This is a genomic window from Arthrobacter sp. GMC3, from assembly GCF_002929305.1.
Lineage (GTDB): Bacteria > Actinomycetota > Actinomycetes > Actinomycetales > Micrococcaceae > Specibacter.
The window spans coordinates 283,333-337,134 of sequence record NZ_PJIO01000003.1 but is presented as its reverse complement, the minus strand read 5'-3'; the positions used below and the strand labels follow the sequence as shown (position 1 = coordinate 337,134).

Here is a 53,802-nt window from a genome sequence, read left to right as displayed (position 1 = left end):
GTTGCCGGCATCGGCAATGTCCCGGGCAATAATGACGTGCTCGGGCAGCTTGAGCTGCTTTGCCAGTTCGTCGATGATACGCATGTTGGCCTGGTGGGGGACAAAGGCGCCCAGGTCTGCTGCCGTGACTCCGGCGGCTTCGAGAGCCTTCTTGGCCATCTTGGCCATTTCCCACACGGCCCAGCGGAACACTGTCTGCCCGTCCTGGCGCAAGGTGGGCCAAAGCGTGGAGTGGGCCTCGTCAGCGGCGGCCAGTGCGACGCCGTCGCCCTTCATAGCTTGCTCGCTGAAGTCACGCACATCCATCAGGGAATGGGTCATGCCGATGGTGTCCCACTTGCTGCCGTCCGATCCCCAAACTGTGGGGCCGATCCCGGGCTCATCGGAGGGGCCAACAACGACGGCGCCGGCACCATCGCCCAACAGGAAGGAGATGGTGCGCTCATGGTTGTCGATGACGTCGGAGAGCTTTTCCACGCCGATGACCAGCACGTACTCGGCGGTGCCGGCACGGACCAGGGCGTCGGCTTGGGCGATGCCGTAGCAGTATCCGGCGCAGGCGGCGGAAATGTCATAGGCGGGGGCGGGGCTGGCGCCCAACTTGTCCGCGATCAACGCTGCGGCCGACGGCGTGGCGTACATGTGCGTGACGGTGGAGACCAGAACGGCACCGATTTGGGAGGCTTCGATGCCAGCCTTCGCCAGGGCCTCGGCCCCGGCGCCAACGGCCATGTCGACCACCGTGGTCTCGCGCGGTGCGCGGTGGCGGGTGACGATGCCGGTGCGCTGCTGGATCCATTCGTCGGAGGAATCGATCCACTGGCACACATCGTCATTGGTGACAATGATGTCCGGGCGGTAGGCGCCGATTCCCAGAATCTGGGATCCGTTGCGGGGGGTGGTTTGTTTCAGTGTAGGTGTGCTCACTTACTTGTCCTTCTTCCCGGAGGCGTGCTCGGCCAGTAGTTCCTTGGCGGCGTCCAAGTCCGCCGGAGTTTTTAGCGCAAGGGTGGTAACGCCGCTCATTCCACGCTTGGCAAGGCCTGTCAGTGTTCCTGCCGGCGTCAGCTCAATGACCGCGGTGACGCCCATGGCGGACATCGTCTCCATGCACAAGTCCCAGCGGACAGGACGTGAGACCTGGGCGATCAAGGACTCCAGCGCGGCTTCCCCGGAAGGTACCGCGGCGCCGTCGTAGTTAGAGAGCAGCGGGACCTTGGGTGTATGTACTGTCAGTGACGGTGCAAGGGCCTGCAGGGCCGAGACGGCCGGGGCCATATGGTGGGTGTGGAACGCGCCAGCGACCTGCAGGGGGATGACCCGTGCCTTGGCTGGAGGGGCGGCAACCAGGGCTGCGATCTGTTCTAAGGTTCCGGCGGCTACTGTCTGGCCTTTGGAGTTCATATTGGCGGGGGTCAGCCCGGCCGCGGCAATCGCGGCCAATACCTCCTCGGGGTCACCGCCGACGACGGCGGCCATGCCTGTGGGCGTCACGGCCGCAGCCGCAGCCATCGTGTTGGCTCGTTCACGCACGAACGCCATGGCGTCGGTGTTCGACAGCGTGCCGGTGAGTGCCGCAGCGGTAATTTCACCGACGGAGTGCCCGGCTACCACCACGTCCAAGGTGTTGAGCGGAACGTCCAGCAGGGCCTCGGCGGCGATCAGGCCGGCGGCAACAATCAGGGGCTGCGCGACGGCGGTGTCCTTGATGGTTTCGGCGTCCGAGGTGGTGCCGTGGGCCAGCAGGTCAATGCCGGCCGATTCGCTGAGCGCGGCCAATTTTGCCTCGACGCCGGGGCGTTCCAGCCATGGCAAAAGGAAACCGGGGGTTTGTGAGCCCTGTCCAGGGCAGACTATTGCAAGCACATTAACCAGCTTTCCAAACTTAAGTGTGTTTGCAGGGCATTTGGGTACACCAAGCTAACAGCGTCGATTTGTAGGAAGTCTACAATATGTGCGGCAGGCCAGCTTCACCTGACCACCCCCGGGGCGAGCCGTCTGACCCGTGCCGCCGGGCCGTCACGTTCTGGCAGCGGGGCGTTCCGGGGCATGCTTGGCGCCGTTGCTGAGCCTGCCTACAACCACGGCTGTCTGAAGCACAAAGGCTTCGCGGGGTATGAGTGGGTCCCAGCCCGTGACGTCACAAACCCTGCGAAGGCGGTACCTGACAGTGTTGGAGTGAACAAACAAGTCACGGGCGGCGGCCTCAAGGGAGTGGCCGAGTTGCAGGTAACTACTAAGCGTTTCCAGGAGTCCATTGCCGGCCGCATCCAGTGGCTGGTAGATGTTCGCCAGCAACGACCGCCGGGCGGAGTCGTCACCGCCGATCACCCGCTCCGGCCAAAGATCCTCGGAAGAGACGGGTCGGGGCGCCGCCGGCCACCCCTTGACGGAGGCCATGGCCGCAAACGCCGCCTTGGCCGACGCCGTGGCGTCCGTCAAAGTCGCGGCCATGGGTCCGTAGACCACGGGGCCGGGTGCAAACAAGTCGCTCAGGCGCAAATACGCCGTTTCGGGATCGCTGACATTTCCCAGCACCAAAATGAGCCGGTCGCCCTGGATCCCCACCATGACGTCGGCGGCGAAACGTCCTGCTGCCCGACGCAAGGTGGCAAGGAAAGTGGCGTTGGCCTCAGCGGGAGCGGGGCCCACCATGATGGTGAAACGGTTGCGCGACGTCCAGCCAAGTGCGGAAATTCTGGATTGGAGCGCGTCCGGATTTTCCCCGCGCAGGATCCCATCCACGGCTAGTGCCTCAAGCCGGGTGTCCCAGGCGCCACGGTTTTCTGCGGCACGGGCGTAGACATCCGCCGCGGCAAAGGCGACTTCCCGTGAGTACCGCAGGACGGCTTCGCGCAGATCCACCTGTTCGCCCGCGCTGGCGAGTTCGGGGACTCTGTCCTCTACCACCTGAACCACTGTCCTGATGAGTTGCAGGGCGCGTTGGAGGCTGATGGAACGGGTCAGTTCGGTGGGTGCCGTGCCAAAGACATCCGACAACACCCAGCTCGGTGATGAAGGGTGCTCATACCAGGAGACGAAGGCGGCAATACCGTTCTGTGCCACCAGGCCCAAGGAAGACCGTTCGTCGGCGCTCAGGCGACGGTACCAGGGCAGCGTCGATTCTAGTTCGCGCAACATCAAAGTCGACAGTGGGCCAATGTTGGCACGCAGCCGCTCCAGTGTCTCTGAGGTGCCAGTGATGGAGGGAGTCCGCTTCGCCGTTTTTGCGGCCGAGGAAGACTTCGCTGGAGTCTGGGCTGCACTTGAATTCGTGGGTGCCATTCTTTGAGGATATGTCCTTTGTGCACATGGCCGTAATTTGTGTGAACACGACAAGAGTCCGGTGCCTGCGCGATGGCACAAAAAAGGAGGGTTGGCGTGACCGATATGGTCACGCCAACCCTCCTTAGATCGGCGAGCGGGCGTTAGCCCTCGCCGCCAGCGGTGCCGGTGGTACCAGCATTCACGTTGAGCAGGTCGTACTTTTCAATGGCCGCCTGGGGGGCGGATGCATCGACTTCGCCGCGCTTGGCAAGCATCTGCAAGGTCCGCACCACCACTGAGTGGGAGTCGATCTTGAAGAAGCGGCGCGCCGCCGAGCGGGTGTCGGAGAAACCGAACCCATCGGCACCCAAAGTGGCGAACTCGTTGGGCAGGAACTGGCGAACCTGGTCCGGCACCGACTTCATGAAGTCGCTGACAGCCACCACGGGGCCCTGTGCATCGGCCATTTTGGCGGTGATGTACGGGACGCGGGGCTCGGCATTGGGGTTCAGGAAGGACTCTTCCTCGGCCGCCAGGCCATCGCGGCGCAATTCGGTCCAGGACGTCACCGACCAAACATCGGCAGCAACACCCCATTCCTCGGCAAGGATCTGCTGTGCTTCAAGCGCCCACGGAACAGCGACGCCGGATGCCATCAGCTGGGTCCGGGGACCCTGGTGATCGCTCTTCTTGAGCAAGTAGATGCCCTTGTTGATGCCTTCAACGTCCATGTTCTCCGGAGCCTTGGGCTGGATGATGGGCTCGTTGTAAACGGTGAGGTAGTACATGACGTTCGGATCTTTCGAATCCGGGCCGTACATGCGCTCCAGGCCGGCACGCATGATGGCGCCGATCTCGTAACCGTAAGCCGGGTCATAGGTGATGACGGCCGGGTTGGTGGAGGCCAGGATCGGTGAGTGACCGTCAGCGTGCTGCAGTCCTTCACCGGTCAAGGTGGTGCGCCCGGCGGTGGCGCCGATGATGAACCCGCGAGTCATCTGGTCCCCGGCAGCCCAGAAGCTGTCGCCGGTTCGCTGGAATCCAAACATGGAGTAGAACACGTAGATCGGGATCAACGGTTCGCCGTGGGTTGCGTAGGCGGTGCCTGCGGCAGTGAACGCGGCCACGGAACCGGCCTCGTTGATGCCTGCGTGCACAATCTGCCCGGAGATCGACTCCTTGTACGCCAGCACAAGGTCGCGGTCCACGGAGAGGTAGTTCTGCCCATTCGGGTTGTAGATTTTTGCCGTCGGGAAGAACGCGTCAATGCCGAAGGTGCGGGCCTCATCGGGGATGATCGGCACAATGCGCTGACCGAAGTCCTTGTCGCGCATGAGGTCCTTGAGCAGACGAACAAAGGCCATGGTGGTGGCCGCTTGCTGCTTGCCCGAACCGCGGTTGGCTACCTCGTACGTCTTATCACCGGGCAAGGTGAGCTCGGTGTGCTTGGAGCGGCGCTCGGGAACAAAACCGCCCAAGTTGCGACGGCGTTCCATCAGGTACTGGATTTCCGGGGAGTCCATGCCTGGGTGGTAGTACGGGGGACGGTAAGGATCCGCTTCGAGCACCTCATCGGAGATGGGCAGGCGCAGGTGGGTGCGGAAGTCCTTCAGATCCTGAAGGGTGAGCTTCTTCATCTGGTGCGTTGAATTACGCGCCTCGAAGTGGGTGCCCAGGCCGTAGCCCTTGACGGTGTGCGCCAAGATGACGGTGGGCTTGCCTTTGAACTCGCTGGCAGCCTTGTAGGCGGCGTAAACCTTGTGGTAATCGTGCCCGCCGCGCTTGAGGTTCCAGACCTCGTCGTCGCTCAGGTGGGCTGCCAATTCCTTGGTCTGCGGGGTCTGGCCGAAGAAGTGCTCGCGCACAAATCCGCCGGACTCGGCCTTGTACGTCTGGTAATCGCCGTCGACCGTGTCATTCATGATCTTGACCAGTGAATGGTCGGTGTCACGAGCGAGCAGGTCATCCCACTCACGGCCCCAAAGGACCTTGATGACGTTCCAGCCGGCGCCGCGGAAGAACGCTTCCAGTTCCTGGACGATCTTTCCGTTGCCACGAACCGGGCCGTCGAGGCGCTGCAGGTTGCAGTTGACCACGAACGTCAGGTTGTCCAGCTTGTCGTTAGCTGCCAGCTGGAGCAGGCCGCGTGACTCGGGCTCGTCCATTTCGCCGTCGCCAAGGAATGCCCAGACCTGCTGGTCGGAGGTGTCCTTGATGCCGCGGTTATGCAGGTAGCGGTTGGACTGTGCCTGGTAGATGGCGTTCATGGGACCAATGCCCATGGAAACCGTCGGGAATTCCCAGAACTCCGGCATGAGCCGCGGGTGCGGGTAGGAGGAAAGCGCGTGGCCTTCCTTGGACTTCTCCTGGCGGAAACCGTCCATGTCCTCTTCGCTCAAACGACCTTCAAGGAAGGCGCGGGCGTACATGCCGGGGGAGGCGTGGCCCTGGAAAAAGACCTGATCGCCACCGCCGGCGTGATCCTTGCCGCGGAAGAAGTGGTTGAAGCCAACCTCGTACAAGGTTGCTGCACCGGCATAGGTGGAAATGTGTCCGCCGACGCCAATGTCCGGGCGCTGGGCGCGGTGCACCATAACGGCGGCGTTCCAACGTAGCCAGGTACGGTACTTGCGCTCAATCTCTTCATTGCCCGGGAAATCAGGTTCCTGATCGGCCGGAATGGTGTTCACGTAATCGGTGGTCGTGACCATGGGCACGCCTACGCTTTGCGCGCCAGCCCGCTGCAGCAGACTACGCATAATGAACTGTGCACGCTCGGTGCCACGTTCCTGAATCAGCGAATCCAGGGACTCAAGCCATTCGGCAGTCTCTTCCGGATCGCGATCAGGCAGCTGGTTTGTTAACCCGCTGAGGATATGGGAGTTCTGGTCTCCTGCAGCCACGTCCAACCTCTCTTAAAAGCAGTGTGGGGCGCCCAGAGCTGTAGCCGTGGGCGTGTACAAACACTGTAGACCGCACCAACGCGTTGTGCGTAGTTGGGGCTGTTGCGTGAAGCCCGCCTTTCCAGGAAACGGGCGTCGAGCGTGGAGGGAAGCCGTTGCGGTGCGCGTGCAGCTTGTAAGGAGCGATTCTTCGCCAATACGGCCCGGATTCATCCGATTGGGTACAAAAAGGCTGCTCCGCTCGAATTGGGGGGTGCCCACAGAAGGAGAAGTGGGGGTAACGTAAATCACGTCTACATGGTGGCGTTGGTGGTCGTGGAGCGAGAGCTCCCAGACTGTTCGATTGCGGCGCGGTGTAGAGCCATCTTGGGCACACCCCCTAGACTGGCATTGATAAACGTAAACCAACGCGAAGGCGTTGAACGCAGGAGGAATATCACGTGAGCGAGGCCGACGCCGGCACTGTAGCCAAGGTGGCAGGCATTTTGGGATTCAAGGATGGCGATCTCATCCAGGAACTCGGATATGACGACGACGTCGATTTTGACCTTCGAGACAGCCTTGAGGACCTTATTGGTTCGCAAATGTTCGACGAAGATGACCACGACGTAGTTGACGCCATCATTTTCTGGTGGCGCAAGGATGATGGGGATCTGGTGGATGCGCTTGTCGATTCACTGACCACACTTGACGAAGGCGGAGTCGTTTGGATTTTGACGCCTAAATCGGGCCGTGAGGGCTACGTTCCCCCCGCGGAGATTTTGGAGGCCGCACCTACAGCCGGCCTGCACGTCACCACCACCGCAGGGGTCTCCAAGGATTGGGCTGCTAGCCGCCTGGTGCCGCGTAAGCGTCAGTAAATGAGTGAAGCACCAGCAATGGACGACGGCGGTGCCCGCCAGGGCCCTGGCGTAGGGGACATCGCTCCTGACTTTGTGCTGTCCAACCAATTTGGTGAGCCGATTTCGCTCACCGCTTTGCGCGGGAACGCCGTTGCCATTGTGTTTTACCCGTTCGCATTCTCCGGCATTTGCACGGGGGAGTTGTGCGAGTTGCGGGATAACCTGGCGGAATTCGTCGACGCCGGTGTGCGGCTGCTGGCCGTCTCCGTTGACAGTAAATACACGCTGCGCGCCTATGCCGAGGCACAGGACCTTGCCTTTGATCTGTTGTCCGATTTTTGGCCCCACGGCGAGGTGTCGCGCCTTTACGGTGTCTTTGACGCCGAGCGTGGCATGGCAGGGCGTGGCACCTTTCTCATTGACTCCGCCGGAGTGATCCGCGATGCGTTCAGCACGCCGGCCGGGCAGGCGCGGCCCCTTGAGCGGTACCGGCGGGCGCTGGAGCAGCTGTAGCCATGGCCGACGTCGGAGTGGACAAGATACGCCCGGGTATTGGCCTGACAGGGCTGGTCGGGGATGCGCCCGTGGCCGTAGAGTCTTCAGCCGGTGTGGCCGGGCCGCCTGAACTCGCTGTCCTGGCCGACGTCATTCCTGTCCTGGCGGCTGGCAAATTCGCCTTGCTGACGGGGGCGGGCCTGAGTACGGATTCGGGCATTCCCGACTACCGGGGGCCGGGCTCGGCGCCACGCCAGCCCCTCACATACCAGGAGTTCGTAGGGGATGCTGCCCTGCGTCAAAGGTACTGGGCCCGCAACCACATTGGATGGGCCACCATGAAGCATGCCGCCCCAAATGCCGGGCACTTTGCCGCGGCCTCCCTTGAACGCCAGGGCGCGCTGACTGGCATCATCACCCAAAATGTGGACAGGCTCCACGAGAGCGCAGGGGCCATGGAGGTGGTAGATCTCCATGGCCGATTTGACCAGGTTGCCTGCCTGCGGTGCGGGGAAATTTATTCGAGGGCCTTCGTTGCAACCATTCTGACGGAACTGAACCCGGGCTTCTTGCAGGCCGTGGACGCCGCGGGACGCATTGCGGCTGGACCGGACGCTGATGCCGATTTGGAGAACGAGGTGTTGATTGGCACCTTTCGGGTGGCCTCATGCCCGCTGTGCGGGGGAATGTTGAAGCCTGACTTTGTCTTCTTTGGTGAAAATGTCCCCAAGGACAGGGTGGTTCGTGCCTTTGCAATGGTGGACTCGGCCACGGCACTGCTCGTCGCGGGATCCTCACTGACGGTGATGAGCGGATTGCGATTTGTCCGCAAGGCGGCCCGGGATGGCAAGCCCGTCATCATCATCAACAGGGGCCTGACCCGCGGTGACGAGCTGGCAACACTCAAGCTAGAAGCCGGTGTCAGTGAGAGCTTGACGTACTTCACAGAGGCTTTGGGTGCTCGATTGGCGTAATCACCAAAACATCATGTACAGTAGTTTCTCGTTGGTCAGGCCAACAAGCGCATAGCTTGAAAGTCTGAGTAATGAATTGGGTCTTTAGCTCAGCTGGTAGAGCGCCACGTTTACACCGTGGATGTCATCGGTTCGATCCCGGTAGGACCCACCACAGAGAACCCCGCGGAATCAAGGAAATCAGCCTTGAATCCGCGGGGTTTTTGCATGCCTCGGGCAATTTTCGCCGCCCTTGAAGTAGCGGGAAGTGTGGGTGTTTGCGGGGGTGTGTTCCGTACTGAAACCGTACCGGGATTCCATCGACGTCTGACCACTCCCATATCCTTGAGCAATGATCATCACCGCGACCATTGAGACCATCCAGGAAGACCCCCTCGTGACAGGGCCGCTCGAAGACACCACCGTCGAATGCCAGGACTACCACGAGGGCTTCGCGGCCATGCAGCGTACCCTGCCTGAGGGGCAACGAATACTGAACGTCAGGGTCCAGAGGTAGACGCAAAAAGCGCCCCAACCCTCCGGTGTTCCCGGAGGGTTGGGGCGCTTTTCATTTGCTACTCGTCGGCAGCGGAGTGTTTTGGTTTGTCGTCGTCGTGCCTGCCTGATGTCTCGCCTGGCTGAACCTGCGGTGCGAGAATGGCAAGCGGTTCGTAGGTTGGCGTCTTGGCGGATCCAAGCAGAATCACGACGAGCCAATCCGGCAAGCGTGGCTGCAGCCAACGCCAGAGCGCGTACCAGGCGCCGACGATGACCGCGCTGAGGGTCAGCGCGGCAAGGTCGCCCCAGCTGATCAGCTGCTCGCGGAGCGGCTCAAGTGCCGGGACTGCGATCAGCAGCTTGGCAATGAGGAGTCCCCACCAGGCGGGGATGAGGGTGCGGAGTATGGATGTCAGCATTTACAGGCTCCTTCCAAGGATGATGGCGGCGGCGATGATAGGCGCCCAGAGTGCAATGCTGATCGGGGCGGCAAGGAGGGCCGCTGCGACGGGTCCTGGCCGAGCCTTCACTTGGCGCCTCCTAGGATCTTGACTAGCTCGTCGCGGACGTTGGCAGCGATACCGGCTGCGTTGATGTCCGATGCGAGCTGGGCCGGTGTCGCTGACTGCAACAGCACCTTTGACTCCTGCGTGTTCCAGAACGTCTTGCGGACGTTGCCAACGAGCTCGTCAAGCTTCTCGTTCATGCCTGTAGCAAGATTGCTCGTATCGGCGGTTGTGCCGACGACTTTGCGGAGGTTATCGCGGACCTCGATCTGGTCGGCGTCGGAGAGTGTCATGAGGAAACCTTCTTCCATGATTGGTGTGATCCCGGACCCTTGCCCGGTGATGGTTGTGCGGGGTCTCAGGAATCCGAGGATGCCGGCGCGGGTTAGGTCTTGGTAAATGGTTGGCCCTGACGACTCGGGTGAGTATCCGGGAAGGTCGGGCCGGGCGGAGGAACTGTTTTGGGACAGGCTGCGGAGGATTGGGCCGCGGTCTTCCATGAGCACTGCGGTGTGGCTGATGGGGTAGTCCGGTGATCCGTGGGCCCAGATGATGATGTCACCGGACAGTCCGCGTTCCGTGCCAGGGATTGGGGTCACGTGCCGCAGCAAGTCAGCGGTATTCACCGTATTGCCAGTGGCGACTTCCCACGACCCGGCAGCCAGCCCGGGAAAGCGGCTCGGTTGCGTCCACAACGTGCCACCATTGCAGGCTGTGAGCCACGCCTGCGCCAAGTCCCAGCACTGGTTGCCCACCCACTTGTCGACGTCGATGTACCGGCCAACAACGGTCTTGGCCCAGTCGGTCAGGTTCACCATAGTGCCTCCTTAAATGAGTCAGCCACCCGTTGGGGTGGCTGTGAGTTCTGGGGTTGCGATGTGCCGGCGCTTGGGTTTCCCGGGAGGGTTGGGCATCCCGTCTCGGTACCACTCCTCCCATTCGAGGGTGTGCTCCCGCTCGTAGCCGAGTAGCCCGTAAACCTCGTCCAGCTTCCGGTCCTGGCGAGCCTCCCTCTGCTCTGCGGCCTTTCGGTCTTCTTGCAGCTGGGTGATGATCAGCTGCTGTTGGTCGAAGAGGAGCTTGTCCCGCGCCATGGCGGCGGCCTTCTTGCGTCCGTCAAAGTCTGCTTGCTGCGCGGTTATGGCCAGGGCGTGGTCTTGCTCCTGTTTGATGCGCTCGTTCTTCGCCCGGATCTTTGCGACCATCCATGTCCCGGCGCCCGTGAGTATGACCAGCACAATGGGAAGGATGAGCTGCACCGCGACAGGAAGCGCCCATGCGAGGTCTTTAGTTTCCTCAGGCATTAGTACCCCCAGCACTGGTACTGGATGTATAGCTGGGTTCCGGACGGTACGCCGTTGACCACGAACTTGATGGCGGACCGGCTTGTGCCGTCGGCCACCATGTTGTAACTAACTGGGCCGCCAGTGGTGTGCATCCGCATCAGCACCGTGGAGACCAGCTTGGTCGGGAATGCCTCAGGAAAGACGATGTACGCGACGCTGTAGGCGTCGAGGGTGACGGATACCTCGAGGGATTTGAAGATGGGCGGCGCAGTTCCTTGCCCGATCTGGATTATTAGACGCGGAGCCCATACCGACCCGTCCCAGGTCTCCTCGGGGAGACCATCGCTGTCGAGCCGAGTGACCCTCTGTCCCCTGAATGGGGAGGTAATCTCGGCCCGCTCTGCCACGTTCCGAACCGGGATCGAGGCTCCCCGGGCCGCGGTGTGCCGCCACACCTGTGTCGTCGTGTTCGGTGACGCGGTGGTGGACGCAGCCCCAGCGAAGATCTGGTGTTCGGACAGGATCAGGGCGCCGGCTGGGACAGTCCCGGTCGGGCGTACAGGAGACGCGGCGGCTGTGCCCGAAGTGACGCCAAGAATTGCGTCGTTGTTCGCGTCGCCCTTCTCCTGGTCATTCTGCTTGATCCACACCAGATCCCAGCGGGACCCCGTGGCGGGGGCATTCGCCGTGGCCACAGTGCGGTTTGCAATCGTTGCCCCCGCCGTGGTGGGTGTGTACACGCCATCACCGACAGCGCGGGCCATTACAGTCGCTGCCTCGCCGACCAGGTACGTCATGGGTGCGGTCGATGCCGTCGGCGTGACCAAGTTGGTGATGCCCTGAACTAGCACCCCAGAGCGTGGAACACCCGGCGCGTTCTCCGCATACTGGCCAGCCAGCGCTAGACGGTGTTCCTTCGGGGTCGTGCCGATGGCACCGATCTGCCGGACGCCCGGCCCACGATTCACGCTCATAAAGTGCCTCCCATTGCACGGAATGCCACCTTCAAGGCGGCGATGTCATCAGAGTTGTTGGTGATTTGTACTTGCAGGTCCTTGACGACGTCCAGCAGAGCGACGCCAAGCAGGTCGTAGCGGATGCCATCGATCTGCGGGCCCTTGCCGTCGCCAGCGTCATGCCAGGAGATGATCTCGGGCAAGTACTTGTGAACCTCTTCGGCGATGAGGCCGTATTCGTCCTTAGCCCCGCGGAGTCGTTGGACTGGTCCCACGGCCGGGCCGCCTTCCGGAGTTACCGCTGGGAGCATGGACGGCTTGCGGTCGAAGATCACGGACCGCAGCTGCAGCACGGCTGCCGCCTCTACCGAGTAATCTCGGATGTTCTCCTTGTACCGGCGCGATGACGTGTTTTTCCCCAATAGGTTGTTGGCGTCGTTTCCGACCCACACCGCCACGAAACTTGTGCCGGCCACTGGGTTGTTGAAGGCCCGCGATGAGCCGTTGGCCATGGCCGCCGTCCCCGCGTTTGCAGAGTTGGAGGCAGTGGCGACGGTGCCGCTGATGTACCCGCCGTCGATCGACGTATTGGAGGCGGCCCAGCCAGGCTTGCCACTGATCCCTAGCCATGAGACACCGCCGGAGACGAGCAACTGCACCCACACATTGTTGGTTGCGTCCCAGATCTCGCCACCGTACTTCCCCGGAGCGGAGAGCAGCGGCCCGAAGCGAGCGACTGGACGCTCGGTCACATCCAGGGTGACGAAAGCTCCATCACTGGTCTGGATGTAAGTAACAGTCTTACCCGAAGTGCCAATCGCCTGGATACCGGTGGCATCCACACGGATGCCACCCACCGGGCCAGTGATCGACATCGACAACTGAGGAGCAGCCCGTTCGAGCTTGCCGATACGGAGGCCCAACTCCTTGAGGAGATTCATGAAAGCGACGACCGGGTCAGGCTCACGCGTGCCCCTCGGGATTCCGTCTAGGTCATCCATTTCTTAGGCCCTCCCTTGGATTGGGGCGAGAGTGATCTTCACCGTCTCGGTGTGATCCCCGTCGATCGCCATCATCCGGACACGGACCGGTCCTGGATCAAGGATCGGATGGTAGTCAGGGATGATGGCCTGGGCCCAGTGCCCTGGCAGGTAGGTGCCAAGCTGTGGCGTGGCGTTAGCCCGGACGGACACCGACCAGTCCTCGATCGGATACTTCGCGGCCGCCATGCCGGCATCCGCATAGGCCTGCAGTAGGCCGAGGTCTTCGACATCCTTGGATGCCACGTCGACTTCCGTCCATGGGTAGCCGGCTGTGTCGATCAGAGTGGTGTCCTGAGCCCACCTGAGCATCATGTCTTGTTCTGACCCGGCGCCAGGCTGGTAAGCCTTGGCCGCCATTTTTGTAGCATCTTCCACTACACCGAAGCCGACAACGCCAGACTTTTCGACGGAGCCGTCCCAGATCCAGTCCGGCCCAGCCTGCACCAGGAGGGGACTGTCGTCGGTCCCGACCTCCATGACCCATTCCACATACCGTTGATCGTCACCACGGAATCGCGGCCGGAATCGGATGTCTGGGCCGCGCTGGACGCCGGTCAGGTTCTTGAGTAGCTGCCCGAGCCACGGCAACATGTAGCCAGGCTCGTGCCTCTCATTGATCCCAGCCAGCAGCTCCGGCAAAACGATCGGCAAACCGGGATTATTGGGGTTGGTCTGGATGCTAATCCTCACGAGCTCCCGAGCGATGGACCCCAGCGTCTTACCGACGACGTCAATGCTCGTCTCCGTCGTTGACTTCCCGGCCGCGAGCGCGACCCAGTCGAGGGCTTTGATGGTGTCGAGGATGGACCAGAGCCCAGCGGCGGAGACTTTGCAGGTTTCCTTTGCTGGGTCGTAGGCGCGTTTCCAGATGGGGCCTGCCTCGAGGATTGTGTTCCCGTAGCTGATGCCCATGAATTGTTTGAGCGGTGCTGTGTTCGCCCTGAGGTTGAGGCGGGCGACTTCGCGGGAGCGGACCTGCAGCGTGCCTTCGATTGAACCGGCATCATTGAGACGCTGCCCCCAGGGCGAGGCAGAGACGGGCAGGTCCGCCGTAATTAGGCCGGTGACCATCTCGCCCACAAAAACCCGATACCCGGTGTTTACCACCATGCCGGGGTCACCTCCGTCTTCAGTAGTGCGTTGGTGGATCCGGGTGCCTCAAAGAGCCATGTGCCTGTCTGGCCCTTACCCAGGCGTACCCACTCGCGACGGACCAGCTGCGCGCCGCGGTCGCCGTCGTCGTCCAAGGTCACTGAGCCGTCGGCGGTATCGAGGCGGATTACTTGCCCGGTGATGACGGCGCCTGCGTAGACCAGGCGCCGCCCTGTTCCGATTTCCGTGATGGAGAAGCCGTTGGGGCAGCTGCCGGTGATGGTGTAGACAGGTGCGGTGTCGGCGGTCCCCACGTTCGTCAGGGACACAATGCCGGGCGACCCGGCGGCGCCATAGTCCAGCACGCCTGTGCTGCCTACCGTGTAGAGGTCGTAGCCGAGCCCGCCACCATCCACCGGCACACCCGTGGACCCAGAGAGGGTTTGGCCGTACTTGCGTGGGTCCGCTGCGGTGACTTGAATTTGGAAGGGGTAAATTCCCGGCACTTCCCAGCCGGGAAGGTCAGAGCCCGTGGCAAGACTCACGGAGGCATGCAGGACGCCGAAGATCGGATCATCGACGACCAGCATGCCCTCGGTCCCGTCGGCCAAGGCAGATGAGAGAGCCTCGTGCGCGGCCAACAGGGCAGCCTCGGTGGGGAGGTTCGCGCGCCCTTCAATAGTGATCAGCCGACCAGTTCGCCAGCCGCGCTCGGAGAAGTCGCCGTGCGCCCACAAACGCGGCGTGGTGTCCTTCCTGACACCCGGGGTGCCCTTCCATCCGGGCATCCTGAGTGCCTTCAGGAAATAGCCCTCCGGTGCCCACTGATTGAGTTGCAGTGCACCCAGAGTGGCAACCATTTGGCTGGCTGGCATCTTATACAAAGTCGTCATCAGACACCTGCCTTCCACATGATCTGTTCAGCCATGCCGCGCGCTTGCGTTTCAGAGTCCACGCCGTCAGCCTTCTCGACGTTGAAGGTCTGGTTGTAGACCGTCGACGCCGCTGGCATTTGAGGTTCTGGCAAGCCGTTTCCTAGGCCGCTGAAAGCGTAGTTGCCGCCGATTCCAAGTTCCGGATCGATGCCGTTGGCGATCATCCACGACACATCACCGAGGGTGTTCTTTAGCGACGGCATTGACTTCTTGATGCCCCCTTGAAGGCCGTCCATGATCCATCCACCCGCAGGGACGAGCAGGGCCAAGTCGTAGGCTTTGGGGCCCTTGTGGTCCTTGATCCAATCGCCGATGCCACCAACGAAGTCCTGAACACCCTTGAACGCACCCTGGAGCCCGGACAAGAAGCCATCCATGATTTGCTGTCCGGCATCAGCGAGCAGCCGACCCATGTTGCCAAGAGCGCCGAGGATCAAGCCGGGCACGCCCCTGACCCAGTTCACCAGATCGAAGAACTTGTTCACCGCTGCATCCTTCACAGCGCCGATCCACCCGGCCATGTTGCCAGCCAGGCCGCCGATTGAAGCGATCCCGTTGAGGACCATGCCCGGCACGCCTTTGACCCAGTTCACAAGCTCGAGGAACTTGCCCACGGCCGCATCCTTCACCGACAGAATCCAGGCTCCAACTTGAATGCCAAGCAGCGCCAAGGCGATGAGGGCATTCACGATCATCCCCGGGATGCCCTGCACCCAGGCGACGAGCTCCATGAACTTGGAGATGGCCGCATCCTTGACCGACAGGATCCAGGCCCCGACCTGCAAGCCAAGCATGGCCAGGCCGATGAGGGCGTTGACGATTTGCTGCGGGATGGACTGCACCCAGGCGACGAGGCCGGTCCAGATGCTGATGGCCATGTTGACCATGTTGGTGATGGCGCCGCCCAAGATCGTGTCGATCTGGGCGAGTCCTGCCGTGAAGAATCCGGCAATTTTTTGGAATGCGGAGACGAAATAGCCGGGGATTTTGTCGAACTGGCCGGTCACGATGGCGATGATCACGGCGAGGACGGTGGCGACGGCTGTCTGTAGGATCTCCCACCCTTGGGTGAAGATGACCTTGACGATGGCCATGCCGGCGGCGAATGGTGCGGCCAGGTTCCCGGCGAAATCTTTCACCATACCGATCGTGTTGGAGAAGAAATCGACGAACATGCCCACCGTGTTCGTTCCAAAATCTGAGAACATGCCCAGGGTGTCGGAGAAGAAAGCGGCGAAGAATGCAGAGATTTCTGACCAGTGCTCGACGATCCACTGGATAGCGAACCCTAGTGGCCCGATCAGCAACGAGAGCAGAAGCCCCCAGTTCTGGCCGATCCACGATACGACACTGCTCATGATCCCGGTGAACCAGTCGATAAATCCTTGCCAGGCTCCTTGAAGGAATCCGACAACAGAATCCCAATTCTTTACCAGCAAGATGATGACGGCGATAAGTGCAACGATCCCGAGGATGATCCAGCTGAGCGGGCTCACGAAGAGGACGCCATTAAGGACGGCCTGAACGACGGCCCAGGCCGCAGTGGCACCACGAACGACGGCGGTGTAGGCCGCGTAAGCCTTGGTCGCGATCGAAATGGCAAGCATCGTCGCCTTGAACGCGAGGAAGCCAGCGCCCAAGGCGACGATGACACCTACAAGAGTATTCGCGCCAGCCTCAGTCGACATGAAGCCATTGACGACGTCGGCAATGCCCAAGACGATGCCGTTTACGACAGGCAGCAAAGCCTGCACAGCGACCAGCAGGGCGCCTGAGAGCGTCCCCGCGAGTGTTCCTGCGGACTCGGCAAGCTGTGGCAGCACAGGGGCTAGGGCGGCCATCAGGATACCCATGGGCGAGAACGCATCGACGAGGTCGCCGATGCCGCCAGCCTGCTCCGCCATCGGACCGAAAGCATCCCACAAGTTGCGGATAGCGAGGCCGATGGATTCGAGGATGCCAGCGAACCCGCCGGAGGTTACGTCGTTGCCGCCCTCCCTCAAGCCAGACACAAATGCGACGACGCCGCCAACAACTTCGTTGAACATATCGCGGGCCTTGTAACCCACCGTGGCAATCGTGGAGAGGCCACTTTCCAAGGCGCCACCATCCAGGCGGGGCATCGTGAAACCTGTGACGAACGAGCTGAACAAGGACTGCAAGGTTCCAGCGGCAACCCCAAGTTTCCCGAACCACGTAACAGCCGCGTTGCCGAAGCTATCGATGGCCGGGCCCATCTTGCCCTGGAACCACTCGCCGAACTGGGTTGAAAACGGTTTCAACACGGCCGTGAGCCCGTCAACGGCCTTGCCTATGGCATTGAAAACCATCTTCATCAGCGGCATAAACCAGCTGGTAAGGACGACACCGAAGCGAGAGAACGCGGCCTTCATGTTCGCGAAAGCACCGCGTGTCGTGTCACCGGACTTCAATGCGGCCCCACCGAGGCCAGCCTCCATGGCGTCGGCGAAGATCTCGAAAGAGACCTTGCCGTCGGATGCCATCTTCGACGCCTCGGCAGCTGTGACACCCATCTGCTTGGCAACCATTTGCAGGACCGGCACGCCGGAGTCCTGCAGCTGTGCGATCACATCGCCCTGCAACTTGCCTGACGCTGCAACCTTGTTGAAGATCGAGCCCATCGATGCCATATCAGTCTTGGCAATGGTGGCCGAGTCGCCCACCAGCTTAAGGACCCGCTCGAGGTCCCTGCCCGGCTGGATACCAGCAGCAACTGCGCCGGCGGCCGTGGAGGCAGCTTCGCCCATGCCGAAGGCCGTGCCCTTGACAGAGGCCATGGCGTTCGCCATGATCGCCGCCACGCTCTCTGTCGAGTTGCCCAGGCCCAGCAGGGATGCTTCCGCGTCCTCGATTTGAAGCTGCCTAGCGATGCCGCCCTTGATAGCCAGGCCAGTGACGATGCCGCCGACAGCTGCGACAGCACCGGTAACGATCTTGCCGACCTTTAGCGCGGCACTACCAACGGCGGACAGCAGGGAGTTGCCAGCCTTGTCACCAGTTCTCTGACCGGTGACAGCGAAGTCGCCCATGGCACCGGTGGCGCCGGCCAGGTTCCTGTCGAAGTCGGTGGAGTTGAGTCGGAGGTAGCCCACCAGTTCGCCGATGGTAAGTGCCAAGGTGGGCCACCTCTCTTATTGTTTAGTTATTGATTTCCCGCTTGTTTCTTGGGCGGGTAGAGGCGGCGTTGGAGCCGGGACTCTATGGCGAGAAGGCCCATGATCTTGTTGGCCAGCCACCGCCAGGACCGCTGCTGCAGGATCCCGGATTCCATGTCGATGCCGACGTCGAAAAGGTCGGCTTCGATGAGCGCCCAGTTGTCCAGGAGCCGTTCCCAGGTCAGGGGGTTTTCGGCGTTATGGCCTTCCGGGTACTGGTAGTAGTCCGAGATGCCGGATTCTTCGTCGTAGTTGCCGCGGCCGTACGGGTCCGGGTCGCCATTCGGCGCGCCTCCCTGTTCGGCGCTTGTACTTTTCCCCCCGAGTTGAAGTACTCTTCGGCAAATTCTGGGCCTTGGGTGGCGTGGAAGATGGCCGTGAGTGCGCAGAGTTTCATCTCTTCCCAAGTGACGCCGTCTTCAGTCATTTCGTCCCAGGCTTCACCGATGGCGTCGCGGTAGATGCTGATCTCTTCGTCGTCGGAGAGGAGCTCTTCGTCGCGCTCCGTCATGACGTACTCTTTGCCGTCCTTTTTCGCCTGTGCGGCTTTGGCGGCGACGTTCATGATGTCCTGCATGCGCAGGCCCACCTCGGCATTGATCGGTGGGATGACGTACTCTTTGCCGCCGATGGGGAGGCTGAGGGTGCTGTCGAGGGTTTCGCGTAGGTCTTTGAAAGCCATGATTGTTTCTCCTTGATGGGTGTTGAACTATCGAAAATTCTGGATGGTTGGTGCCTTCCTCGCAGGCGCGACCGAGGTGCTCACGCCTGCGAGAAAGGGGTTAGGGGACGCGGGTGAAGGTGATGTCCGCGGTGGTGTAGCCGGTGCCACCAGTGGTGACGTTGATGTCGACCACGGCGCCGTCCTTGACACTTGCCGTGGCAACCGCACCGGTGCCAGGACCAGTGATGACCACGGTGGGCGGCTTGGTGTAGCCGGAGCCGCCCTTGCCGATCGTGGCGCCCTTCAGGACGCCAGCGGCCAAGATGGCGGTCGCGGATGCGTCGGCCGTGGTGCCGCCGGTGAAGGGCAGCAGCTCGCCGCGTCCGGTCAGGGAGAACGCGGCGGTCTTGAGGTCGGTCTTGGGGCCGCCGTTCTCCGTGAAGGTGGAGTCGGCAACACCCTTCCAACCTTCGCCGCTGAGCTTGTCAAAGGCGCGCCAGTGCACGTAACCGTCCTCTGCGACACCGATGCCAGCAGCCCGGAGGATCTCCTGACCGGGGTCCTTTGCGAGGCCACCGCGGGGAATCTTCACTTTCCCCTCGACCTTGTAGCCGAGGCCGGTCGAGGTCGAGGAGGACCAGACACCGCCGTCGAAGTCGCCGTCGTCTTCCTGGTTCTTCTCGATGGCCGGCGGGGTGAACTCGGTGATGCCACGGACGGGCACGTAGGTGGTGGGTTCGGTGCCGTCGGTGTAGGCGGCGGTTTCGAAGGCCCAGTCGGAGAGCTGGCCCGGTGTGATGGGGTTGGACATGGTTGGTGCTCCTAATCGGATCGGTGCGCCGCTTCACGGGTGCACTGGATGTAGTAGTTGGCGGTGTGCTCGAGGCGGTTGGCGGCGTCCGGGCCTAGCCGGGCCCCGGACTGGTGCCAGATGCGGACGATGGGGATGCCGCTGATGGTGACGTTTTGCAGGTCGTGGAGCGTATCGAATAGGCCATCGAGGATGTCCTTGTCAGTGGTGCGATTTCCCGGCTGGCCACGTACCCGGCATTGCAGGCCGATGATGCTGTCGGTAGTGCCGCCGTCGTCCTGAACGGGGTACAGGGCCAGGGCAATGGCCCCGTCGGGTTTCTGCGGGAGGACATCGGCCGTGATGGCCGTGTCGGTCAGGTTGTAGGCGCCAGTGACCGACCACGCCCCGACCCCGGAGGCATCGAGAAGTTCGGCAATACCAATCAGCAGGTTGGTGTTGAAGCCCATCAGAGCTCACCCCGCATCGACTTGGCGATGATGTCGCGCGCTGTGGCCGTCTCGGCGTTTAGGGCGTTCTCCAAGTACTTCGCCTCGCCCTCGCCGATGTGCCGTAAGGACAGATCCTCGTGTTGTTTCACCGCGTAGGGTGTGTCGAAGTAGACGGAGGCTTCGAGCTTGGCCGGGTCGAGGTCGTAGTCGCCGGAGCGGCGTAGGTCGCCTTCTTCGCGGGGTGCCCGGATGATGGCTTCACCAATGATGTGCTCGGCGGCCAGACCAATACCGCGTGCTGCGGCGTCCCTGGTCTTGTGGGACACGGCCGGGTTTGGTGCCCACTTCCATCCAGCAGCCAAGGCAGCCTCCTTAGGTGAGCGCGATCTTCAGGTGGTCTGGCAGGCCAAGGTCACCGGAGTCCCGGTTGCTTACCTTGATAACCGTGGCGTCCCTACCAGGTAGGTGCACGATGGATTCCGGAGGGAAGCTGCCCGTCCATGCCTTGTCGACGACGTACAAGGTGGTTTCGCTGACGACGGTGTCACCGGCCATGGTGCGGACCATAGCCCGGGTGTCGTCGATGAAGCACGGCACCGGCCCTGCTGTAGGGCCGTAGATGGTGACCATGCCGCCCTCGCCCTGGTAGGGGTCGACGGTGACAGCGTGAACCATGAACTCTGAGAATTCCTCGGTCACAGCGGCATCACGAAACCCTCGAGCAGCCCGGCCTGCTGCAGGGCGTAGAACGCGTCAGGGCCGAGGACGCCGGCGGCGTCTGCGCGTGCCTGGGCAGTGAACACGTAGGTCGAGTATTGGATGGATGCGCCGCCGATGGACTTCGACATCGCCATGGGGGACACCCCGGCCGCGCCCAGTGTGGGGTCGACTTTCATGGTGTCCCAGAACTGGGCCTGCGCCGTCGTCGCGTCCCGGAACGCTTCGACGACCTTGGCGTCGATTGGCATCCCTGCCGGGTCGGTCGCGTAGAACGCGGTGACCGTCTCGGAGTAGACGAGGTTTGATGCGGACCGAAGGAGGCTCACAGCGTTGGCCGGGGCTGGCTTCGGGGCCATCCAATCGGCCAGATCATATTCGGTTGCGTAGATGCGCATGGTGAGCCTCCTTCGGGTCTACTTGGCCGGGGTGCCTTCGATGGCTTCAGTGATGGACTTTCGGTCCTTGCCTGCGCGCTCGGCTTCGAGGATTCGAACCACTTCGGCGTCGTGCGCTTCAGAGTCGGCGTCGTTGATGGCTGCGACGTAGGCGAGGACCTCGTCGACGTTGTGCTTGGCCGGATCGAATGGATCATCAGCGTTATCCTTGGCGGCTTCGCACTCGACCTTGTAGCCCTGCCGGCCAAAGTACTCCAGCGAAGCTACGTCGTCGGATTCTCCGACACCGTCGGTGAAGGTAACGCCGACGACAACGCCGTTGAATCCCTTAACGGGGGTATTGATGGTTGCCATGTTGGCTCCTAAAATGTGTGGTTCCGTGCGTCCCTCAAACGAGGGACGCACGGATAGCTAGCGGACCTTGATGTTGCGGAATACCGCAGCGGCCTTAGTGGCCTTCAGCGCGACAGCAACGGGGCCAAGCTCGACCTCGCCCTTCTTCACAGCGCCAGCCTGGGAGAAGTCAGGCATCCACGACTGCACCAGCTGGCCACCCACGGTCGAGACACCGTGGAAGCCATCGATGCCGACCCGGTAGGCGTACAGGTCAGTCAGCCCCGTCTGCGCGGTGCCGACGGTGCGGTTCTCCACCGGGATGATGAGGTTGGAAGAACCAGCGACCTCACCAGCGTCGACGAGGATGATGTTGCCGTACATCTCACGGACGATCGGGCGACCATTCTGGCCCAGCAGGTCTTCGACGGGATCCTTCACATATTGGCCAGCGCGGCGCACCGCGGCACGGACTCGGGCCAGTGAGGTGGCGTTTCCAACGATGACTGTTGGGGAGCCGTCCAGCAGCCCAAGGAACTCATCGATGGCGTCGAGGGCCTTGAACTCGGCACGGTTGTCCGTGTCGAAGTCGGTCCAGTTGGTGACCTGGCCTGCACGGAATTCCGTGGCGGACCCGGTCAGTGCTTTGTCCAGGCCATCGAAGCCGTTGGCATCGGTGGCAATGTCACCGTTGATAACCAAGTCCTGGAACTTAGTGCGGGCGGCCTTGATCTTTTGCTGCATGTTCAGCGTGACGTTGCTGGACGCGGCGGGGCCGATTTTCGCCGTGACACGGTCCACTTCGAAGGAGCCACCCATCACCGCGAGCGTGACGGACTTCTTCTCCGTGGTGACGTTCTGCGGCGTGTACTCGCTGTTGATGGCTCGAGTTGCGGCCGTCGGCTGCGTTACCTGGCGGCGGTAGCCGTAGTCCAGGGTGGCGCCGCCGCCTGCGGGGTTGACGACGTCGTCGAAGATGAGCGAGTCGAGGATGGCGGATTCCTTCCGGAATTCGTCGATGACCGCGGGATCGTAATCCTCGACGGCGTTGTTCTTTGATTCGACCAGTGTTACGGCCATGGTGTGCTCCTAGCGGGTTAGTTGCCGTAGTGGGTTTTCACTGCGGCGTCAAGAGATGTGAACTTCGGTTTGGCACCTTCGCCGGACCCGCCGGTGAAGTTGGTGCCGCTCTTGCCGGCCGCCAGGACCGCCTTGAGCTTGGGGTTGTTCTTGACCGCATCCTCGATCGCCTTGGTGATTCCGGCGGTGTCGGTTGGTTCAAGGGCCGCGATCTTCGCCAGGAAGGCGCGGGAGTCGAGGAGGGCGTCGGCGTCTGCACCGGACTTCCCTGCGAGCCGGAATACTGCGAGCTCCGTCTTGGCTGCCTTCGCGTCGCTGTCGCGTTCGGCGAGGGCTTTGGTGAGCACGTCAGCGTCGGGCTTTTCGTCGCCCTTAGCGTCGGGATTGAGGGCTTTCTGGATGGCGGCTAGGGTCTTGGCTGCTACCCGCTCGTCCCCATCCGCCTTGCGGAGGTCGGCGATCATCTTCTGGACGGCTGGATCGAGGGATTCGACCTTGCCGTCCCATGCCTTAGCGGCATCCTGCTGCCCGTCTCCGGACTTGGCAGCGTCGCCTCCTGCTGCAGCAGCAGCACCGGCCGCTCCCTGTTCGCCCTGGGTACCAGCTTGCTCGCCTGCACCATCGCTACCCTCGGCCGCTGCGGCGCTCATCGTCGCGCCACCAAACGTGCCTCGGTGGAGGGCGAAGAGTGCGGCGAGGCCGCCGGCGGCATTGAGGTCGATGCCGTGCGGGGCGCGGACGTTCTTAGACATGAGTTCTCCTAGTTGTATTGATGTGAGTGGGTTGGGTTAGGGTCAGCGATAGACCGGCAGCACTGGGCTGCCGGCTGGGAAGGAATGGCATGTCGATTCTTGTGAGCTACGCCGGGGCAAGCAGCGCATACCCGCAGACTGACAACGATGACTACCGCTGGGGTTATCAGATAACTGGCAGCGGGAGTCTCGCTATTGTCCGCGCCGATGTGAAAGGGAATGCAATCATCGAGTCCGAGGTTTCACCCAGCGCCTGGGTAACCGTCGAGGGTTCTCGATTCCTAGGGGACCTATCGAAGCTGGAGGGCGCCGCCGGGACACTGAAGATGCCTCCGGCCCGATTCATCCAGCAGTAGGCAGTTCATCTATTGCGGCTACCGCGCCGTGGTGTTTGTCCTGTAACTGAGGTTTTTGCGGCCGTTGTCTTCGCGCCAAGCCTTGAATTCTTGTTGCTTGGCGCGAAGCTTCGCCCTCGTGGCCGCAGCTTCGGGGCCGCCCAGTTCTTGATCTATGGCGTCCCGGCGCTTCAACTCGCGAATACGGCGCTCGAACGCCCGCTGCTGCTCCCTCAACGCATTGCCCTCAGGGTCAGCCACAGCCGGTTCACGCTTCGTGATCCCCGGCAAATAGATTGACATCGCATGCCGGCAGTTGTTGTGGAACAGACCAGCCTGCCGGGCCGCGTCCAGCGTCGCGTAGACCCGGACACCGTCGCTGAGCTTCTCGGCCCGGCGGGCCCCGGTCAGCGAAAGCACCTTCCCTTCAAAGGGGCGGCACATCCTGCATTCCTCGATGGCGTCGTCAACAATGACCAAGTCCTGCTCAAGGCGGGCCAATCGGTCCACAACGCCTTGAAGTGAAGCGTTCATAGCGCCGGAACGGACAGCCATCTCCGTGTAAGAAGCCATATTCCAGCGCCGCCCGGACTTGTCCTGGAACGAGGTAATCCCGTTCTGAGCCAGCCTCACCAGGGCCGCGCGGGAGGCTTCCCTCCGCGTCAAAACACCGAGAGACACTTGCGCTGTAGTGCGGGTGATGACCTGCTGATACATGTCGGTGACGGCCCGCCGGATCTGGAACATCTGTGCTGGCAGGGTCTCCACGGTCGAGGCGACCATGGTGCTGATGGCTGAGTTCGGCGCAACCGGCGCATAGCCGACCGCACTTGCCAACCCCGCCGACGCCGAGGCAGATCCCCCAGAATAGGCCAAGGTCAGCGCCTTCTCAATCGCCCCAGGAGCGTCGGTGGCGAGACCGGCGAGGATCTCATCAACAACGACCAGTAGACCTTGGATGCTGGCCAGCTTCAACTGCGCCCAACCCGGATCATCCAAGCCCTTGGCCAGCGTCGCGGCTACCTTAGCAATCAGGGACGTCTCGGCATCGGCGAACAGTTCACGGATGGCCTTGGCTAGATTCGCAGCGTCATCGGGTCGCATAGCCGCCCCCGTCCCTGGTTAGAAGCCCGGCACCCCAACACCACCGGCACCGACGGTTTCCGGATCGGTTAGTGGAGGTAGCTGGTTGTCCTCACGAATCCGGGCCACCTCCAACCCCACCTCGACATCGTCAAGGGAGGGGTTGGCGCGGCGGACACGGGTCTCGATCGACGCCGATAAGGATGCGGCGTCGAGGCTGTTCTGCCGTGCCACAGCCTCAGGATCGTCCTGCACCCCGTCAGGGAATGCCACAGACACCGGCAGCGTCTTCGCTCCGCCCTGGGGGAACATTATGGCGTCGATAGCCAGCGTCTTCGTGAGGATCTGCTCTAGCGCTGGTTTCAGGCCAAGGATTTTCCGGCGCCTCGTGGTGAAGCTGAGCGCGGACCGTGCCGCGACCTCGGTGGCCGTGATCGCGCCACTGCTGCCGGCACCGTCGGACATGCCGAACGTCATGGGTGAGTAGCCGGCGGCGGTGAGGATGATGCGGCGGAAGTGGTCGATGGCTTTCATGAAGTCGTCAGTTCGGATGTCGAACTGAACTTTCTCGATGGCCATCTTCGCATCGGATGCCGATGATGGTGCGGCCTTGACGGGGGTGAAGATGGTTTGGTCAAGGTCGAACCCTGCACCCAATCCGGCGCCGAGGTCTTGGAGCATGGACGCACCGACGATGAGCCGGCCCTTGCCGAGCCGGATGTCGCGGAGCCAGGTCGAGTAGAGCTCGTCGAGTGCGTCGAGTTTCTGCTCTACGCCCTCGAGGTCAGAGCGACCCAAGTTACTGCCGATGGGGTCGCTCCGCCACAAGGCGGACGGGGTGATGTTCGGGGCGTAGGCGACAGCCAGGCCAGCCGTGTTGGTGCTGATGCGGCCCTCGGCGTCCACCTCGTCAGCGAGCTCTTTGGTGGCTGTCTGGTCGATGAGGGGGACAAGGCGGCCGAGGTTGTCCTTGGTGCCTTGATAGAGGCCGTGGTAGACAACGCCGATGTCTTCCTCGACGGTGTGGTGTTCGAGGTGCCGCCATACGGTGTTGTTCTCGGTTTTGACGACACGCCAGAACGTGACGCCGGTGAGGACACCCCAGGCGAATGTTGGCCATGCTGCGTCGGCATCGACTTTGGTGACGAAGGCGTGGTCCTTGACGGTGGAATCCCAGCCTGCCCGGAGGTACACCCCGCCGAGGGCCGCGCTGATTTCGGCGGCCGCGACGATGGTCTGTTCGAAGGCGGGGCCTGCGATGATGTTGAGCCGTGCCTGGGCGTCCTTTTCGCCTTCTTCGACGGTTGCCGTTGACGGTTCAGCGAAGAGCAGGTTCGCGGCGGTGCGGCAGATCTCCTGCGCGAGGCTGACGTGAATGGTGGCCTTGTCGGGCTGCCCGTTCGGCTTGGCTCCGAGGAACCATGTGCGAATCCGCTCCAGCACGCCTTTGCGGGTCTTGCCAGCACCGTAGATGTCGGCGAGGGTGCTGGTGGCGTTGGAGTACCAGGCACCGTACTCCGCGAGCTTCGGGGTGATCTGGGCGAGCTCGGCTGGCGGCCATGCGAGGCCGTTCTTGGGCAATGCCATGGGTGGCCTCCTCGGCGTCGTTGGTGGTGGCTACTGAGCTAGGCCGGGAATTCGAGCCCCGCGCGGGATCAGCGGGGACTCATCAGTGTGGTCGCTGCCACGGTAAGCGATGCCGGGCTTCTTGCCGGTGCTGATCTCGATGGGAATCTCGATCGTGCCGATGGGCTTAGGCTCGTCGGCCCCGACCTGAATCAGCAGGGTCGCGGTGATGGTCTGGATGGTTGCCATGGTGTTCTCCTTATGCGGCGAGGTCGACGTAGTCACGCCAATTCGACTCAGTAGTAGTGATGACGTACCGGCCACCGTCGAGGGAGTGGTCACCGACCTTGAGCGGCTTGTCCTCACCCTTGGCAGTCGCCTTGTCATCCCACGAATACGCGGGAGCCTCTTGGATGAACCCCTCGCACCTGTCGGCGATGAGGAGCTTCCCCGTAGACAGCAGCGAGGCGGTAGTGCGAATGCCATAGAGGACGTTGTTGTCGGCGTTAATGACGTTGTTGACACCATCGGCAGCCAGCTGCACCTTGAAAGATGCGGCGGCCGGGTCGACGATCGTCCACTCCGGCTTCAGACTGTTGACGTAGGGCAGATGCGGCTGGTCCATCCAGTCGCGCATGCGCTGACTGATCTGCGCATCGGTTAGACGCAGCTGGGCTTGCTTGGCGTCGTACCGCCACTCATCGACCATGTAGAGACGGTTGTCGTCGCCGAGGCCCAGCAGGAGGGCAGTGGAGGCGTTGGTCGTGCCATAGTCGATGCCGACGCCGAGGAGGCGCTGCATCGGTGGCAAGGAATCCCACGGTGTGATGTGTTGCTTGGGGTCCCACATGTCGTAGATGGCGCCCTCGGCTGCGACCCATTCGCCGAGGATGAAGCGGCGGTACCAGAGCCCTGTGAACTCTTGGCGGATCGAGGTCTTGTAGGACTCGGTGAGGGCTGGGTTGTCTTCGAGGGTGAAGTGCCAGGAGGACCAGTCGGCGAGCTTGGCGATGCGGTCGAGGAACTTCCGCTTGAGCCAGTGCGAGGGCGAATCGGGGTTGGAGGTGCCGAACAGTTTCGCCCTGGGCACTGACATGCGGCCGAGGAGTTGGGTGAAGAACTCTTCGGGGATGACGGTGATCTCGTCGACGTAGGCGCCGGCGACGGTCATGCCTCGGATGACCTTCTCGGCCTTGGCGTCGGATGCGCCGAGGACGTGGATGACGCGGCCGAGGATGCGGACGGTGGGGGCGCCGTAGTTGCCGATGACCTGGTCAGCGATCTTGCCAAACAGTGCGGCGTTCTGCAGCGGCCCGATGCAGTTGCGCCAGACAGCGTCGCGGGTGCGGCCGATCATGACGAGCTCACCGCCGAGTGGGGCGCGGGCGACGAAGATGATCCAGCGGAGGAGGCTGATGATGGTCTTCCCCGACCGGATGGACCCTTCGAGGACGTTGACGCGGGTGGTCGAGTGTCGGAGGAAGTGCAGCTGCTTCGCGCTGATCACATCGGCCGGCTTGAGGGGTTGGCCGACGACGCGGTCGTTGGTGATCAGGTTCTTGGGGCGTTCCATGACGGCGTTACTCATCGGGGATCCCGATGCCGTCAATGAGTTTCTGAATCATGGACTCCGCATCCTGCACGCCGCCGTCGTTGTCGAGCTTCTCGAGCTTCTCGACTTTGTCGACGGCGATGCCGACAGCGGAGAGTATGTTCTTCTTGTCGGCGAAGATGGGCTCGGGTAGCTGGGACTCTTCGTAGGTGTTGTCCTTGCCGCCGAAGTTGAACACGACGGTTGGTTCCCAGAGTTGCTTGCGGAGTCGGTGGGCGTCCTCGAGGAGGAGTTCCTTGAGTTCGGCGCGGCGGGCTTTGGCGTCGATGACCTTGGACGCTGTCGCTGCCCTGGTCCCGGTGCGGTCGAAGTCGAGGCCGGCGGCTTTGCAGACTTTGGAGACGGTGGATGGGGCGACGCCGGCTTCTTTGGCTATGGCGTTGCGGCTGGTCCCGAAGGTGTGGAGGTCGATGATTTGTTGGCGGGTGGTGTCTGAGATTGGTTTGACCACAAACTCATCACCTCCTAGGCAGTGGGTGGGGCGCGTTAGCAGGTCGGTTCATGGCAAGGGGAGAAAGGTACCCACGGTAAAAGACCCTCGAGCCCGCCATCACCAGTGTTGCAAGCGGCGTTTCGTGGGCCTGGTGTTGACTAGCGCGCCCCATGATTTGGGTGAGGCCCCGACGTCCTTGGGGGAATGGTCGGGGCCTCATGGTCAGCTTCAGAGTCGGCGCTGACTGGCCTGTACTGGGAAAGTGTGGGTGTGCGAGCGTTCGGTCGCCCAGCCAGTTCATCCGAGTATGTAACCAACATACCCTAAAAGTGATGCGGTGCAAGCACCGAGCACCATTAGGGGCGTGGCTAATTGCGGCGGCGTTCTGTCATGCGCTGAGCGACGCGGAAGACGTCGGCGACACGGTAGCCGGCCTCCCTCGTCTCGACGTCGCACTGCTGCGAAACATGGCCGAGGCGCTGCCAGTTCTCCAAGTGCTTCGGCGTGATCCTGACACCCTGCGTTGCCAGGGCGCGCACGACGACCGGGGCGGGGGCGAGGACATTCCAGGCGCTGGTGATGGCGTTCTCGCGCCGCCGTGCCACGTCCCAGTACACGCCGCAGCACTCGCACCGGGCGGTGTTGGCGTCGGCGGTGACGAAGAGTTCCTGATAGCACTCCACCGGCACGCCGTCAGGGTCCTCGAGGAGGCTGCCGCAAGCGCCGATGTGGATGAGCTCGGCGGGCAGGTCCACGATCTTCACCGCCGCCGCTGTCGCCTCCTCGAGCCGCTCCAAGTATCCGACAGCCCACGCCTTGCCGCCGATGTGTTTAGCCTGCCGTGCCTGCCACGGCCCGACGACCTTCGACAACACCGCGGCCGCCTCGATCGCCTCGAGGTTCATCGGCAGGCCGCGACCATACCCGCCACCCCTGGTCACGGTGAAAGCCACATGGTCCAGCCTCGCCGCCGTCACCCTCAAATCCGACAGCAACCCCGGCGCCCTCGCCAGCAGATCCCGCAACCCACCCTCACAAGTCCCACACAGGAACGCGTCAGCATGCAACAACCGGCTGCAACGGCACTCACGGCTCACAGCAGCGCCCCAACAGGTGCCGGGCTCGTGACGCCCGCGCGAGCCGCAACGCGACCGGGCGCGTGGGTGGGCACTGTCTCGGGCAGTGCGAGTTTGTTGAGGGCGTTGAGGTGTGTTTGGGGGAGGGAGTCCTCGAGGGGTTGGCCGTTGAGGCGGCATCCGATGGCGAGGAAGATGACGGCGTCGGCGAGGTCGTTGCCTGTGATGTCGATTTGTGGGTATCGGCGGATGGTTTGGGCTAGGACCATGTCTTTGCCTGCGTCTTTGCCGCCGCCTTTGCCGGTGGCGTACATCATGCGTTGGGCTGGTGTTGCGGGGACGATGTCGCAGCCTTTGGCGATGAGTTTTTGGTGGATGGCCCACCATAGGCCGGAGCGGTCGTGGGCGCTGGTGCTGATGGATCCGTAGCTGGGGGATTCGATGATGACCAGGGAGTTGCTGGGGACGTGCCCGACGATGGTTTCAGCGAGGCGCTTGATGCGCGCGCCTCGCATGTCCCAGGTGTCGGTCTTCTTGCCGGTGGAGCGAATGCGTTCTCGGTGGATGTGGCCTTCGTGGTCTTTGATGGCGATGCCCGTGCTGGTGAGGCTTGGGTCAATACCGACGATGGTGCGGTAGGTCATGGTGCTCCTAGAAAGGTGGTGGTTGGTCTGGGTCGGGCGGGATGCTGGCTGTTTTGATGTCTGGGAAGAGGAGTTCCCAGGGGATGGGGATGCCGAGTGGTTGGTGGCATTGGTGGTTGGGGGCGATGGGGTGTTTGTTGTGGTTGGCGTCGCGGGTTGCGAGGTTCCAGGTGTTGCGGTGGTTGATGGTGATGCCGTCCCAGACGATGCGGAGTTCGTGGGTGGTGCGGCCTTGGATGAGGGCTTGGAGTTCTTGGTTGGTGGTGAGGAGGGTGGTGTCGGTGGTGGTTGCCCAGGTGTAGTCGTGGTCCCAGTCGAGGGCTTGGAGGACTGGTACACCGCATTTGTGGCAGGGGATGAGGTTGGCGGTGGTGCCGAGGCGGGGAATGGTGAACTCGATGCTGTCGGCGAGCCAGTTGGGGAGGGCGTTTAGCCAGGCGTCTTTGGGTTTGCGTTGGCGGGGTAGCTCCGTTTTTGGGAAGAGCGCTGCTTGCGTCAAGGCAACACCAGTGGCCGAGGTGGCCAAGGATTTGCTAAGTCGGGCCGCGTGCGTGTATGCGCGCGCGTGAAGCGAACAAACAAGAGATGTGCCACTTTGGGGTTTTTGGGGGCGTATTTGAGGGTGGTGTGTGTCTCCCTAATTTGTCGATAGTGGCACAAGTGGCGCAGCTTCGTTGTATAACGATTTGCTCGTAGGTATCGGTTTGTAAGGTGTTTCGTTGTGGAGTGGCACAGGTGGCACAACATTCGACGAATGATTTCGTCAATTTTTGAGGACACAAGCACACAAGGTGCACAAGTATTGAGGAATGGATAAATTGCATTGCCCATCATGCGGGCATCTCGTCGGAGTTGTTGAAGTTGCCGTCCCTGCCCCATCGGAGGTGCCGTCGTTGCCAAGGAAGGGCCCGGCTGTTGACCCTGCAAATGGGTGGCATCCGCTAGTGGCCAAGTGGTGGTCTGCCGAGGGCTGGGATGGTTGGGAGTTCTCGTCAGTGTTACGGGACAGGTTCGTTGCTTGGCACCTTTCGCGCGGTGTGGTTCTTCAGTTTTCTCAGCGGCAATTCTCAGTGGTGTTGGGGCAGCTGGGGGCGCCGTCGCGGCGACGAACGGGGACGCAGTTCTTGATGCCGACGGTGGGTTAGTCGTCGAGTGCCTGGTCGAGGCTGGTGGCATGGTCCTCGCCTCCTTCGTGTTGGTGGTCGGTGAGTGCCTGGTCGAGGGCGTGTTGTTTCCATTGGCGTTTGGTGAGTGGGTAGCTGGTGAAGCCGCCGGCACTCATCCCAGCGCCTTGGTGATGGCAGTTCGGATACGGTGGGCGTCTCTGGCGCAGTCCTCCGCCATCTCCTGCTGGTGCGCCCGCTCGGCATCGGGTAGCCCGGATGATGGGTCTGCGCGGACCAGGCACTGTTTCCCGAACTTGTCCCAGTCCACAAGCACCGCTTCGACGGCCCGGAGCGCGGAAACTAGGCGGGGCACGTCTTCCCGTGCGTGGGCGATGAACTCGGCGTCAGGCTGCCGCTGCTCCTCGTTGATGCCGTCCTGGCAGGAGATGCTGGCAATCGCTTCGCCGTCGTCGCAGATGTACCAGTGGTCACCGCCTGCGCTTCCTGTGCCGAGTGCTCGCCACGGCCCTTCGGTTGCTGCGTCGGTTCGTGCGGCTATCTCGTCTAGTTGACTCATGCTGCTTCCTTCTTTCGTTGTGCGCGTTGCGCGGATTTGTAGGTGTTGTAGGCGGCTCTGCAGGGGTCGCAGGTTGGTGTGCCGTCTTTGCGGTGTTTGCGTTCGCCTCTCGTTGTGCCGCATTCGACGGGTGGGAGTGGTTCTGTTTTGCGGTGGTAGCTGGCGCGGGTGCGTGCGGCGTGGGCGTCGAGGCATGGCTGGCATGGGGTGGTGCGGAGCCATCGGTGTCGGCCGTAGCCTTCGTCGGTGCCGCACACTGCTGGGGCTTTGGGTGGGTTGGTTTCGCGGTATTTGGCTCGGGAGTATTCGTTGTAGGTGATCCGGCAGGTTTCGCAGACGGGGGTGCCTTCGTCGTAGTGGCGTTTGCGGCCGGAGATGGTGCCGCACACTGCTGACGCTTTGGGTTGCCGTGGCGCCCTGGTCTTTCGCTCCTTGGGTGGCAGGAGCGCTGCTGCAGCGGCCCGGGCCTGCCGTCCCTCCGCGAGGTGCTGTCCGTGGGCGCCCTGGCACGGATGGCATGCGTCCTCGTGGCGTTTCCGGTGGAGTTGCCAGCCCCTGTTAGTGCCGCACACGTTGGCCGGCTGGAAATTGATGTCCCGCATGGCCTTCTGCTGCTTCGGTGCCCGGACTGGCTTGACCAAGGCGAGGGGTGTCGGGGTTGGTCCGTCCATGAATTTCCGGCAGTACTTGCAGGGTGGCTCGTTGCGGCCTTTGTGGGCTTTGACGCCGCGCTCCGTCCCACAACTCATAGCATTCCCCGATCTTCTGCTTCTTCCCAAAGTGCCTTGAATCGCTTGGTCTCTTGCTTCTCCGCCTGATCTAAGGCGAACAATTCTTCGTCGAGCTCAGTCTGTGACAGCTCAGATGGAGGCGTCTTGCTCATGGTGCGCTTCTTTCTGTAGGTGGTACTTGGTTGGTGGTTTAGTAGCCGCCGCGGTCGCCGCCGTGCTCGTCGAGGGCGGAGGCTTGGCGGTCGTTGAGGGTGATGCCGCCGTACAACCTGGCGCCGCCTGCACCTTTGGGGACGTTGCGGCCGGTGGCGACGCCGTGGCGGGCGAGTTGGGTGGTGAAGTGGCGGCCCCTGACGGCTGTCTCGCCGTTCTCCTGGCACCACTTTTCATACTCGTGGACGACGGTGACGACGGCGGTCGATGGTGCGCCGGGGAAATAGGCAGTCTTTAAGATGCTGCATTCTTCCTCGAGGAACCGGCCGACCGTGTCAGTGGAGGCGGCGTAGTCAGAGGTTGCTTCCTTGACCGTGGAGGGTTCTTTGAGTCCGCCGTTGGCGTAGGCTGCGGCGCCGGCGGCTGCCCAGGCGAGGACTGCGCCGCCGTGGTCGCCGGAGAGGATCTTGGGGAGGCCTTCGATGACCTTGTCCTCGGGGACAGTGTGGGTGAACGGGATGAGGCGAAGGCGGCGCCAGAAGGAGTCCCCGCCAGCCTCCACGGACGGTTGGTAGTTACCCATGAGCCAGAGGTGGTGGGTGGGGATGAAGGTGAAGTCGTCTTGGCGCATGAATCGGGCGGTGAGAGTGTCGCCGCCGGTGAGGGATTTGACTTTGGCTTCGTCGAATTTGTCTTCTTGGTTGACTTCGGAGCAGATGACGAAGCGGGCACCTTTGAGGCGGGCGATTTCGGTGGTGTGTTGGGCGTAGTTGGATTTCATTAGGAACCCGTTGGGGGAGGAGGTGGCGTAGTCGCCGAGGACGGCGACCAGGGTGTCGAGGAAGACGCCTTTGCCGTTGCCTCCGGTTCCGTAGGCGAAGGGGAGGATGTGTTCGCGGACTTCGCCGATGAGGGAGTAGCCGACGAGGCGTTGCATGTAGTCGATGAGTTCTTGTTGGCCGTTGAAGGTGACGGCGAGGAAGTCTAGCCAGAGGGTCATGTCGCCGTCTGGGTCGGGGGTGTGGGCGGTGGTTTTGGTGTGGAGTTTGGCGGGGTCGGCGGGGCCGAGTTCGCCTGTGCGGAGGTCGATGATGCCAGCGGGGGTGTTGAGTTCCCAGGGCTGGGCGTCGAGGTCGTCTATGTTGACGGTGAGGCGTTCGTCGGTGCGTGCCTGGATAAGGAGGTCAGTGATGCCCTTCGCGCCGAGGGAGCGCTTCTTGTGGGCCTTCCAGCCTTCGTCGTCAGGCATTTGCCGGGCGATCTTTTTGGCGAGTTCGCGGGCTTGGCCGCCGTCGGAGGACTGCCATTTCCATGCACTGCCGTTCCAGTGGAGCCAGCGGCCTCGGTCGGGGTTGTAGCGGAGTACTTCACCGTATTTGTGGATGAATGTGAGGGCGTTGCCGTCGTCGGTGATGGCGATGGTTTGTTCTTCGGCGCGGTGGTCGTCGAGGTGGTGGACGGTGGCGAGTGCGTTGTTCCCGGCGGTTGTGATGACGGATGCTGCGGCTGGTTTGGGTGTGGGTAGTTGGGTGACGACGGGCATGCGTGGGTCGGTGCCGTAGCCCTTGGTTTTGAGGGCTTGGGCGGCGTTGGTGTGGTTGCCCTGGTGGTGGAGGAGTGCGTAGGCGCCGAACTTTGTGTAGGGGGTTTCTGCTTGGAACTCGGTGCTGGTGGTGAAGACGTAGAGGCGGTCGCGGTCGTCGGCGTGTCCGGTGGTGGCTGAGAAGCCGGGGTCGTTTTTGCCGGGGCGTCGCCAGTAGCGGGTGTGGCCCCGGGCGAAGACCATGGTCCAGCCGTCGAGGATCTGGGCCCAGTCGGTCTTTACCTCGTAGTCGTCTCCGGGGCTTGTGCCGCTGTCGTGGCCACCGTGGCTGTGCATGGCTTGGTCGAGGGCGTCGAGGAGTGACGGGCCTGCCTCCTGCGGCTGGTGCGGGGTGTATTCGTTGAGTTGCGCGAACACGGTGTGGATGGCGTGGCGTTCGGCCATGGTGATGCCGGGGATCGTGCCAGGGCCACCGGCTAGGAGTGTCCATGGTTTCCCGGTGGTGTGGGTGGTTCCGGCGCTGGGGGCGGTGACGACGAAGCCGCCTTCGCCTCGGGTTTCGGCGAGGGTTTCGCGGTCGGTGGCTTGGGCGATCTTGGTGTTGCCTGGCACCGGCTGGTCGGTGATGCGGTAGAACCAGTGGTAGCCGCCGGAGGGGCTGATTTCGAACCAGCCTTGGGTGATTCGGGTGAAGAGGGTGCCGAGGCCGGAGCCGTCGGCGAGGTCTTTGAGTTCGGGGATGCGGTGGGCGGCGCGCCCCTCAATTTCGAGCATTTCCAAGGAACCTGAGATGCCGCCGGTGACGACGCCGATGCCGTATCCGGGCGTCTCGAACCAGTCGTGGAGTTCCTGCTGTGTCGCGCGGGAGGTGGTGTACTGCTTCCATTTGCCTGCGGGGCGCTTCGAACCGTCGGCCATGACGGGCACCACGCTGATGCCGGCGGCGTGGAGTTTGAGGGCTGTCTCTAGGGTGGTGTTCATGATGCGGGTGTGGCCCTCCTGTGGTGCGTGCAAAGTCTGGTTATGGTGGTGCCCTGCCCGGGACTCGAACGCCGGGTGCCTGCCAGTCAGGGCTGCCAGCTAGTTGGCTGGGGATACTTCGATGAGGGCCACGTGAGCGGTTAGTTTGCGCTGCAGGTCGGCGATAGTGTCGGCGCGGATGACGATCTTGGTGACGTCGCTGACGATGCGCTGAGCGGGGATTACGTTGCTGTATTCTTTGGTCGCTGGCTTGTTCTCGACCTCTTGGACATCGATGACTGCGGTGTAGTGCTTGGACATGGTTATTTCTCCTGGGGGTTGTAAAGGATGTTGGCGGGGAGGTACTTGGCCATCCTGTTGTGGTCCATGGGTTCGGTCTCGTAGCTGCACCACTGGTCGCCTCGTAGCTGCGACACGTCGCCGTGGCTGTCGAGGATGACGGCGCCGCTGGGGAGTTCGACAAGGCCGGACTTTTCCGTGATGCGAGGGTATTTGTTTCGCTTCACGGCCTAGCTCGCCTCGATGCCAAGGTCGGCGAGGCCTGCGTTGTGCTTGGCGCAGGCAGCGGCGAACACGTCGGCGGCGAGGAAGGCGACTTCGGCAGCTTCGCGGATCTTGTCTGAGTGGTTGCAGAATCGAAGCTGGTACTCGAGCGCTGAGGCCTTCTGCTTGGCCTGTGTCTGCTTCGCCAGCACCAAATGCAACGGCACCTCGAGGCGCTGCGGCAGGATGTTGGTGAGTTCGTCGGTGGTGGTGTGCTTGTTGGTGTAGCCGCCTTTGCCCAGGGCGGACAGGCTGACCATGTGGGTTCGGTCGTTGACCTCGATGATTTCCCAGAGGGTCTTGCCTTTGCCGCGGTGGCAGGTCATGCCAGGAGTCAAGACGGTCATTAGTTTTTGTCCTTGCCGTGGACGGGGCATGCCGGGTCAAGGCAGTTGCCGGCGGCGTCAACGGCTGAGGTGATGCCCATGTCGCCGCCGGCCAGTTTGCGGCCAACCTCGTCGGCCATGCGGGCCATGGCTGCGGACTGCTTGGACTTGGAGCGGGTCTCTTTGACCTGGGCAATAGTTCGGGCGACTTGATTCGCGGCGATGGCCAGCAGGGCCAGCGCGAAGGCGATGTTCAGGATGATGTTCATGGTGTGTGCTTTCTCAGGTGTTGGGTGGTGTGGTTGGTTGGACGGTCCCCGGAGTGGTGAGGACCGTCCAACCAGGCAGTGCGGGTGGTTAGGCGTTGAGGAAGAGGAAGCTGCTGGCTTCGGCGAAGGTGCGGACCTCCTCGGAGACCGTGGCGAACGCTTCGTCGCGGATCTTCTCGAGGTTCTGCAGCTTGTAGCCCATGGTCAACTCGGGGCCGTTGAGGCGGTACCGGAAGGAGGCTGTGACTCGGTAGGGCTCTCCGCCCTTGAAGGGGCGCAGTGCGATGATCAGCGTCTGGGGCACGGACAGTTGGCCGATCTTGCCAGCGGTAGAGGTCGTGGTCTCGCGGTAGCCCAGCTGGATTTCGCCGTTGTCCAGGCGCGTGGCTGATTCGAAGTCGACGCCGCGCTTGACCTGCAAGCTGGTGGCGATCTCGAAGATCTCCGCGTAGGAGGGTTCGAGGATGTCTTTGGCGTTGTCCTCGATGAACTCGGCGAAGTCGACCTGGCGCATGAGCTTGTTGTTGCGGTCGAGCCAACGACGCCATTCGTCGGAGGATTGCAGCTGCAGGGTGATGGTGTGGTCGCGCCATCCGGGTTCAAGGTCGGTGCCAGCGTCGATGATGGAGATGATGCAGCCCTCGGTTTCTTGGGCGGTCACCTCGGTTTCACCTTCGATGCCGTGCTTCTCGAGGTAGTCCTTGAATGACTGGGCATCAGTGACCTTGGGTGCGCTGGTCTTGCGTCGGGGACGTGCCGCGTACTTATCGGTGTCTTCGACGGTGAGGCCGCCGTCGCCGTCGAGGATGCTATAGATCTTGCCGGGGTCTAGAACTTCGCTGATGGCTGCCTGCTTGCCAAGTTCAGCGATGTCAGCTGCCTCGGTATTCGTCGGCGCTGAGGTGTTGTACGTGCTGGTCATTATTTGGCTTCTTTCAGGGTGATAACGGTAGCGGTGTCCGTATCGGAGACGTCGCGGAGGCCCGTGAGAACTGGCTGGTTGGGGTTGTTCCGGGTGAGGTTGCCGGTGCGATCCCGGAAGTAGATGTTCGTGGCCCGGTCGTGCTGCGGGATGGTGAGCTTCACGGAGTCGGTGACTCGGAAGATGCCCTCGGCCTTCTTGTCCGGCTCGACCTTGAGCGTGATGGTCACGGACCCTGCCTTGCCGGTCGCAGCGACGGCGGCGATGACCTCGTGGAGGCCGTCGGTGGCTTCCTGGTGGGCGCGGGATTGCTGGGTGAGGAAGTCGCTGAACGGCTTCGCGTGCTGGTCACTCATCGGACACGGTCCTTTCCTTGTGTGCTGGTGTTTGGTGGTGCGTGGAACTGGCAGGATTCGAACCTGCGACCTGCGATCCAGTGGGAGACTCCGCTATTTCAGGAGGTTGACACCCTGTCGTCTGCCAGCCGCCGCGCTGCCACTGCGCTACAGTCCCTAGTCGTTGTGGCGGCGCAGAGGTATCCCTGCACCGCCACAACGGTGTGTCACTGCTTAGGCTGCCGCTGCCTGCCCACGGAGAGCGGCGACCACGACGTCGGCAAGGCCCGTCTGCTGGGCAACGACGGCGTCGGGCATGCCCAGGGCGATCAGCTGCCGGGCAATGTCCGCCGGGTCAGGCTGCGCCGGAGCCGCCGGTGCTACGGCGACGGGCGGGGCCGCCTGTACGGGCTGCTGCGCGTACTGCTGTGGTGTCGGTGTGACCCAAGGGTCGTGCTGCTGCACTGGGGCTGGCTGCTGGTACTGGACCGGGGCGACCTGCTGAACCGGCTGCACGTACTGCTGCGGCACCGGGGCCACTTCACCGGTTGCCTGGTTCACCGCCACATCCAACATTGGCGAGGACATCCGCTGGATCTCGTAGCGGTGGAGCTTCGTCGGCGACAACCCAGCACCAGCGGCCGGCTTGTCCGCGTAGTAGGTGTCAGCGAAGATGTTGCCCGGCGCCAACGCCTCGGACAGCCGATCGAAACGCCCATTGTTCTGGGCCGTGACGAGGGCTTCCTTCCACACACCCCACGTCTTCACATACAGGGCGCGCACGCCATCGTCCTCGGCATCGTTGCGGAGGTCGGTCTGGATCCGGATAACGATCTGCTGCTGCGGGCGGCCGTCATCCCAAACCTTGGGCTTCTGGTCGCGGATGTCCTTGATCTGCTGCACAGTGGCATCGATGATCGGGCCCCGGAACGTGGTGCCCATGGGGGTGTCCTTCGTGAACGCGGTAGCTCCGCCGCCGCCGCCGAGAACATCGTCAAGATTGTCGAGAGACATGGTTAGTCCTACTTCCTTATTTGTTTGCGTTTGCTTGTGCTTGGTCGTGCTACTTGATTTGGTCGAGGCCGGCTAAGAACGGATCAGCCATGACCGGGTTGTCAGGGAACCTCTTGCAGTCGAAACATTCCTTGCCCGCTGCAATGTCGGGGTTCCACTGGCGATTGTGGCGAGGTAGCCCAGTGATCCATGCGGTCACTGCCTCCTCGTTGATGGTGCGAAGGGCCCTAATGTTCGCCGCGAACCGGTTCGCCCTGGCCAGCGCTTCTTCCGCGATTTCCCTGTTGAAGGGTTCGGTCCACCACACAGCCTTGGTGAGGCTGATGTCGTTACGTGGCAGGTAGGCGATAGCGACATGATCGATGCGGTAGCCAGCGTCATTCCAGCCCTTCGCGTACAAGTGCTGCTGCACCCGGTACACCTGCGAAGGGCCAACCTTCGCCGCCCGCAACGTCGTGGCACCAACGACTTTCCAGTCCACCGTCATCCCGGAGACGAAGTCGACAAGGTCCGTAGACCCCCAAATTTCGACACCGTCAATGACGCCGACCATCGTCTTGTTCTCCGCGGCGTACTGGACACCACCGGTCGGGTCGGTCGCGCACTGCTTGAGGCTCTCCTGGACGAAGATGTCCTCGATCTGTGAGTGCACGGAGGTGCCGACGAACGGCAACCAGGGGACGTCCTTTTCGATTTGCTGCCAGCCAGCCAGTTTCGCGGCGAGGCAGTGATCGCAGGGTGTGCCGATCTCAGAGGGACCGATACGTTTCTGCAAGGACCGGGGCTGGTTGAGAATGGCGTTCTCAACGACGCTCCGGATGATATCGAGAGCCGTGCGGGGGTTGATTCCCTCGTAGCTGGCGGTATTGGACTTGAAGATGGCGCGGATTTCTGCCTCGACTGACTGGCTGACAGCGGTGGTCACTTGATGACTACCGAGGAGGCGTTCTGGCGGGTGTACACCTCGAGGACGGCCGGGGCGACGAACTTCTTCACGGCGGTGGTGTCGAACGCGCTCTTGTAGAACAGCGGGTTCTCGGCCTGCGGGTATGCGGCCTCGAGCTTCTTCGTGTCGAGGACCTTGGCGCCGGCCTTGATGGTGACGATGAGGGGGCCGGCGGCATGGTTGCCGATGGGGAGCGCCTCGAGCAGTTTGGCTTTGATGTCGGCCATGGAGTCCAGGAACGGCTGGGCAGCGGCCGCGGCGTTGGCGTACTGGACGGCCATGGCCTCGACGGCGGTGAGTTCGCCGGTCGCCGGGTTAAGGTGCTGGACCTCTTCGATGGCTGCGGGGATGGTGGTGGTTTCGGTGCTCATGATGATCTTCTTTCTTGTTGGGGGTTAGCCGTGGGCACGGGGCTGTTTAGCCCGGTAATCGAGAACATCGGCGAAGGGGATACGAACGGGGGAGTTGCGCGCCCCACTACCTGCTTTGTAGGCGTGGGGGAAGAAACGGTGGGACCGAACAAGATCGAGAATGGTGTCTCTGGACTGGCCCAGCATCGTGGCAACATCGGCGATGGACAGGTCAGGCTCATCGAGCGACGGGACCGGCGCCCTTGGCGGTGACTTACGGCCACCGTAGAGACCGGGGGCAATCACCCGGGGGTTCACAGTGCCTCCACCCAGCTGACCAAACCCAGCGCCGCATAGAAGCCGAGCAGTGCGGCCCACGGCCACGCCTTCGACCAGGCAAGGGCGGCGTCGCTACGCAATGTTCGTGGCTTTCCGTGCACGCTGATCCCTCCCCGCCTTGTCCTTGGCCGCACGAACCTGGTCAACAATCCGACGAAGCTTGATACGCGAAACGTTCTTCGGATCGGTAGCGGTTGCGTCACCGCTGATGGGGCAACCAAAGCCATCCGGGTACTGGGCGGCAAGGTCTTGGAGTTCCTCGATGCGTGCCCCGTCGTAGGACTGGGCCGAGGCCGGTTGGGCGCTCACGATGCGATCCCGGCGGACTGAGCCAGCAGCGGAAACAAGTGCGAGCGGTGCTTCGCGAAACCCTTCTTCAAACGGTCACGCTCCACAGCTTCCTGCGACTGTGGGTGACGCTTCGCCCAGAACTCTTTATACGAAGTTGCCTCGTCGCAGTGTCGGCCGGCTGACTTCTCGGTGGTGGCATTTGGCTTGCTCATTGGTATGCTTCTTTCTGTGTGCTGAATACTTTCGGGTGTTTGGTAAGCCCTTTTCTGGTGGTTCAGGAAAGGGCTTTTTTCATGCCGCGTTACGGTGCATATGGCTTGCAACAGGCTCCACTTTGGGCAAAAAAAGGGTGCACGGGGCGAGGCCCAGCGCTTTCTCTATTGCCTTGGCTGTCTCCGAGCTGGTCGTTGTCCGACCTCCGCAGTGAAGGTGACCGACGGTTGCCTTGCTTCGGCCGATCATCCGGGCGAGCTTGGCAACACTGACGTCCTGGTGCTTCATGTGCCTCACCAGTGCTTGTTGACTGACGATCTCCACGTAGAACCTCCCGTCCGAACTAATGGCTCGAAGCTTCATGCTTCCTCCTGATGGTTGTAATCGTATCTAACATTGGGGCTTGGTGCAAGCTCCAATGTAATCGGCATCGATTACATTTGCAAGTCGCCTATTCCCCGGCGTTTCGGTGAGAACCCTAGTTACATCCATGTAATTTGTAATCGAGTCGATTACTCTGGAGCTTGACGAACTACGGGGCGATGCAAGGACAGTTGTAACCATGAGAAAAGAAATCCCAGCACAATGGCTGAAGCTTATGGAGCAACAGGGGTTCGGATCACTCCGCGCATTTGCTGAAGCGGCGGGTCTTACGCACACCGTCATCTCACGAATGGTTAGGGGAACCGCCGTCCCGAAGGATGAAACAATCCTCGCCGTGGCAGATACTCTTCGCGTCCGACCATCCGTGATCTACGATTTGGTCAAATTATCGGCGCCATCCGAATCGGAGCCCTGGCAGCCGCCTGCTGAAGCGGCCCGCCTAACGAGAAGCCAGCGGGATGCACTGGCGCAACTCATCCGGACGATGGTTGCACCAGGCGAAACGGAAGTGCAAGCCGAAGTCGACCACGGGCAACGCGCCTACGGCCTCGCTGCCAACAAAGGCGCAAGTCAGGGTCGTAAACTCCATGAAGAAGCTGGCCGCCGCGGCGAAGAATCCCAAGATTTCACCGACGACCACTAACCAAAAACCAACTAGGGGGAAACCATGGCCAACGAAAAGCTGATGGCAAAACTGGCGGCGAAAGCCGAAGAACGCGAAGCGAAGTACAGGGCAAAATACGACATTCCTGATCACGCCTTCGTGGCTATTGGGCACGTTGGCTACGCATCATTCGACGGACACTTCATCACTCTACAAAGAGTCGGAATGGGCCGCGGTATCACCGGCAAGGGAGTTAAGAGGATCCCCTTACAGTCCGTCACTGCTGTCCAGGTAAAGCCAGGCGGCGCCGTGATGAGTGGATTTATTCAATTCACCATCCCGGGCGGCAACGAAGTACGTAGCCAATTTGGCAGCCAAACTGTGGATGCCGTCAACGACGAGAACTCCATGATTTTCACTCGACAGGACGAGGCGCCGTTCCTGATCCTCCGTGACAAAATCGAACAGGCACTTGTGAGTCATCATGCGCCGGCCGCTCCCGTCGCCGCGGCCCCTGACGTGATGGGCCAACTGCAGCAGCTTGGACAGCTTCGCGACGCCGGTGTTGTCACTGCGGAAGAGTTTGAAGCCAAGAAAGCGGAGCTCCTCAACCGCCTCTAGTCGCCAGTGGCCAAAGTGGCACAAGATTTGTTAGGTAGCCCCACGCGCGTGTACACGCACGCGGCGTATCTTGCAAGTACTGTGCCACTTTGGCCACTGCTGTAATTTGTCGGACCCTCGAAGTAGCCTCAAGGCATGTTTCATCCTTGGGGGATCCTTCGAAAACTCGGCCATATCCGGCTGACCTGGGCAGACTTACCAGTCGGCGTCCTAGGTTACACAAACGGTGTCGACGAGATCGTCATGGACAAGCGCCTGCTGCAAGTCGAGCGGCGCTGCACGCTCACTCACGAGCTTGTGCACATCGAGTACGGCCACACCCGCTGCCAATCCATGAAAGTGGAACGGCAAGTCTGTGCCGAGGCGTCCCGGCGCCTCATCCCGATAGAGCAAATGCTCAAGCACGTTCCCTGGGCGCGGAACCTGCAAGAGCTTGCCGAGGAACTGTGGGTTACGAGGACGGTCCTCGACGATCGTATCCAGTGCCTCACCAAGGATGAATGGGCGCTGATCGATGCGCTCGAGACTCAATCAGGATGGTGACACCATGGCGAGAGTAGTAGACCTCTGGCACAAGAAGGACAGATCCCGGAGCGCGCGCTACGGGGAAGGGAAGCGGTGGCGTGCTGTCTGGACCGAGGGTGACAGTGAGAAGGTCAAGCACTTCGACGCCAAAGGGTCAGCCGAGGACCACCTCACGTGGGTGCGGCACCATCAACGCTCCGGAACTTATATCGATGCCGAGCTTGGCCGCGTCTTCGTGCGCGACCTCATGGACGATTGGGTGGCTACCCTTGTCCACTACAAGGCCTCCACTCTCGACACCGTCAAGAGCGATGTGTCGGCAACGATCCTGCCCTACTGGGGTGGCACTGTCCTTGCCGACATCACCAAGGCGGACGTGCAGCGGTGGGTCACCGGCATGGACAAGGCGGCGAGGACGGTGGAGACGATTCACGGCCGGCTCCTTGGTTTCCTGGAATGGTGTGTGGGGGAGGGGCGGCTGGGGAAGAACCCGGCCAAGGGTGTCAATCTGCCGGAGGGTAAGAAGCGTCAGCACCGCTTCCTCACCGTCGCCCAGGTCGCTGCCATCGCCGATACGATCGACAGCCGCTACAAGGGCATGGTCTGGGTTCTGGCCACCACGGGGATCCGGATGGGGGAGGCGTGCGAACTTCGCGCCGGAGACCTCGATGAGCGGCGCCGACGCATCACCATTTCCCGTGCCGTGGTCAAGACAGTCATTGGCACACCGAAGAATCGCAAGACGAGGACTGTGCCGGTGACACCGACAGCCATGGCCTACCTGGCTGTGGCGGCCGAGGGTAAAGGCGGCGATGATCTGCTGTTCACGACGGCGCGCGGTCAGCAGATCCGGGCGAACAATTTCAAGCGCCGGGACTTCGATGGTGCCGTGAAGAAGATCAACGATGCCGCAGCGGCGCGGAAGGCGAAGGATGGGCTGGCCGGGGTGATGATCCCTGCCGGGTTGTGGGTGCATGACCTTCGGCATACGGCGGCGTCGTGGGCGGTGCAGGCAGGGGCTTCGGTGAAGTCGGTTCAGCGTATGCTTGGACACGCTACAGCCGCCATGACGCTGGACGTTTATGCGGGGTTATTTGATCAAGATTTGGATGATGTTGCGGTGCGGATGGAGGCGATTTTGAACCCTCCTAAATTGGCCGTTCCGGACTGAAACCGTACTGACTGATTTACATTGTGGTCCTGACCTGCACCTTTACCCTTGATAGGCCCACGTTTACACCGTGGATGTCATCGGTTCGATCCCGGTAGGACCCACCATAGAGAACCCCGCGGAATCAAGGAAATCAGCCTTGAATCCGCGGGGTTTTTCACGTTTGACGAGGGGGCAGGCATGAGCGGTATTTCTTTCACGGCCATCGACTTTGAGACGGCGAACAACTACCGGGCTTCAGCCTGCGCCGTAGGCCTGACTAAGGTCAAGGCTGGCAAGGTGGTTGCGCAGACCGCGTGGCTGATGAAACCGCTTCCCGGGTATGACGACTTTGCCCCGGTCAACGTGGGCATCCATGGCATCACCGCTGCCCAGGTTCGTGGCATGCCGGACTGGCGCGGCATCTACCAGCCCATGATGGAGTTCATTGGCGCCGACGCTTTGGTGGGCCACAACGTCAGCTTTGAACGCTCCGTCATTTCCAAAGCCAACGAGGCCTGTGGACTTCCCATGCCGCCACTAGATTTTCACTGCACCCTGACCCTGGCACGCAAGCACCTGGAATTGCCGCACTACACGCTCTCCGATGTGGTGGGTGCATTGGACTTGCCAGCATTCAATCACCACGACGCCGGTGATGACGCCCGGGCCAGTGCCTTGATAGCCATAGAACTTGCCCGGCGGAGCGGGGTCGACACACTTGAAGCCCTGTGGCCGGCACCGCCCGCCAAAAAAGGCGCCGGCCAACCGAACTACTACGCGTCGGGCTACACGCGCCGCCTAGCGGATCTGCCGCCCGCCAACCCTGCGGCGAACCCCTACGGGCCGCTCTTTGGCCAGACCATCGTCTTTAGCGGCGATCTTGCCGCCCTGCCCCGCGCTGATGCTCAGGACGCCGCTGCGGCCAAAGGCGCCGTCATTGCCAACAGCACCACAAAGAAGGTCACCATGGTGGTGTGCGCCGAACTGGGGCTGGGCGCGGGCCCCGTCAGCGGAAAGGTCAAGCGCGCCTACGAACTGGCCGCCGGGGGCCAGAATATCCAGGTCATCGGCGAGACGGCGTTCTTGAGGTTGCTGGCCTTCCAGTAAGCGCTCATGGCCCTTAGCGCGCCCTTGATGTCGGAGCCTGTCCGTAACGTACTGGCCATGAAGACTTTGGTGGAACGTGTTGTGGTTCGTACGACGCCGGCGGGCCAGCCAGCAGTGGTGGAACGGGCTGGCCGGCACTGGATGGTGGTGGAGGAGCCATTGCGTTGGTTTGAGCGAATCAACTGGTGGGAAGGAATAGCGCCCCGGATGCCCAAGGGTCAGGGCAGAGTGGATGTGGAGGTTTGGCGTGTGCAAGCCCGGCTGGGGCCCAATCCACGCAGCGAACTGGCTACTTTGGAATTGGAACGAGATCCAACTGGCGGCGGTTGGTGCCTGCGACTGATGGATGCGTCCAGGAATTGAGGTTGGCGGCCCAGGGCGTTCATGAAAATAAAAGGCTCCTCACCACAGCTATTGGGGGACGCTGTGGGGAGGAGCCAGTAATAAAAATATATCCGTTGAAGGCTTCAGATGCAAACTGACACGCAAGATTTCAAGATGCGATAGTTTGCCTCGTTTCGAAGGCCGCCTTAACGTGGAGGACCCTCCGCTGTGACTATTGGGGGACGTCACAGCGGAAGGTCTGTCGTCAAATATACACGGATTATGCCGGTGATCGCAAAACGGGACGCGGTGCGCGAAAGGTTGGGCTCCATCTGTGCACTCGGTGTGAAGCTGGTGGAGTTGGGGGCAAGGTATTCGAACGGCCGGCATGATGTCCTCTACCTAACGCGCTACCAAGAGCACCCCGCCGACCGGTTGACTTCCACCATTGGCGACAGGATGCCCGTCTCGCTCTGCGAGGTAGGGAAGACCCTGAATTCCAGCCTTCATGATCATGACCTTGAACAGTTGTTTCCAGAGGAAAGAGTGCGGCCTGTTATGACGCCCAAGTCCCCCAAAGCTGGTCAAAAAATCAAAGCCGAAACTGCTCAGATTCAGGCTCAGCGCTTCAGCCGTGGAGGATTAGGAATCCACGGTGAGGGTGGTCAGCCTGGGTGTGGCTGTCCCGATGCGTGGCTCGGATGAGCAACGCCAGCCCAAGGTGCGCGAGCAGCTGCAGCCGAGCAAAACGCGGGGAAACCCAAGGAGGTACTCAGTAAAAGTGGACGGGATCCACGACGTGAAGTAGTGGATCCTTTGCCTGGAATCGCCTCAGGTTCTCAATGAATCGCTCAGCGATAAGGCGGTTTTCGGCGGCGCTCAAGGCCGAGGTGTGCGGGGACACCATGACCCGGGGATGCTCCCAGAGCGGGCTCGTTGCCGGCAGGGGTTCCACGGCGAAGACATCCAGGCAAGCGAAAGACAGCTGGCCATTCTCCAGAGCCCCCAGCAAGGCGACCTCGTCCACCACGGTGCCGCGGCCCACGTTGACAAAGACGGTTCCCGGCTTCATAGCCGCGAAAGTCTCAGCGTTGATCAACTTCTCCGTGTACGGGGTGGCCGGCAAGGTGTTGATGAGTGCGTCAGCGTTAGACAGAAGGCCTGGAAGGCCCGCGGTGTCGGTGACTGACTCGATGCCATGGATGGCACCGACCTTGCGTTTGGTGCCACTGACAGTCATGCCCAGAGCGCGGGCGAGGCGGGCGGTTTCTAGGCCGATCTCGCCAAGCCCTGTAATGACCACGTGGGAGCCGCGGGCCAGACGAGTGGGTGTGCGGAGCCCGGGCCAGTGCTTGGCGTCCTGGTCGGCGGCCATCTCGGCCGTGCGCTTGAAACCGTTCAGGACGCCCATGACGGCAAACTCGGCCAGGGGCAGGGCATGGACGCCAGCAGAGCTTGTAACCGTAATGCGTGAGAGTTCGTCGGCGCCAAGATTGGCCGCCTTGACTGCTCCACCCGCTCCCGCGGCCATGGCCTGGATCCATTGCAGTTTCTCACTTGATGCGATGGCGGACAGCCCGGCCGAGTTCTCGTTGGGGAAACCGTAGAGGATATCTGCTTTTCGTAGCATTTCCCAGTATCGGGCTTCCTGCTCGGCGGAGCGCTGGAACGCAGGATCGCCTGAGTGGTCGGCGGGGAACCGCTCTGGGGGCAAAAGTTCCGGCTCATACAGGACAGTGACCTGTGGGTTGGCCGCCCTGATGGCGTGGACATGTTCGAGGTCGAGCGGAACGGCAATGGCGACGGTGAGACTATTGGAGGGCATGGCGTTCATCCTACTGATGTGTGGATGTGATGCAGAACAGCTGGGCAATGACACAAGTGCCTTCTGCTCTCGGGGTTCACTTCGAGGATTGGAGAGCGGGGTTGATGTCCGCGGACGAGGGGTTTCGGTTCCGGTGATACTTGGCTGCGGTCCGGCAGGCTTCTTCAATCCAGTAGGCAATCGGTTGCCACATGATGAGTATCCACTGTCTAACTGGAGCAGATGGGATCCTTTCGTTGCAACGGTGAAATTGACGAGATTATTGGCGCGATGACCAGCGGATAACAGGTCAATGGCCCCGCAATGACGGCTAGATTCACGTCGAATGATGAATCTGCTGCATGTAGGGCGGCCCGTACCGCGACTGACTAGGGTAAAGATCCGCTCGATTTGGCCCTGTGAAATGACGATTTGGCATCCGGTTGCCATCATTTGTGGCATTTGATGCATGGTGGGTATCCAAATCATGGAATCGACTGGGGAACAGGAGCCATCACCGATAAGCTATACGAAACTGTTCATTTCACTCTGGAGGTAGTATGTCTGCACAAATTGGCTCTGCACAGATCGGCGTAACAGGCCTGGCCGTTATGGGCGCCAACCTAGCCCGCAACCTGGCCCGCAACGGATACACCGTGGCCCTGCACAACCGTTCCGTTGAGAAGACGGACGCTCTCCTTTCTGCCCATGGTTCCGAGGGCGAGTTTGTCCGCACGGAGACGTTGGCTGAACTCGTTGAATCTTTGGAGAAGCCCCGCCGCGTCCTGATTATGGTCAAGGCTGGCGGCCCGGTTGACTCCGTGATTGACCAGCTAGTCCCGCTCATGGAAGCGGGCGACATCATCATTGATGGCGGCAACTCGAACTTCCAGGACACCCGCCGCCGCGAAGCGGACCTGGCCAAGAAAGACCTCCACTTTGTGGGCGTTGGCGTCTCCGGTGGTGAAGAGGGAGCACTGCTCGGTCCGTCCATCATGCCCGGCGGTTCCAAGGAATCCTACGACGCCCTGGGCCCTCTGCTGGAAAAGATTTCCGCCAAGGTTGACGGCCAGCCCTGCTGTGCCTGGATCGGAACCGACGGCGCCGGCCACTTCGTCAAGATGGTTCACAACGGCATCGAATACGCCGACATGCAGGTCATCGGCGAGGCGTACGACCTCCTCCGGAGCGCCGCCGGCATCGAACCAGCCGCGCAGTCGGAGATCTTCGCCAAGTGGAACGAAGGTCAGCTGGCCTCCTTCCTGATCGAGATCACGGCCGAGGTCCTGGGCCACGTTGATGCCAAGACCGGCAAGCCGCTGGTCGACGTGATTGTGGACTCCGCCGGCCAAAAGGGCACGGGTCGTTGGACGGTCCAGTCAGGCCTTGACCTGGGCTCGCCCATCTCCGCGATCGCCGAGTCCGTGTTCGCCCGCGGCCTCTCCAGCCAGCGCGACCAGCGTGCCATCGCCCAGGACGTCCTGGCCGGCCACGAGGTTGCCGTTGACTTGGGCGCCGACTTTGTCGAGGACGTCCGCCAGGCACTTTACGCGTCCAAGCTCATCAGCTACGCGCAGGGCATCGACATGTTGACCTCCGCGGCCAAGGAATACAACTGGGACCTGAAGCTGGACGAGATCGCGTCCCTGTGGCGCGGCGGCTGCATCATCCGCGCTGAGCTGCTCAAGGACATCACCAAGGCCTACTCCGCCGCTGACAAGCCGGCCAACCTGCTGTTCGCCCCGGCGTTCGCCGCGGAAATCGCCGAGGTCCTCCCGGCCTGGCGCCGCGTGGTTTCCACCGCCGTCCAGTTGGGCATCCCGGTACCGGTGTTCTCCTCTTCGCTGGCCTACTACGACGGTCTGCGCCGCAAGCGTCTGCCCGCAGCCCTGACCCAGGGCCTGCGCGACCTCTTCGGCGCCCACACGTACAACCGTGTAGACGTTGAGGGCACCTTCCACACCCAGTGGAGCGGCGACAAGACTGAGGTTGAGGCTGTAGACACTCACTAGTCCCCACGCCCTCCCCAACTAAAGCCGCTAGCGCGTCTTCAGTTGGGGCCCCTCGGGCGCGTGGGCCCGCCACGCGGACTGATGCTGGCGGGTCTTCAGTTGGGGACCCTAGGGCGCGTGGGTCCACCCGCTGAACGTGGGACTAACAGATGTGGCGTGGTTGCTACGCGGAACGAACATGTTTCGGGTAGCAACCACGCCACATCTGTTTAAGGGCTGGTGATGCGCTTGGCGATGGCCTTCAGTTCCGGGGTAAAGGCGTAGACCTTACCTTCACCGGAAGAAACCCACCAGTGACCGCACATGAAGCTAGTCTTACCTTCCTGCCCAGCAGGCCACCATTCGCTTTCCAAGGTTGCTGAAATCCTGAAATCCGCGGCCTTGTGCTGTTCATCTTCTGGCTGTGGAGTGAGCTTTGCGCCGATGGGTAGGCGTGAACAGCTTGACGGCAAGTCTGACGTGAATCCTGCAAAGGAGAGGATGCGTTCGGTTCCCGCTGTGCGGGCACGTTCCTTGATGTCGACGGCGGTTGCCGGAATCCAGTCTGGAACATCATTTTTGGCATCCATGGGGTTTTTCCAGCTGAAATCCTCCGTCTTGTCGAAAGTACCGGCCAAAGGTTTCCCAGTATCACATGCACTCGCTCCCAGGCCGATGGTCGTGATGGCGGTGATGGCGACAACTGAACGGAGGACGTTTTTGGCCAGCGGTGATGTGCTCATGCAGCAACGCTATTGAAACTCCAGCATCAGCGGACCGGAGTAGGGGTGGAACTTTGTTCCGACGTCCTCATTCCACGGGTGGAGACGGGTCGTACCCGTTTCACGTGCACATTGGCCTTAGCGCCCCAAGCGTTGGCGGGCGGTACCCGTCCCACGGCCGATGGGATTTTGGTGTGTTGCCGCGCCTAGACCGAAGGGTGGCATGTCGGTGTAGACGGTTTCCTGGTCCTTTACGTTAACTTGATAAGTCTCGTGCCATATGCCGACGTCGCCCGAACCTGCAGATTGCTTCATGAAGCGGCGCCAGGGCTCCAGGTGTGGGGCATCCTTGTCGGCAGCAAATCGTTGCAGGTGCTCAGGGCTTTCCCAATAGGTCAACAGCAGCGTGGTGCGCCCAAACCAGTTGTGGAAGCCCAGTAGTCCGGACTCTGGATGGCCAATGAGGTGATTGAGCATCCGCGGCATGGCTGAGGCCGTCCGGTAGGTGGGGGCAATCTTCCACCATCGATTGGCGCGCATCCCGATGAGGAATACTGTGATCGTCTCAGTTTCCGGAGATGCTGTAAAACGTCCCGGAAGAACTTTCTGTGCCATGCGATTCTCCTTATCGAAACGCTTTCATAACGATGTTATGAAACGATGTTATGACAAGATAATAGGCATGGCAAGACCTATTCTCCATAACGATGATGTGCGCGCCCAGCTACTGGAGGAGGCGGCTGCACTAGTTGCTGCACGTGGTGTAGCAGCCGTCAGCCTGCGCGATATTGCCGCGGCGGCCGGCACATCGACGACCGCAATCTACTCTTTATTCGGCGGCAAGCAAGAACTTCTGACGGCCGTCGTCGACGATGGATTCGTTTCGTTCGCAGCGTCTCAGTCCGAAGCCGCGCCTGACGGGCTTCTGGCGCTGGGCCGAGCGTACCGTCGATGGGCGCTGGAGCACCCGTCCCTGTATTCGTTGATGTTCACCGGATCCCTGGGTACTTACATCGACTGTCCGCCGACCCCCGAGGTGGCCAGCGATGCCATCACGCCGCTGCTGACTGCCGTCTCTGGCGGACTGGCCGCCATCAGTTCCACGGAACCGCCCTCAGCCGTGGCCGGGGCGGTTTGGGGCCAGGTCCATGGCCTTGTCGGCCTCGAACTGGCCAATGCCCCTTTGCCGGGCGGCACCTGGACGCAGGCTTACGAGACCGCGCTACAGGGGATCGTGAGGGCGTATTTCGAGATGTGAAATGAACTGGGCGGAATCCAATCCGCTACTCCTTCGGGCTTCGGTGCCGTGTGGTACCAACGGGAGGCGAGGAGCGTGCCCGGAAGCGGCCGCGCCTGCCTGATGTGGTGGACTGCGAGGGGAGCCGGCAGACGTCGTCGTCCTTGAGGTTTTCTTAGATCCACATGGCCGGGTCGATGTACTCCGCAGGATCTACCGCCGGAGCCATTTCCTTGCTCGCGTCCCTGTGCCGGACCTTGGCAGGGATGCCGGTGAGGATCGAGTTGGCAGGGGCGTCCTTGACCACCACGGCGTTGGCTCCCACCGCGGAATCATCACCAATGTAGATGGGGCCCAGGACCTTCGCTCCCGCTCCGATGGTGACCCGGTTGCCGATGGTGGGGTGTCGCTTGGTCTTGGCCAGCGAGCGTCCACCCAGGGTGACGCCGTGGTAGATCATGACGTCATCACCAATCTCGGCGGTTTCACCGATGACCACGCCCATGCCGTGGTCGATGAAGAAGCGCTTGCCAATAGTGGCACCCGGGTGGATCTCAATGCCCGTAGCAAAACGGGTCAACTGGGACAGCACCCGGGCAGGGAACCGCAAGCTCGGGTTCGCCCACATCTTGTGGGTCAGACGCTGCACCCAGATGGCGTGCAGGCCCGAGTAAACAAAAAAGTTCTCCACAGAACCACGAGCCGCCGGGTCGTGTGACCGGGCGGCTTCGAGGTCTTCGTGCAACCTAGCGAAAAATCCCACTATCTTCTTTCAAGAGTTGTAACCAAGACGGTTGGGTTCAGCCACGAATATCGTCGTAGAGTACCGTTGAAATGTAGCGTTCGCCGAAGTCCGGGACCACGGCCACGATCAGCTTACCGGCGTTCTCTTCACGCTTGGCCAGTTCCAGGGCGGCCCACACGGCGGCACCGGCAGAAATGCCGCCAAGGATGCCTTCCTGGTTGCCCAGGGCACGGGCGACTGCCACCGAATCCTCCAATGTTGCATCCAGAACTTCGTCATAAATGCCCTGGTCAAGGACCTCCGGGATGAAGTTGGCCCCCAAGCCCTGGATCTTGTGGGGGCCGGGTGCGCCGCCGTTGAGGATGGGGGAGTCGATCGGCTCCACCGCAACAATCTTTATGCCCGGCTTGCGGCTCTTCAACAGTTGGCCAGCACCTGTGATGGTGCCACCGGTTCCCACGCCAGCGACGAAGATGTCGACGTCCCCGTTGGTGTCTTCCCAGATTTCCTCGCCGGTGGTGGCGAAGTGGATGGCCGAGTTGGCAGGGTTAGCGAATTGCTGAGCCCAAATAGCATTTTCCGTGGTGGCCACAATTTCCTTGGCCTTCTCCACGGCGCCGCGCATCCCTTCGGAGCCGGGTGTCAGCACAATTTCAGCCCCATAGGCGCGCAACATGACGCGACGTTCGGTGGACATGGTTTCCGGCATGGTCAAGATGACCTTGTAACCGCGGGCCGCGCCCACCATGGCCAGCGCAATACCGGTATTGCCGGAGGTGCCCTCCACGATGGTGCCGCCGGGCTTGAGTTCTCCGGACTTTTCGGCGGCGTCGATGATCGCAACGCCGATGCGGTCCTTGACGCTGTTGGCCGGGTTGTAGAACTCGAGCTTCACTGCAACAGTGGCGTTCAGGCCTTCGGTCAACCGGTTAAGGCGCACAAGCGGGGTGCCACCTACCAGCTGCGTGACGTTGTCATAAATGCGTCCCATGGATAATCCTGCTCTCAAGATAAGTGGGTGAGGTCCCTGAGTGGCCTGCCTCAACGATGTACTTATGCGCCAGCGTAACCAGCTTGCTGCAGCGGTTCTACGCAGTAAGCCACTGTGCGTAATGTTTTCGCACTTTGGCAATCTTTGGGTTGATAATGACCTGGCAATAACCAACCTCGGGCCGCTGTGCGTAAAAGTCCTGGTGGTAGTACTCGGCCTCATACAGCACACCTAAGGGGGCCACCTCGGTCACAATGGGGTCGCGCCACAACGGTTGGTTGCGGTCAATGGCAGCCCTGAACGCCTTTTCCTCCTCGGCAGTGGTGTAGAACATTGAGGACCTGTACTGGGTCCCTGTGTCGTAGCCTTGCCTGTTCAGCGTGGTGGGGTCGTGTTGGACAAAGAACATATCCAAGATGACGTCCGCCGGAATCACGGTTTCATCGAAGGTCACCGAGACCACTTCCGCATGTCCGGTGGTACCCGAGCAAATCTGATCGTAGCTGGGGTTTGCCACGGCACCGCCCGTATACCCGGACACCACCGAATGCACACCCTTCGTCATCTGATACACAGCATCCAAACACCAGAAGCAACCGCCACCCAAGACAAAAGTTTTCATATTAATATCTAAGTCATTGACAGGCTGGTTGATTCCCGCGCACTCCCGGACCCCTCGGCGGCTAAGCTAGAAATATGAGCCAGGAACCCATGAATTCCCTGCACGACGGCGGTCACCCAGCAGGTGCCGACCTCCCCGGTGCTGGGGAGGCACCAACGGTGCCGGATGCAGCACTGCCGGGCGAGGAATTCCTTGTGTCCGGAGAGGAGCCGGGGCTCGGTGACCAGGACGACGCCCCGGGGGAGGACGACGAGTCCCTTGCAGCGGCGTCGTCGGCGTCATTGAGCCTGGCAGAGCCTGCAGATGAGGAGCAGCCGGAGGACCTGAATACGCCGGTACTTTCTGAGGTGCTCCTCGCCGTGGAGGAACTGTGGCCGGACTCGCTCGCGGAGGATTGGGACAGGGTAGGGCTGGTGGTGGGGCGACCGGATGCCGACGTTGACAGA

67 protein-coding genes and 2 tRNA genes (2 of these 69 cut by a window edge) are annotated in these 53,802 nt (G+C 61.8%); 16 read left to right on the top strand and 53 right to left on the bottom strand.

The window, feature by feature from the left end; genetic code table 11:
* The 4 genes from CXQ94_RS07815 to aceE form a co-directional block, all read right to left on the bottom strand.
* Positions 1–927, bottom strand: partial view of a beta-ketoacyl-ACP synthase III gene (locus CXQ94_RS07815; RefSeq protein ID WP_104088072.1) — the 5' portion only. 135 nt of this gene lie to the left of the window's left edge; only the first 927 of its 1,062 coding nucleotides appear in the window; the start codon lies at positions 925–927; its stop codon lies beyond the left edge, outside the window.
* On the bottom strand, positions 928–1,866 hold the full coding sequence (locus tag CXQ94_RS07810; protein ID WP_104088069.1) for an ACP S-malonyltransferase: 939 nt from the start codon (positions 1,864–1,866) through the stop codon (positions 928–930).
* A 153-nt stretch (positions 1,867–2,019) separates the two neighbouring features.
* Entirely contained in the window at positions 2,020–3,285 is a 1,266-nt protein-coding gene (locus CXQ94_RS07805; protein ID WP_104088066.1) for a CdaR family transcriptional regulator, read from the bottom strand.
* 143 nt (positions 3,286–3,428) lie between these two features.
* Complete coding sequence (gene aceE, locus CXQ94_RS07800; RefSeq protein ID WP_104088063.1) at positions 3,429–6,170, bottom strand: pyruvate dehydrogenase (acetyl-transferring), homodimeric type; 2,742 nt, start codon at positions 6,168–6,170, stop codon at positions 3,429–3,431.
* Between the two features lie 440 nt (positions 6,171–6,610).
* Between aceE and CXQ94_RS07795 the strand changes: the two genes are divergently transcribed.
* The 5 genes from CXQ94_RS07795 (at position 6,611) to CXQ94_RS22545 (ending at position 8,977) form a co-directional block, all read left to right on the top strand.
* Entirely contained in the window at positions 6,611–7,030 is a 420-nt protein-coding gene (locus tag CXQ94_RS07795; RefSeq protein ID WP_104088060.1) for a DUF3052 domain-containing protein, read from the top strand.
* Positions 7,031–7,525, top strand: coding sequence for a peroxiredoxin (locus tag CXQ94_RS07790; protein WP_104088057.1), 495 nt, complete (start codon positions 7,031–7,033; stop codon positions 7,523–7,525).
* 2 nt (positions 7,526–7,527) lie between these two features.
* Positions 7,528–8,481, top strand: a complete 954-nt coding sequence (locus CXQ94_RS07785) for an NAD-dependent protein deacetylase (RefSeq protein WP_104088054.1) — start codon at positions 7,528–7,530, stop codon at positions 8,479–8,481.
* A 78-nt stretch (positions 8,482–8,559) separates the two neighbouring features.
* Positions 8,560–8,635: transfer RNA gene (locus CXQ94_RS07780), tRNA-Val, on the top strand.
* A gap of 177 nt (positions 8,636–8,812) precedes the next feature.
* Positions 8,813–8,977, top strand: coding sequence for a hypothetical protein (locus CXQ94_RS22545; RefSeq protein WP_181034120.1), 165 nt, complete (start codon positions 8,813–8,815; stop codon positions 8,975–8,977).
* Positions 8,978–9,035: 58 nt separating this feature from the next.
* Here the strand turns inward: CXQ94_RS22545 and CXQ94_RS07775 are convergent, their stop codons facing one another.
* The 17 genes from CXQ94_RS07775 to CXQ94_RS07695 all read right to left on the bottom strand — a co-directional run bounded on the left by CXQ94_RS07775 (position 9,036) and on the right by CXQ94_RS07695 (position 23,138).
* Positions 9,036–9,377 carry a hypothetical protein gene (locus CXQ94_RS07775; protein ID WP_181034119.1) on the bottom strand — a complete coding sequence of 114 codons (342 nt, stop codon included), beginning with the start codon at positions 9,375–9,377 and terminating at the stop codon, positions 9,036–9,038.
* 107 nt (positions 9,378–9,484) lie between these two features.
* Complete coding sequence (locus tag CXQ94_RS07770; protein ID WP_104088050.1) at positions 9,485–10,282, bottom strand: hypothetical protein; 798 nt, start codon at positions 10,280–10,282, stop codon at positions 9,485–9,487.
* A gap of 18 nt (positions 10,283–10,300) precedes the next feature.
* Positions 10,301–10,768: a hypothetical protein gene (locus CXQ94_RS07765; RefSeq protein ID WP_104088047.1), complete on the bottom strand. Its 468-nt coding sequence runs from the start codon at positions 10,766–10,768 to the stop codon at positions 10,301–10,303.
* On the bottom strand, positions 10,768–11,724 hold the full coding sequence (locus CXQ94_RS07760) for a hypothetical protein (RefSeq protein ID WP_104088043.1): 957 nt from the start codon (positions 11,722–11,724) through the stop codon (positions 10,768–10,770). Before CXQ94_RS07760 ends, CXQ94_RS07765 begins: the two co-directional genes overlap by 1 nt.
* Positions 11,721–12,707 carry a tail fiber domain-containing protein gene (locus tag CXQ94_RS07755; protein ID WP_104088040.1) on the bottom strand — a complete coding sequence of 329 codons (987 nt, stop codon included), beginning with the start codon at positions 12,705–12,707 and terminating at the stop codon, positions 11,721–11,723. Before CXQ94_RS07755 ends, CXQ94_RS07760 begins: the two co-directional genes overlap by 4 nt.
* Positions 12,708–12,710: 3 nt before the next feature.
* Positions 12,711–13,859, bottom strand: coding sequence for a hypothetical protein (locus CXQ94_RS07750; protein WP_104088037.1), 1,149 nt, complete (start codon positions 13,857–13,859; stop codon positions 12,711–12,713).
* Positions 13,850–14,734 carry a phage tail domain-containing protein gene (locus CXQ94_RS07745; RefSeq protein ID WP_104088033.1) on the bottom strand — a complete coding sequence of 295 codons (885 nt, stop codon included), beginning with the start codon at positions 14,732–14,734 and terminating at the stop codon, positions 13,850–13,852. Before CXQ94_RS07745 ends, CXQ94_RS07750 begins: the two co-directional genes overlap by 10 nt.
* A complete protein-coding gene (locus CXQ94_RS07740) occupies positions 14,734–17,913 on the bottom strand; it encodes a tape measure protein (protein ID WP_104088030.1) in 3,180 nt (1,059 codons plus the stop codon). Before CXQ94_RS07740 ends, CXQ94_RS07745 begins: the two co-directional genes overlap by 1 nt.
* Positions 17,914–18,133: 220 nt before the next feature.
* Positions 18,134–18,634: a hypothetical protein gene (locus CXQ94_RS22540; protein ID WP_181034118.1), complete on the bottom strand. Its 501-nt coding sequence runs from the start codon at positions 18,632–18,634 to the stop codon at positions 18,134–18,136.
* Positions 18,635–18,734: 100 nt separating this feature from the next.
* Positions 18,735–19,427 (bottom strand): phage tail tube protein, encoded by a 693-nt coding sequence (locus CXQ94_RS07730; RefSeq protein ID WP_104088027.1) that lies wholly within the window; start codon positions 19,425–19,427, stop codon positions 18,735–18,737.
* An 11-nt stretch (positions 19,428–19,438) separates the two neighbouring features.
* Positions 19,439–19,876 (bottom strand): minor capsid protein, encoded by a 438-nt coding sequence (locus tag CXQ94_RS07725; protein ID WP_104088024.1) that lies wholly within the window; start codon positions 19,874–19,876, stop codon positions 19,439–19,441.
* On the bottom strand, positions 19,876–20,220 hold the full coding sequence (locus tag CXQ94_RS07720) for a hypothetical protein (protein WP_104088021.1): 345 nt from the start codon (positions 20,218–20,220) through the stop codon (positions 19,876–19,878). The genes CXQ94_RS07725 and CXQ94_RS07720 overlap by 1 nt, the downstream gene beginning before the upstream one ends.
* Before the next feature lie 10 nt (positions 20,221–20,230).
* Entirely contained in the window at positions 20,231–20,533 is a 303-nt protein-coding gene (locus tag CXQ94_RS07715) for a hypothetical protein (RefSeq protein ID WP_181034117.1), read from the bottom strand.
* Positions 20,534–20,553: 20 nt separating this feature from the next.
* Positions 20,554–20,973 carry a hypothetical protein gene (locus CXQ94_RS07710; protein WP_104088014.1) on the bottom strand — a complete coding sequence of 140 codons (420 nt, stop codon included), beginning with the start codon at positions 20,971–20,973 and terminating at the stop codon, positions 20,554–20,556.
* Positions 20,974–20,991: 18 nt separating this feature from the next.
* Positions 20,992–21,327, bottom strand: a complete 336-nt coding sequence (locus CXQ94_RS07705; RefSeq protein WP_104088011.1) for a hypothetical protein — start codon at positions 21,325–21,327, stop codon at positions 20,992–20,994.
* 57 nt (positions 21,328–21,384) lie between these two features.
* Positions 21,385–22,386 (bottom strand): major capsid protein, encoded by a 1,002-nt coding sequence (locus tag CXQ94_RS07700; RefSeq protein WP_104088008.1) that lies wholly within the window; start codon positions 22,384–22,386, stop codon positions 21,385–21,387.
* A gap of 17 nt (positions 22,387–22,403) precedes the next feature.
* Positions 22,404–23,138: a hypothetical protein gene (locus tag CXQ94_RS07695; RefSeq protein WP_104088005.1), complete on the bottom strand. Its 735-nt coding sequence runs from the start codon at positions 23,136–23,138 to the stop codon at positions 22,404–22,406.
* Positions 23,139–23,227: 89 nt separating this feature from the next.
* Here CXQ94_RS07695 and CXQ94_RS07690 point away from each other — a divergent pair, with 89 nt between their 5' ends.
* Positions 23,228–23,494 carry a hypothetical protein gene (locus CXQ94_RS07690; RefSeq protein ID WP_104088003.1) on the top strand — a complete coding sequence of 89 codons (267 nt, stop codon included), beginning with the start codon at positions 23,228–23,230 and terminating at the stop codon, positions 23,492–23,494.
* 18 nt (positions 23,495–23,512) lie between these two features.
* Here CXQ94_RS07690 and CXQ94_RS07685 read toward each other — a convergent pair whose 3' ends face one another.
* The 26 genes from CXQ94_RS07685 to CXQ94_RS07575 all read right to left on the bottom strand — a co-directional run bounded on the left by CXQ94_RS07685 (position 23,513) and on the right by CXQ94_RS07575 (position 40,525).
* Positions 23,513–24,577: a phage minor capsid protein gene (locus tag CXQ94_RS07685; RefSeq protein ID WP_104088000.1), complete on the bottom strand. Its 1,065-nt coding sequence runs from the start codon at positions 24,575–24,577 to the stop codon at positions 23,513–23,515.
* Between the two features lie 18 nt (positions 24,578–24,595).
* On the bottom strand, positions 24,596–26,143 hold the full coding sequence (locus CXQ94_RS07680) for a phage portal protein (protein WP_104087996.1): 1,548 nt from the start codon (positions 26,141–26,143) through the stop codon (positions 24,596–24,598).
* A gap of 30 nt (positions 26,144–26,173) precedes the next feature.
* A complete protein-coding gene (locus CXQ94_RS07675; RefSeq protein ID WP_104087992.1) occupies positions 26,174–26,371 on the bottom strand; it encodes a hypothetical protein in 198 nt (65 codons plus the stop codon).
* A gap of 10 nt (positions 26,372–26,381) precedes the next feature.
* On the bottom strand, positions 26,382–27,710 hold the full coding sequence (locus CXQ94_RS07670; RefSeq protein WP_258066841.1) for a PBSX family phage terminase large subunit: 1,329 nt from the start codon (positions 27,708–27,710) through the stop codon (positions 26,382–26,384).
* On the bottom strand, positions 27,703–28,185 hold the full coding sequence (locus tag CXQ94_RS07665; RefSeq protein WP_104087988.1) for a helix-turn-helix domain containing protein: 483 nt from the start codon (positions 28,183–28,185) through the stop codon (positions 27,703–27,705). The genes CXQ94_RS07670 and CXQ94_RS07665 overlap by 8 nt, the downstream gene beginning before the upstream one ends.
* Before the next feature lie 350 nt (positions 28,186–28,535).
* Entirely contained in the window at positions 28,536–29,120 is a 585-nt protein-coding gene (locus CXQ94_RS07660; protein ID WP_146070251.1) for a hypothetical protein, read from the bottom strand.
* 140 nt (positions 29,121–29,260) lie between these two features.
* Positions 29,261–29,887, bottom strand: coding sequence for a hypothetical protein (locus CXQ94_RS07655; protein ID WP_104087982.1), 627 nt, complete (start codon positions 29,885–29,887; stop codon positions 29,261–29,263).
* A gap of 7 nt (positions 29,888–29,894) precedes the next feature.
* On the bottom strand, positions 29,895–30,386 hold the full coding sequence (locus CXQ94_RS07650) for a hypothetical protein (RefSeq protein ID WP_181034116.1): 492 nt from the start codon (positions 30,384–30,386) through the stop codon (positions 29,895–29,897).
* Positions 30,387–31,028: 642 nt separating this feature from the next.
* Complete coding sequence (locus CXQ94_RS22535; protein WP_181034115.1) at positions 31,029–31,169, bottom strand: hypothetical protein; 141 nt, start codon at positions 31,167–31,169, stop codon at positions 31,029–31,031.
* Complete coding sequence (locus tag CXQ94_RS07645; protein WP_104087977.1) at positions 31,166–31,570, bottom strand: hypothetical protein; 405 nt, start codon at positions 31,568–31,570, stop codon at positions 31,166–31,168. Before CXQ94_RS07645 ends, CXQ94_RS22535 begins: the two co-directional genes overlap by 4 nt.
* The gene (locus CXQ94_RS07640) at positions 31,567–32,241 is read right to left on the bottom strand and encodes a hypothetical protein (protein WP_104087975.1); all 675 of its coding nucleotides are present in this window, start codon (positions 32,239–32,241) and stop codon (positions 31,567–31,569) included. Before CXQ94_RS07640 ends, CXQ94_RS07645 begins: the two co-directional genes overlap by 4 nt.
* A gap of 74 nt (positions 32,242–32,315) precedes the next feature.
* Positions 32,316–32,453: a hypothetical protein gene (locus CXQ94_RS22530; RefSeq protein WP_181034114.1), complete on the bottom strand. Its 138-nt coding sequence runs from the start codon at positions 32,451–32,453 to the stop codon at positions 32,316–32,318.
* Between the two features lie 38 nt (positions 32,454–32,491).
* Complete coding sequence (locus CXQ94_RS07635; protein ID WP_104087972.1) at positions 32,492–34,978, bottom strand: phage/plasmid primase, P4 family; 2,487 nt, start codon at positions 34,976–34,978, stop codon at positions 32,492–32,494.
* A gap of 99 nt (positions 34,979–35,077) precedes the next feature.
* On the bottom strand, positions 35,078–35,278 hold the full coding sequence (locus CXQ94_RS07630; RefSeq protein ID WP_104087969.1) for a hypothetical protein: 201 nt from the start codon (positions 35,276–35,278) through the stop codon (positions 35,078–35,080).
* A gap of 2 nt (positions 35,279–35,280) precedes the next feature.
* A complete protein-coding gene (locus CXQ94_RS07625) occupies positions 35,281–35,484 on the bottom strand; it encodes a hypothetical protein (RefSeq protein WP_104087966.1) in 204 nt (67 codons plus the stop codon).
* Between the two features lie 3 nt (positions 35,485–35,487).
* Positions 35,488–35,868 (bottom strand): hypothetical protein, encoded by a 381-nt coding sequence (locus tag CXQ94_RS07620; RefSeq protein ID WP_104087962.1) that lies wholly within the window; start codon positions 35,866–35,868, stop codon positions 35,488–35,490.
* Entirely contained in the window at positions 35,868–36,116 is a 249-nt protein-coding gene (locus CXQ94_RS07615) for a hypothetical protein (protein WP_104087959.1), read from the bottom strand. The genes CXQ94_RS07620 and CXQ94_RS07615 overlap by 1 nt, the downstream gene beginning before the upstream one ends.
* Before the next feature lie 88 nt (positions 36,117–36,204).
* On the bottom strand, positions 36,205–37,038 hold the full coding sequence (locus CXQ94_RS07610; protein WP_104087956.1) for a DUF2303 family protein: 834 nt from the start codon (positions 37,036–37,038) through the stop codon (positions 36,205–36,207).
* Positions 37,038–37,394 carry a hypothetical protein gene (locus tag CXQ94_RS07605; protein WP_104087954.1) on the bottom strand — a complete coding sequence of 119 codons (357 nt, stop codon included), beginning with the start codon at positions 37,392–37,394 and terminating at the stop codon, positions 37,038–37,040. The genes CXQ94_RS07610 and CXQ94_RS07605 overlap by 1 nt, the downstream gene beginning before the upstream one ends.
* A 42-nt stretch (positions 37,395–37,436) precedes the next feature.
* A tRNA-OTHER gene (locus tag CXQ94_RS22525) sits at positions 37,437–37,551 on the bottom strand.
* Positions 37,552–37,607: 56 nt separating this feature from the next.
* A complete protein-coding gene (locus CXQ94_RS07600) occupies positions 37,608–38,387 on the bottom strand; it encodes a hypothetical protein (RefSeq protein WP_104087952.1) in 780 nt (259 codons plus the stop codon).
* 49 nt (positions 38,388–38,436) lie between these two features.
* Positions 38,437–39,312 (bottom strand): hypothetical protein, encoded by an 876-nt coding sequence (locus tag CXQ94_RS07595; RefSeq protein ID WP_104087950.1) that lies wholly within the window; start codon positions 39,310–39,312, stop codon positions 38,437–38,439.
* On the bottom strand, positions 39,309–39,704 hold the full coding sequence (locus tag CXQ94_RS07590; RefSeq protein WP_104087948.1) for a hypothetical protein: 396 nt from the start codon (positions 39,702–39,704) through the stop codon (positions 39,309–39,311). The genes CXQ94_RS07595 and CXQ94_RS07590 overlap by 4 nt, the downstream gene beginning before the upstream one ends.
* A 24-nt stretch (positions 39,705–39,728) precedes the next feature.
* Positions 39,729–40,001 carry a helix-turn-helix domain-containing protein gene (locus CXQ94_RS07585; protein ID WP_104087945.1) on the bottom strand — a complete coding sequence of 91 codons (273 nt, stop codon included), beginning with the start codon at positions 39,999–40,001 and terminating at the stop codon, positions 39,729–39,731.
* A 93-nt stretch (positions 40,002–40,094) separates the two neighbouring features.
* On the bottom strand, positions 40,095–40,331 hold the full coding sequence (locus CXQ94_RS07580; protein WP_104087942.1) for a hypothetical protein: 237 nt from the start codon (positions 40,329–40,331) through the stop codon (positions 40,095–40,097).
* The gene (locus tag CXQ94_RS07575; protein ID WP_104087939.1) at positions 40,328–40,525 is read right to left on the bottom strand and encodes a hypothetical protein; all 198 of its coding nucleotides are present in this window, start codon (positions 40,523–40,525) and stop codon (positions 40,328–40,330) included. The genes CXQ94_RS07580 and CXQ94_RS07575 overlap by 4 nt, the downstream gene beginning before the upstream one ends.
* Positions 40,526–41,088: 563 nt before the next feature.
* Between CXQ94_RS07575 and CXQ94_RS07565 the strand changes: the two genes are divergently transcribed.
* From CXQ94_RS07565 to CXQ94_RS22520, 7 genes are all read left to right on the top strand, one after another.
* Entirely contained in the window at positions 41,089–41,553 is a 465-nt protein-coding gene (locus tag CXQ94_RS07565) for a helix-turn-helix transcriptional regulator (protein ID WP_104087933.1), read from the top strand.
* A gap of 24 nt (positions 41,554–41,577) precedes the next feature.
* Entirely contained in the window at positions 41,578–42,135 is a 558-nt protein-coding gene (locus CXQ94_RS07560; protein WP_104087929.1) for a DUF4429 domain-containing protein, read from the top strand.
* Positions 42,136–42,270: 135 nt separating this feature from the next.
* On the top strand, positions 42,271–42,678 hold the full coding sequence (locus tag CXQ94_RS07555; protein WP_104087926.1) for an ImmA/IrrE family metallo-endopeptidase: 408 nt from the start codon (positions 42,271–42,273) through the stop codon (positions 42,676–42,678).
* A 4-nt stretch (positions 42,679–42,682) separates the two neighbouring features.
* Entirely contained in the window at positions 42,683–43,831 is a 1,149-nt protein-coding gene (locus CXQ94_RS07550; protein WP_181034113.1) for a tyrosine-type recombinase/integrase, read from the top strand.
* A 180-nt stretch (positions 43,832–44,011) separates the two neighbouring features.
* Complete coding sequence (locus tag CXQ94_RS07540; protein ID WP_104087919.1) at positions 44,012–44,920, top strand: exonuclease domain-containing protein; 909 nt, start codon at positions 44,012–44,014, stop codon at positions 44,918–44,920.
* 6 nt (positions 44,921–44,926) lie between these two features.
* On the top strand, positions 44,927–45,283 hold the full coding sequence (locus CXQ94_RS07535; RefSeq protein ID WP_306418893.1) for a hypothetical protein: 357 nt from the start codon (positions 44,927–44,929) through the stop codon (positions 45,281–45,283).
* Between the two features lie 243 nt (positions 45,284–45,526).
* Positions 45,527–45,949: a hypothetical protein gene (locus CXQ94_RS22520; RefSeq protein ID WP_104087916.1), complete on the top strand. Its 423-nt coding sequence runs from the start codon at positions 45,527–45,529 to the stop codon at positions 45,947–45,949.
* A 67-nt stretch (positions 45,950–46,016) separates the two neighbouring features.
* Here CXQ94_RS22520 and CXQ94_RS07525 read toward each other — a convergent pair whose 3' ends face one another.
* On the bottom strand, positions 46,017–47,069 hold the full coding sequence (locus tag CXQ94_RS07525; RefSeq protein WP_104087913.1) for a D-2-hydroxyacid dehydrogenase: 1,053 nt from the start codon (positions 47,067–47,069) through the stop codon (positions 46,017–46,019).
* Positions 47,070–47,608: 539 nt separating this feature from the next.
* Between CXQ94_RS07525 and gndA the strand changes: the two genes are divergently transcribed.
* Entirely contained in the window at positions 47,609–49,060 is a 1,452-nt protein-coding gene (gene gndA / locus CXQ94_RS07520; RefSeq protein WP_104087910.1) for an NADP-dependent phosphogluconate dehydrogenase, read from the top strand.
* 209 nt (positions 49,061–49,269) lie between these two features.
* Here gndA and CXQ94_RS07515 read toward each other — a convergent pair whose 3' ends face one another.
* Together CXQ94_RS07515 and CXQ94_RS07510 are read right to left on the bottom strand one after the other, a co-directional pair.
* The gene (locus CXQ94_RS07515; RefSeq protein WP_104087907.1) at positions 49,270–49,782 is read right to left on the bottom strand and encodes a hypothetical protein; all 513 of its coding nucleotides are present in this window, start codon (positions 49,780–49,782) and stop codon (positions 49,270–49,272) included.
* 117 nt (positions 49,783–49,899) lie between these two features.
* Complete coding sequence (locus tag CXQ94_RS07510; protein WP_104087904.1) at positions 49,900–50,376, bottom strand: DUF4188 domain-containing protein; 477 nt, start codon at positions 50,374–50,376, stop codon at positions 49,900–49,902.
* 67 nt (positions 50,377–50,443) lie between these two features.
* Here CXQ94_RS07510 and CXQ94_RS07505 point away from each other — a divergent pair, with 67 nt between their 5' ends.
* Positions 50,444–51,019 (top strand): TetR-like C-terminal domain-containing protein, encoded by a 576-nt coding sequence (locus CXQ94_RS07505; RefSeq protein ID WP_104087901.1) that lies wholly within the window; start codon positions 50,444–50,446, stop codon positions 51,017–51,019.
* A 154-nt stretch (positions 51,020–51,173) separates the two neighbouring features.
* On the opposite strand, the gene epsC is transcribed toward CXQ94_RS07505, so the two are convergent.
* The 3 genes from epsC to msrA form a co-directional block, all read right to left on the bottom strand.
* Entirely contained in the window at positions 51,174–51,761 is a 588-nt protein-coding gene (epsC, locus tag CXQ94_RS07500; protein WP_104087898.1) for a serine O-acetyltransferase EpsC, read from the bottom strand.
* 37 nt (positions 51,762–51,798) lie between these two features.
* Positions 51,799–52,734 (bottom strand): cysteine synthase A, encoded by a 936-nt coding sequence (gene cysK / locus CXQ94_RS07495; protein ID WP_104087895.1) that lies wholly within the window; start codon positions 52,732–52,734, stop codon positions 51,799–51,801.
* Between the two features lie 97 nt (positions 52,735–52,831).
* A complete protein-coding gene (msrA, locus tag CXQ94_RS07490; RefSeq protein WP_104087892.1) occupies positions 52,832–53,356 on the bottom strand; it encodes a peptide-methionine (S)-S-oxide reductase MsrA in 525 nt (174 codons plus the stop codon).
* 74 nt (positions 53,357–53,430) lie between these two features.
* Between msrA and CXQ94_RS07485 the strand changes: the two genes are divergently transcribed.
* Positions 53,431–53,802 carry the 5' portion of a Nif3-like dinuclear metal center hexameric protein gene (locus tag CXQ94_RS07485; RefSeq protein ID WP_258066840.1) on the top strand. 720 nt of this gene lie beyond the right edge of the window, so only the first 372 of its 1,092 coding nucleotides appear in the window; it begins with the start codon at positions 53,431–53,433; its stop codon lies beyond the right edge, outside the window.

Coding starts and splice junctions, on each gene's coding strand:
- CXQ94_RS07805 (WP_104088066.1), bottom strand. CDS start 3,285: ATGGCACCCACGAATTCAAGTGCAGCCCAGACTCCAGCGAAGTCTTCC.
- CXQ94_RS07790 (WP_104088057.1), top strand. CDS start 7,031: ATGAGTGAAGCACCAGCAATGGACGACGGCGGTGCCCGCCAGGGCCCT.
- CXQ94_RS07785 (WP_104088054.1), top strand. CDS start 7,528: ATGGCCGACGTCGGAGTGGACAAGATACGCCCGGGTATTGGCCTGACA.
- CXQ94_RS22545 (WP_181034120.1), top strand. CDS start 8,813: ATGATCATCACCGCGACCATTGAGACCATCCAGGAAGACCCCCTCGTG.
- CXQ94_RS07775 (WP_181034119.1), bottom strand. CDS start 9,377: ATGCTGACATCCATACTCCGCACCCTCATCCCCGCCTGGTGGGGACTC.
- CXQ94_RS07770 (WP_104088050.1), bottom strand. CDS start 10,282: ATGGTGAACCTGACCGACTGGGCCAAGACCGTTGTTGGCCGGTACATC.
- CXQ94_RS07765 (WP_104088047.1), bottom strand. CDS start 10,768: ATGCCTGAGGAAACTAAAGACCTCGCATGGGCGCTTCCTGTCGCGGTG.
- CXQ94_RS07760 (WP_104088043.1), bottom strand. CDS start 11,724: ATGAGCGTGAATCGTGGGCCGGGCGTCCGGCAGATCGGTGCCATCGGC.
- CXQ94_RS07755 (WP_104088040.1), bottom strand. CDS start 12,707: ATGGATGACCTAGACGGAATCCCGAGGGGCACGCGTGAGCCTGACCCG.
- CXQ94_RS07750 (WP_104088037.1), bottom strand. CDS start 13,859: ATGGTGGTAAACACCGGGTATCGGGTTTTTGTGGGCGAGATGGTCACC.
- CXQ94_RS07745 (WP_104088033.1), bottom strand. CDS start 14,734: ATGACGACTTTGTATAAGATGCCAGCCAGCCAAATGGTTGCCACTCTG.
- CXQ94_RS22540 (WP_181034118.1), bottom strand. CDS start 18,634: ATGGCTTTCAAAGACCTACGCGAAACCCTCGACAGCACCCTCAGCCTC.
- CXQ94_RS07730 (WP_104088027.1), bottom strand. CDS start 19,427: ATGTCCAACCCCATCACACCGGGCCAGCTCTCCGACTGGGCCTTCGAA.
- CXQ94_RS07725 (WP_104088024.1), bottom strand. CDS start 19,876: ATGGGCTTCAACACCAACCTGCTGATTGGTATTGCCGAACTTCTCGAT.
- CXQ94_RS07715 (WP_181034117.1), bottom strand. CDS start 20,533: ATGGTTCACGCTGTCACCGTCGACCCCTACCAGGGCGAGGGCGGCATG.
- CXQ94_RS07710 (WP_104088014.1), bottom strand. CDS start 20,973: ATGCGCATCTACGCAACCGAATATGATCTGGCCGATTGGATGGCCCCG.
- CXQ94_RS07705 (WP_104088011.1), bottom strand. CDS start 21,327: ATGGCAACCATCAATACCCCCGTTAAGGGATTCAACGGCGTTGTCGTC.
- CXQ94_RS07700 (WP_104088008.1), bottom strand. CDS start 22,386: ATGGCCGTAACACTGGTCGAATCAAAGAACAACGCCGTCGAGGATTAC.
- CXQ94_RS07695 (WP_104088005.1), bottom strand. CDS start 23,138: ATGTCTAAGAACGTCCGCGCCCCGCACGGCATCGACCTCAATGCCGCC.
- CXQ94_RS07690 (WP_104088003.1), top strand. CDS start 23,228: ATGTCGATTCTTGTGAGCTACGCCGGGGCAAGCAGCGCATACCCGCAG.
- CXQ94_RS07685 (WP_104088000.1), bottom strand. CDS start 24,577: ATGCGACCCGATGACGCTGCGAATCTAGCCAAGGCCATCCGTGAACTG.
- CXQ94_RS07680 (WP_104087996.1), bottom strand. CDS start 26,143: ATGGCATTGCCCAAGAACGGCCTCGCATGGCCGCCAGCCGAGCTCGCC.
- CXQ94_RS07675 (WP_104087992.1), bottom strand. CDS start 26,371: ATGGCAACCATCCAGACCATCACCGCGACCCTGCTGATTCAGGTCGGG.
- CXQ94_RS07670 (WP_258066841.1), bottom strand. CDS start 27,710: ATGAGTAACGCCGTCATGGAACGCCCCAAGAACCTGATCACCAACGAC.
- CXQ94_RS07655 (WP_104087982.1), bottom strand. CDS start 29,887: ATGACCTACCGCACCATCGTCGGTATTGACCCAAGCCTCACCAGCACG.
- CXQ94_RS22535 (WP_181034115.1), bottom strand. CDS start 31,169: ATGAGTGCCGGCGGCTTCACCAGCTACCCACTCACCAAACGCCAATGG.
- CXQ94_RS07645 (WP_104087977.1), bottom strand. CDS start 31,570: ATGAGTCAACTAGACGAGATAGCCGCACGAACCGACGCAGCAACCGAA.
- CXQ94_RS07640 (WP_104087975.1), bottom strand. CDS start 32,241: ATGGACGGACCAACCCCGACACCCCTCGCCTTGGTCAAGCCAGTCCGG.
- CXQ94_RS22530 (WP_181034114.1), bottom strand. CDS start 32,453: ATGAGCAAGACGCCTCCATCTGAGCTGTCACAGACTGAGCTCGACGAA.
- CXQ94_RS07635 (WP_104087972.1), bottom strand. CDS start 34,978: ATGAACACCACCCTAGAGACAGCCCTCAAACTCCACGCCGCCGGCATC.
- CXQ94_RS07630 (WP_104087969.1), bottom strand. CDS start 35,278: ATGTCCAAGCACTACACCGCAGTCATCGATGTCCAAGAGGTCGAGAAC.
- CXQ94_RS07620 (WP_104087962.1), bottom strand. CDS start 35,868: ATGACCGTCTTGACTCCTGGCATGACCTGCCACCGCGGCAAAGGCAAG.
- CXQ94_RS07615 (WP_104087959.1), bottom strand. CDS start 36,116: ATGAACATCATCCTGAACATCGCCTTCGCGCTGGCCCTGCTGGCCATC.
- CXQ94_RS07610 (WP_104087956.1), bottom strand. CDS start 37,038: ATGACCAGCACGTACAACACCTCAGCGCCGACGAATACCGAGGCAGCT.
- CXQ94_RS07605 (WP_104087954.1), bottom strand. CDS start 37,394: ATGAGTGACCAGCACGCGAAGCCGTTCAGCGACTTCCTCACCCAGCAA.
- CXQ94_RS07600 (WP_104087952.1), bottom strand. CDS start 38,387: ATGTCTCTCGACAATCTTGACGATGTTCTCGGCGGCGGCGGCGGAGCT.
- CXQ94_RS07590 (WP_104087948.1), bottom strand. CDS start 39,704: ATGAGCACCGAAACCACCACCATCCCCGCAGCCATCGAAGAGGTCCAG.
- CXQ94_RS07575 (WP_104087939.1), bottom strand. CDS start 40,525: ATGAGCAAGCCAAATGCCACCACCGAGAAGTCAGCCGGCCGACACTGC.
- CXQ94_RS07565 (WP_104087933.1), top strand. CDS start 41,089: ATGAGAAAAGAAATCCCAGCACAATGGCTGAAGCTTATGGAGCAACAG.
- CXQ94_RS07560 (WP_104087929.1), top strand. CDS start 41,578: ATGGCCAACGAAAAGCTGATGGCAAAACTGGCGGCGAAAGCCGAAGAA.
- CXQ94_RS07555 (WP_104087926.1), top strand. CDS start 42,271: ATGTTTCATCCTTGGGGGATCCTTCGAAAACTCGGCCATATCCGGCTG.
- CXQ94_RS07550 (WP_181034113.1), top strand. CDS start 42,683: ATGGCGAGAGTAGTAGACCTCTGGCACAAGAAGGACAGATCCCGGAGC.
- CXQ94_RS07540 (WP_104087919.1), top strand. CDS start 44,012: ATGAGCGGTATTTCTTTCACGGCCATCGACTTTGAGACGGCGAACAAC.
- CXQ94_RS07535 (WP_306418893.1), top strand. CDS start 44,927: ATGGCCCTTAGCGCGCCCTTGATGTCGGAGCCTGTCCGTAACGTACTG.
- CXQ94_RS22520 (WP_104087916.1), top strand. CDS start 45,527: ATGCCGGTGATCGCAAAACGGGACGCGGTGCGCGAAAGGTTGGGCTCC.
- CXQ94_RS07525 (WP_104087913.1), bottom strand. CDS start 47,069: ATGCCCTCCAATAGTCTCACCGTCGCCATTGCCGTTCCGCTCGACCTC.
- gndA (WP_104087910.1), top strand. CDS start 47,609: ATGTCTGCACAAATTGGCTCTGCACAGATCGGCGTAACAGGCCTGGCC.
- CXQ94_RS07515 (WP_104087907.1), bottom strand. CDS start 49,782: ATGAGCACATCACCGCTGGCCAAAAACGTCCTCCGTTCAGTTGTCGCC.
- CXQ94_RS07510 (WP_104087904.1), bottom strand. CDS start 50,376: ATGGCACAGAAAGTTCTTCCGGGACGTTTTACAGCATCTCCGGAAACT.
- CXQ94_RS07505 (WP_104087901.1), top strand. CDS start 50,444: ATGGCAAGACCTATTCTCCATAACGATGATGTGCGCGCCCAGCTACTG.
- cysK (WP_104087895.1), bottom strand. CDS start 52,734: ATGGGACGCATTTATGACAACGTCACGCAGCTGGTAGGTGGCACCCCG.
- msrA (WP_104087892.1), bottom strand. CDS start 53,356: ATGAAAACTTTTGTCTTGGGTGGCGGTTGCTTCTGGTGTTTGGATGCT.